Origin of the sequence: Brevundimonas sp. (assembly GCF_046295775.1) — a bacterium.
Lineage (GTDB): Bacteria > Pseudomonadota > Alphaproteobacteria > Caulobacterales > Caulobacteraceae > Brevundimonas.
Genome location: NZ_JBKBML010000014.1, coordinates 1 through 55,749, shown reverse-complemented (window position 1 = coordinate 55,749; position 55,749 = coordinate 1). Strand labels below are relative to the sequence as shown.

The following is a 55,749-nucleotide window of genomic DNA, read 5'->3' as shown; positions in this document are numbered from 1 at the left end:
CTGGATCGAGGCGGTCGCGGTGGGCGGCGGCGGCGGCGGCGGCGCGGGTCTGGCAGGTGCAGCAGGCGCGACGCGCTTTGGCGGCGGCGGCGGCGGCGCGGGCGGCGTGGTCGCCAGCCGACTGCCCATCGCCGAACTGGGGGAGGGTGCGGTCCTCCAGGCCGTCATGGGGGCTGGCGGTTCCGGCGGGGCGTTGTCGGGACAGGCGGGGCAAGCCGGAGGACTCACGGTTCTGAGCCTTGGCGGACAACCCCTGCTCACCGCGCCTGGAGGTTCTGGCGGCGCGGCGGGGTCGGCCAGTGCGGGCGCGGGCGGCGGCGGTTCCACCGGCGGCGCGGGCGGCGGCGCCTCTTCGATCACCGCCACGGCTGCGGCGGGCAGTTGGGGCGCCGAGGGCGACCGCGCGGCGGGCGGCGGTGGAGGCGGCGGGCTGAACGCTTCTGATGCTGCGCGGAGCGGCGGCGCGGGCGGCCAGGGCGCACGGTGGAGCGTGCGCGCGGATGGCGGCGTGGCGACCACGGGCGCTTCGGGCGGGGTCGGCCAGACGGCCGAGCGGCTGGCTGTCTCCCTCGCAGGCGGCGGCGGGGCCGGGGGCGGCGCAAGCGCAACGGGCGCGGGGCATGCGGGCGGCGCCGGCGGCCTGCATGGCGCGGGCGGAGGCGGAGCCGGATTGTCAGCCGGCGGCGCGGGCGGCCAGGGCGGCCAGGGCGCCATCCGCCTGACGGTGATCGGATGAGCGCGCGTCTTTTGCTCGATCTCGACGAGCGCCTGCTTGAACCCGATGCCTGGGAGGCTCCGGACCACCTGAGCGACCGTGAAGGCTTCGACGCCCTGGGCCAGGACTGGCGCTGGAGCGAAGGGCTGATCGAGGATCCGGAGGCTCAGCGATGAGCGAGCCTTCCACGCCCGTCCTGGCCGAGGGGCGCTGGTTCTGGCGGCGCCTCTATGTATTCGTTTCTTCCGCTGTTTTGTGGAGCCTGCTGGCCTGGGCGGTGTCGCGCACCAGCCCGGATCAGATGGCGGCGGTGGCGCGCGGGCTGATGGGCCTGCTGGGCCTGCTGCTGGTTCTCTATCTGGTCGCGCCCAGCGCCCAGCAGATCGTCTCCATCCTGGCCGATCTTCGCCTGCGGCTGGCGGGAGGCGTGCGATGACCATGTTTCGCTTCTCGGCTCGCTCGCGGCGTAATCTGCAAGGCGTCCACCCAGACTTGATTGCCGTGGCCGAGGCCGCTCTGGCCCGCAGCACGGTGGACTTCATGGTGACGGAGGGGCTGCGCGATCGCGCTCGCCAAGCCGCGCTTGTCAGAGCGGGCGCCAGCCGCACGCTGAACTCGCGTCACCTCACCGGCCACGCCATCGATGTGGTGGCTTGGGTGCACGGCCAGGTGCGTTGGGACTGGCCGCTGTATCCGCGCATCGCCGAGGCCTTCAAGGCGGCGGCGGGCGAACGCGGCGTGGCCCTCATCTGGGGCGGCGATTGGCCGACCCTGCGCGACGGCCCGCATTTCGAGCTCGACCGGAGGGCCTACCCATGACGCCGCGCATCCCACCCTGGATCGTCTGGGGCGGGCTGGCGGTCGTGGGGCTGGTCGTTCTGATCGCCCTGGGCTCGGCGTCGGGCCTGAGATGGGATCCCCTGGGGCTGCAGCCGCGTCGTCTAGCCGCCGCCCAGTCGCGCGCCGACCGGGCCGAACACGACCTGCTTGCCCGCCGACTGGAAAAGGAGGGCGAACGCGCCCAGCGCGCCCGAATGGAGGCGCATCATCAACTGCGGGCCCAGGTCGACGCCGCAAGCGTCACCGCCCGACTTCACGCAGGACAGGCCCGTGACGCTCATCAAGACCTCGACCCTGATCGTGCTCGCCGTCTCGGCGATCATGACCGCGAGCTGTGCCGCCACGCGCCCCATCTCGCCGGTTGCCCCGCCGCGCCTTGAGTTGCCCCATGCGGCGGCTCGGCCTTGCGCCCTGTCGCTCCTCCCCGCCGCGCCGACTCGAGCGGACCTTGAGGCGGCCTATGCGGAGCGGGGTGCTCAGATCGTGAGCTGTGACGCGGCGCGGCGACTGGCGGTCGAGGTCCTGAGCGCAGAACGGGCGCTGATCGACGCCTGGTTGACAAGCATAAAACCATGAGCGACCCGGCAAGTCTTGCCTGGGGCGGCAGATATTGCCGGGCATGTGATCAAAAGTGCCGACCTCTGCGCATGGTTACCGAGAACTAACAACGGAAAATCAAGGGGCCGCGGATTGGCCCCGACTTTTCCGCCGTGGCCCCGCCCTTGCTTCCTAGGGTCCGAGCAAAAAGCTCCCGGCCGCCAAAACGGCGTCGGACATGTCGAAGACGAAAATACAGGAGCAGCCAGAATGGCTAGCATCAACACCAACTACGGCGCGATGGTCGCCGCCCAGTCGCTCGCCGCCACCGGCCGCGAGCTGGCTAACGTTCAGAACCGTGTCACCACGGGCATGAAGGTTTCGTCCGCTAAGGACAACGGGGCCATCTGGGCCATCGCCACGACCCAGAAAGCCAATGCCAAGGCGCTGGACGCCACGATCAATAACCTGCAGCGCAGCCAGTCGATCAACGACGTCGGCCTGGCCGCCGGTGAGTCCATCATGGCCGCCCTGACCGAAATGAAGGCCTTGGCCGCCGCCATCGACGCCAACAGCGGCGACATCGGCGCCTATCAGGCCGACTACAACGCCCTGAAAGGCGAGATCGACGACATCATCGCCGACACCGAGTTTGACGGCGTGAACGCGCTGACTGGCCTGACCGTCACCTTGACCGAGGATGTCGCAGCCGGTGACGCCGTGACGGAAATCGACGCCGCCATCACGGCCGCGACGACCTTCCTGCAGGCTCAGGGCACGACCTCCAAGTCGCTGGAGCGCCAGATCACCTTCAACACCAAGCTCCAGGACGCCCTGGAAGCCGGTGCGGGCAATCTGGTCGACGCCGACCTGGCCAAGGAAAGCGCCCGACTGACCGCTCTGCAGACCAAGCAGCAACTTGGTGTTCAGGCGCTGTCGATCGCCAACTCGTCGAGCTCGATCCTGCTCGGCCTGTTCCGCTAAGCCGACCGCCGGGGGGCGTCGAAAGCACGTCCCCCGCCGTCTCGGTTCTCCCCAGGAGCGGTTTCTGACCGCACCGACCGACCGCCAAAACGGCGTCGGCCCCTCAGAAGAGCAAGGAGGCCAGAATGGCCAGCATCAATACCAACTACGGCGCCATGGTCGCCGCCCAGTCGCTTGCCGCCACCGGCCGCGAACTGGCGAACGTCCAGAACCGCGTCACCACCGGCATGAAAGTCTCGTCGGCCAAGGACAACGGCGCCGTCTGGGCCATCGCCACGACCCAGAAAGCCAACGCCAAGGCGCTGGACGCCACGATCAACAACCTGCAGCGCAGCCAGTCGATCAACGACGTCGGCCTGGCCGCCGGTGAGACCATCATGGCCGCCCTGACCGAAATGAAGGCCTTGGGCACAGCTATCGAAGCCGCGACCGCTGCGGGTTCGAGCACGACGGCCTACGCCGCCGATTTCACTGCTCTGTCGGGCGAGATCACCGCAGCCATCGCGGCGGCGAACTTCGACGGCGTGGCTGCATTCGGTGCTACGCCGCCGGCGGTCCCGGCCGCTCAAACGGCTGCGGGCGTCCAAACCTCGATCGACGCATGGGCCAGCGCCCTTCAAGGCTTGGGCACGACCTCCAAGTCGCTGGAGCGCCAGATCACCTTCAACACCAAGCTCCAGGACGCCCTGGAAGCCGGTGCGGGCAATCTGGTCGACGCCGACCTGGCCAAGGAAAGCGCCCGACTGACCGCCCTGCAGACCAAGCAGCAGCTTGGTGTTCAGGCGCTGTCGATCGCCAACTCGTCGAGCTCGATCCTGCTCGGCCTGTTCCGCTAAGACCAAACTGGGTTCGGGGGCGGCTCAGGCCGTCCCCGCGCTCGCTTCAGAGGGCGCGGTTGCGATCGCGCAATAGGGTGATGTCAAACCATGTCGCAGGAGTATCCCCAGTAGCGTTTGCGGGTTTCGGCGCCTTTCAGGATCCGAACCCGAATCCTCGTCCCCCGCAGCCTGAGCCGGCCGCCGAACGCTATCGGCTGCTGATCGAAAAGGGCGAAAAGGGCTTCATCTACAAGACCTTGGACCGCACCACCGGCGAAGTCATCCGCCAGTACCCAAGCGAGGAAATGGTCCGCCTCAGCCAGTCGCCTGCCTACGGACCAGGAGACGTCATCGTCACCGGCGCCTGATCGCGTCGCCTGAAGGCCGCCCCAACGCCGCCGAGTGATCGGACGGCGCATTCCGACGTTCACGGTCGTTAACCATACGCTCAGCTTTTCCGCGCCATGCTCCGCTCGAATCAGAGCAAGGCGAGAAAGCCATGACCAACAGCGTCCACACCAACGCCTCGGCGCTCATCGCCCTGCAAAACCTCAACGCCACGAACAAGAATCTGGCGTCGACCCAAAGCCGAGTGAACACCGGCCTCAAGGTCCAGGGCGCCAAGGACAACGCCGCCGTCTGGGCGGTCGCGCAGAGCCAGCGCTCTGACATGCGTGCGCTCGACTCGGTCAAGAACAGCCTCAATCGCGCGACATCGGTCGCCGACGTGGCGCTCGCCGCCGGCTCGCAAATCTCGGACCTGCTGACGCAGCTTCAGGAAAAGGCGACCGCGGCGGCCGACCCGTCCGCGTCGGCTGCGACCCGCAAGGCCTACGACGACGAGTTCCAGGCTCTGCTTAGCTCGATCAGCTCCTTCGCCGCCAACGCCACCTTCGACGGCGAGAACATCCTGAACGGGACGTCCGCCACTGCGCTGGACTTCCTGGCCAATGCTTCGGCCAGCGAGACCATCTCGCTGAACCGCCAGGATCTGACACTGGCGGGGCTGGGTCTGACCGGGCTGGATTTGCTGGCGACCGCCGACGCCGAGACTGCGCTGACGGCGGTGAAGACCGCCCTCACCACGGCCAATGAGCGGCTGGCGGAACTGGGCGCTCAGTCCAAGCAGATCGAGAACCACAACATCTTCGTCGGCAAGCTGATGGATTCCCTGGAAGTGGGCATCGGCAATCTCGTGGACGCCGATCTGGCCCGCGAAAGCGCCCGGCTTCAGGCGCTTCAGGTTCAGCAGCAGCTGGGCGCACAGGCGCTGTCCATCGCCAACCAGTCGCCGCAGATTCTGCTGTCGCTGTTCCGCTCGTAATCAGCGCATCGGCGAAAGGCGCGACGAGGCGGTCCGACCAATCTCGACCGCCGAGCGGTGAGGGCGCATCGGCGCGCGCGGCCCAAAGCCGTACAGTCCCAGGATGGATCGCAGCATCTGTCGTGGCGTCATGGCGGGTCTCCCAAGGATCATTGCCCCAAGGCGCGCCTTCAACAGCCTGCGTTATGTCAGGTTCCGGAACGCCCGATCACGCTCCCGTTAACCGGCGGTTACCCGGCCCCCATCACAATGGCGGTGAAAGGGTCGCGCCGTGATCGACAACAGCTATCTGCTGGGCCTCTACGGCCAGAGCTGGGGCTCGTCCGGCGCGGGCGGTGCGGCCGCGACCGCACGCAAGACCCAGCCTACCGCACCCTGGTCGCCGTCTGCCAAGCCGACCGAGACGCCGGCTCTGGTCCGCGCCGCGCTGGCGGGCCGCCGAATCATCGACGAAGCGGCGCCGCGACTGGACCTGGCTGGGGCTTCGGCGGACTACCGCAAGATGTTCGCCCTGTATCAGGGGCTCGAGACGCTTAAGGCGCTGGCCGAGCGCGCGGGCGGCAAAGGCCTGCCGGCGTCCGAGGCGGCTCTGGTCGCCAAGCGGTTCGCGTCCGGCCTGTCCGAACTGACCACCTATCTCGCGGGCGCCAAGCTGGATCAGGTCAATCTGGTTCAGGGCGTGTCCAAGACCACGACGGCGACCACAGCCGCCATACCACGCGGCGCGCCCACGGTGGTGACGCCTGCGCTGCACGAAGGTTCGCTGGCCACGCCCGTGGCCGCCTTCGAGGGGCCGACCACCTTCACCGTGACCGCAAAGAAGGGCTCGCAGACGATCCAGGTCGAGATCGATCTGGATCAGATGGGCGGTCAGCCTCGCACATTCGACAATGTCGTCGGCTTCATGAACGGAAGGCTGGAAGCCTCGGGCCTGGATACGCGCTTCGCCCGCCAGCAGGTCGACGCAGAGCCTCGCACGCTGAAGGTCGGGGACCGCACCATCACCCTGCCGGCGCTGGGGGACCGCTGGGCCCTGGCTGTGCGCGGCGTGGCGACGGAGACGATCGCCTTATCCGCCGCGCCCCAGGCCGATTCCGTTCAGGTGATCCAGGACACCGGCGCGGGCCGACAGGTGCTGAAGTTCACCGCTGACGGCTCGGCGGGGCTGGAGCGGCCGGGTGAAACCTTTTTCGTGGACGGCCGCATCGGCCAGTCCAGCCTTCCGCCGGGCGTCTCGGCCGTGCGCGCGGCGGCGGCGGGACCCGACGGCTCCACCTGGATCGTCGCCGACCTGGCGTCGGGTGCGGATCACCAGCCGATCAAGGGTCGTTCCGACGTCGCGCTGATGCAGCTGGATTCGACGGGTCGGGTTGTCACCACGCGGCTGCTGGGCGCGGCTGACCAGGCCAGCGGCTATGCGATCTCGGTCGCCTCCGACGGGCGCGTGGCGGTCGCCGGCTCGGTGGTCGGGGCGCTGGAGCCCGGACAGGCGGGTCATGACGCGGCCCTGGCCGACAGCTTCGTCACCGTCTTCGACGCCGCCGGAACCGAGATGTGGACCCAGAGACGCGGGGCCAGGGCCGAGGATGAGGCCACGGCGGTGGTGTTCGGCGACGACGGCCAGGTCTTCGTCGCGGGCCGCGCTCGATCGGCCATGCCGGGCTCGGGCGCGCTGGGTGGCTGGGACGGCTATCTCCAGACCTTCCAGGAGAGCCGGCTTCACGACCTGGCGCCTGTCAGGGCGGCCTTGGCCGGCTCGGTCCAGTTCGGCGGCGCGGGCGACGACGCCGTCCAGGCGCTGACGCGCGACGGCGACGACCTGTACACCGCAGGCGTCGAAGGCGGACGGCTGGTGGTGCGACGCTTCACCCTGGATGGCGACGGACGTCCGCAACTGACCGCAAGCCGCGACCTGGGCGTGGCCTCGGGCGAGGTCGCCGGCCTGTCGGTGGTCGATGGCCGGCTGGTGCTGGCGGGCGCGACCCGCAATCCGGCGCTGGATGTCGGCGCGCCTGCGACGCCCCATTCCGGCGGCTCGGACGCTTTCGTCGCGACAATGAGCGCGGACCTGTCGCCCTCCGGTCAGGATCGGCTGACCTATTTCGGCGGCGAGGGCGACGACACGGCCGCTGACATGAAGATGCACGACGGCAAGGTCTGGATCACCGGCGTCCACGACCGTCCGGCCGGCGCCAAGCCCGAGGATCCGACGCGGGCCTATCTGGCGCGGCTGGATCCCCTGTCGGGTCAGGTCGAATGGTCGCGCGACTGGGCCGGAGAGGGCATGATGGCCGCCCCGACCGCCCTGTCGATCTCAGGCGGCGGCGCCAGCGCGCTGGATCGACTGGGCCTGCCGCAGGGCGAACTGCCGGGGGCGGAGTCGCGCCGGCTGGTGGATGCCACCGCCCTGCGCGTGGGCGATCGGTTCCAGGTCCAGGTCGGAACCCGCAAGACCACCATCACCATCGAAGCGCGCGACACGCTCGAAACCCTGGCTTTGAAGATCGAAAGAGCCTCCAGCCTTGCGCTCAGGGTGACGATCACGACCGTGCGCGACAAGGACGCCGGGCCGCTGTCCCTGGACGCGCAGAGGCTGCAGCAACTGACCCTGACCTCGCGCAACGGCAAGAGTGCGGTGCTGATACCGGGTGAGGCCGGGCGCGACGCCCTGGCCGGTCTGGGTCTGGCCTCGGGTCACGTCGGCCCCTCCGCCGACAAGGGGCCCAAGACGTTCGGGCTGGACCTGCCGTCGTCCCTTTCGCTGTCGGGCGCGGATCAGATCAAGGCGGCGATCGATCGTCTGACGGCGGCGATGACCACGGTGCGAAGCGCCTATCGCGCCATGAATCCCGTCAACGCCAACGCTCGGCCGGTCACGGGCGAGGCGCCGGCGTATCTGACCAATCAGATCGCCAACTATCAATCAGCCCTGGCGCGTCTGGCCGGGGGTTGATCCGCGAAAGTGCGTTGACGGCCTAGGGGCCCGCGGGGTTATTGGGGCTCCAGTCCGCGCGAGTTTCCATGGCCCTTTCCAAAGACACACGCACCATCCTGCTGATCGGCGGCGGCGTCGCCGTGGTCGCCGCCATCGGCCTGGCCGTGGTGATGGGCGGGGGGCGTGACGACGGGCCCGAGCCGGCGTCGCCGGCCGACCGAGGCGGTCTCGTCGTGGACCTGGCCGACGCCCCCTCGCTGGAGCCGACCCGCCAGCTTCGCTGTTTCGTCGATGGTCAGTTCGTGGGCCAAGCGACCTTGGCCGACTGCGCCCGTCGCAACGGCGTGGCCACGGGTGCGCTGGACGTGGGTCTGGACGCCTCCGGCGAGCTGGCGGCCGCACCGACGGCTGCCTTTGCACCGCCGCCGGAACTGCCGAGCTTCGAGTTCGACGAGCCGGCCACGATCGACATGGGCCAGCCGCCGGCCAGCCAGCCGTCTCGGCCCGCGCCCGCGCCTGTTTCCGGTCCCGCCTGCCTGCGCCATGTGGGCGGGGAGTGGCGGGCGGTGGGGCAGGGGCTCAGCCTGAACGCCTGCGTGCGCGCGCTCTACGCCGGCGCTTGCGTGCGGCCTGGCGAAGCCGACTACGGCCGCTGGGGCGACACCACGCTTCGCCTGGTTCCGCGCCGGGTCGAGCAGTCGGCCGACAACAACCGCTTCCGCACGCTGGCGGAGCAGGATCGCAACTGCCAATTCCCGGGTCTGAACTGATGCGCGTCTCGCTTGCCGCCCTCGCGCTCTGCGCCCCCCTGACGCTGGCCGCTTGCGCGGAGACGATCGAGGCGCCGCGCGATCCGGGCGTCTGCTATTCGGTGGCGCTGACGGACGACGGCCGCAACATCGAACGCCTGAACGTCCTGGCCGAGGACCAGCCGCAGATCGAGTTCTGCGCGGCCCGTCTTGAGGAGATGCGGCTGCGTTTCCTCAGCATGGGCGGGTCGAACCGTGAGGCGATCGGAGCCTACCAGGGGCAGTTCATCTTCATCGACCGAGGCGGGGTCTCGTTCGGCAAACAGCTGACCGGCCCGCGCTTCTTCGCCCTGGCGAGGACTGGCGACGGCCGCCTGGCGATCCCGGGAGCCATCCAGCGCCGCATCGACGGCGCGCCGGTGGCGGTCGCCCCCAACTAGAATTTGGATACGCGCGCTGCTAGGTGTCGCGGATAAGAACGAAAAAGGAACATAGATCATGGCGGGCAGCGTCAACAAGGTCATCCTCATCGGCAACCTGGGCAAGGATCCGGAGATCCGCACCCTGAATTCCGGCGACCGCGTCTGCAACCTGCGCATCGCCACCTCGGAAAGCTGGCGCGACAAGTCCTCGGGCGAGCGCAAGGAAAAAACCGAGTGGCACCAGGTAGTCATCTTCAACGAGAACATCGTCAAGGTGGCCGAGAACTACCTGAAGAAGGGCTCGACGGTTTACATCGAGGGCTCGCTGACGACCCGGAAATACGAGCAGAACGGCGTCGAGAAATACACCACCGAGATCGTCATCCAGCGCTTCAACGGCCAGCTGACCATGCTGGGTGGCCGTGACGGCGGGTCCGGCGGCGGCGATCGGGGCGGCTATGGCCGTGGCAACGACGACGACTACTCCTCGGGCTTCTCGACCGGCGGCGCCAACAAGCCCTCGGGTCCCAAGGAAAGCTACGACCTGAACGACGACATTCCGTTCTAAGGCTCGGCCGCGAGGTAACGGCGCGTCATCGAATTTGAGCCGACGCGCCGTCGGCCCCGTGTCATAGGCCGCTGATGCACGATCAGCGCCTCACCCCCATCGAAATGGCCGCGATCCTGGCCGTGCTGGTCATCTGGGGCGTCAACAACGCCGCAGCCAAGGTGGCGACCGAGGTCATGCCGCCTTTGCTGGTCGGCAGCCTGCGTTTTGCCCTGGCCGCCGCTTGTCTGGTCTGGTTCGTACGGCCCCCGTTTCCGAACTGGAAAAGCCTGGCGATCATCGTCCTGGTGGGCGGGCCGCTGCACTATGGACTGATCTACCTGGCCTTCTGGCTGGCGCAGGACGTCAGCCCGGTGTCGGTGGCGACGCAGCTTTGGATACCCTTCACCGCGCTTTTCGCCTTCTTGATTTTAGGCGAGCGGCTGTCGCGGCTGGCGCTGGCCGGCATGTTGGTGGCGTTCTTGGGCGTCGCCTGGATGACGCTGGACCCGCACGCCCTGGAGGACTGGAAGGCCATTCTGGTCGGAGCCGCCGGCAGCGCGGCCTGGGCCCTGACCACTGTCATCGCGCGCCGCACCACCTCCATCCCACCCCTGAAGATGCAGGGGCTGCTGGCCATGGTGGCGCTGCCGAGCCTGGCGCTGGCGTCCGCCACCTTCGAGCGCGGCCAGATCGCCGCCATGGTGCAGGCCACGCCCCTGGTCTGGGCCTGCGTGATATGGGCAGGGGTCATTTCATCGGTGGTGGCGACCAGCCTGGTGTTCTGGCTGGTGCAGAAGCGCGAGGCGGGCCGCGTCACGCCCTACCTGCTGGCGACGCCGCTGGTGTCCATCGCCATCGGCTGGGGTTTCATGGGCGATGTGCTGACCGCCCAAATCCTGACCGGCGCGGCGCTGACCATGGGTGGCGTGGCCGTCGTCGCCATCGCTGAGCGGAACCTGAGGGCCGGCGCCGCCAAGGCCTGAGACCTCGGCGGCGCCCAACGTCGCTTATCCCGCCGCAATCACGCCGCAGGCCACGCGGTCGCCCGAGCCGCCGATGGGCTGGCTGTTGTGGTCGTCAGGCTGGGCGTGGATGACAATGGCCGAGCCGTCCGCGTCCAGAAGGTGCGCGCCGGGGCCGCTGTCAGCCAGGCGGGCGAAGGTGGTGAACACCTCTGCGTAGGCGCGGCCCTGGGCGTCGGCATAAATGTTGGGCAGGTCGCCGAAGTCATTCTGCTGGGCGTTCAGAAGGCCGTGCACCACATCGGTCGAGCCGCCGTGGACGTGGGCGCCGGCCGACTGGAAGCCAGGGCCTTCGCAGGTGCCGGTTTCATGAAGGTGGATGCCGTGCCAGCCGGGGGTCAGGCCGGTCGCCTCGATGCGGATCACCACCCCTTGCGGACCCTGGCTGAAGGTGGCCGTGCCGGCCTGTCCGCCTTGGCCGTTCGTGAGAGGGGCGGTCGCCGTGGCGCCGACGTCCGCACGCTGCGCTGTCAGGGCCGGGGCGGGGGCGGCGGCCGGGCTGGTGGCGTCGGCCGCCGTCGTGCCTTCGGGCTGGCTGCAGGCGGCCAGCGGGGCGGCGATGAGGACGGAGGCGAGGAGCACGGCGCGCATGATGATTTTTCCTTGTCTGACGGGGTGTTTGAACCGGCGCGCGTCATTTGGCGCCACAGCCCCTGGATGCTAGAAACCCAAGCAGCGGATCACGTTCCGATTCCGGCCCCATAAAGCCCGATTTCCTTGACCGACGACACCTTGCAGAACCCGCCCGCCCCCCGCGGCGGCGACATCTCCAACATCACCATCGAGGACGAGCTGCGTCGCTCGTACCTCGACTACGCCATGAGCGTGATCGTGAGCCGCGCCCTGCCGGACGCGCGCGATGGTCTGAAGCCCGTGCACCGTCGCATCCTGTACTCGATGCACGATCTGAACATGACGCCCGAGCGCAGCTATTCGAAGTGCGCGCGCGTGGTCGGTGACGTGCTGGGCCGGTTCCACCCGCACGGCGACGCCTCGGTCTACATGGCGCTGGTGCGCATGGCTCAGCCCTTCTCGATGGGGCTGATGCTGGTCGACGGCCAAGGCAACTTCGGCTCGGTCGACGGCGATATGCCGGCCTCGATGCGTTACACCGAGGCCAAGATGGCCCCGGCCGCCGTCGCCCTGATGGCCGACATCGACAAGGATACTGTCGATTTCCAGCCGAACTACGACGAGAAGGAGCTGGAGCCGGTCGTCCTGCCGAGCCGGATTCCGAACCTGCTGGTCAATGGCGCGGGCGGCATCGCCGTCGGCATGGCGACCAACATCCCCCCGCACAATCTGGGCGAGGTCGTGGATGCGGCCCTGGCCCTGCTGGACGATCCCGAAGTCTCCGACGACGCCCTGCTGGACATCGTGCCGGGCCCCGACTTCCCCACCGGCGGCGAGATCATGGGCCGCACGGCGCCGCGCAACGCCCTGCGCGACGGACGCGGCTCGGTCATCGTGCGCGGCAAGGCCTCGATCGAGGAGATCCGCAAGGATCGCGAGGCCATCGTCATCACCGAACTGCCGTTCCAGGTGAACAAGCAGAGCCTGATCGAGCGCATCGCCGAAATGGTGCGCGAGAAGCGCCTTGAAGGCATCTCCGACGTCCGCGACGAATCCGACCGCCAGGGCATGCGCATGGTGATCGAGCTGAAGCGCGACGCCTCGGGCGACGTGATCCTGAACCAGCTGTTCCGATACACGGCGCTGCAGTCCTCGTTCGGCGTCAACATGCTGGCGCTGAACCGCGGCCGGCCCGAACAGATGGGCCTGCGCCAGCTGCTGCAGATATTCCTCGACTTCCGCGAGGAGGTGGTGGTCCGCCGCGTCAAGTTCGAGTTGGCCAAGGCCCGCGATCGCGGCCACGTCCTGGTCGGTCTGGCCGTGGCCGTGGCCAACATCGACGAGGTGATACACATCATCCGGTCGTCGGCCGATCCCGCCGAGGCGCGCGAGCGGCTGCAGGCCAAGGCCTGGCCCGTCGACGACATGATGGCCTTGGTCGAGCTGATCGCCGATCCGCGCACCGTGCTGGTCGAAGGCGACAAGATTCGCCTGACCGACGAACAGGCCCGCGCGATCCTGGCCCTGACGCTCAGCCGCCTGACCGGCCTGGGCCGCGACGACATCTTCGGCGAGGCGCGTGGCCTGGCCGACACCATCCAGGGCCACCTGACCATCCTGTCGGACCGCAAGAACGTGCTGGCCATCATCCGCGACGACCTGATCGCGGTGAAGGATCAGTTCGCCGTGCCGCGCCGCACCGTCATCGGCGAAGGCGACGCCGAGATGGAGGACGAAGACCTGATCCCGCGCGAGGACATGGTCGTCACCGTCACCCACGGCGGCTACGTCAAGCGCGTGGCCCTGAACGCCTATCGGACCCAGCATCGCGGCGGCAAGGGCAAGTCCGGCATGACGATGAAGGATGAGGACGCCATCACCGGCGTCTTCTCAGCCTCGACCCATACGCCGGTTCTGTTCTTCGCGACCAACGGCCGGGCCTACAAGCTCAAGACCTGGCGTCTGCCGCTGGGCGCGCCGACCTCGCGCGGCAAGGCCTTCGTCAACCTGCTCCCCATCGAGCCGGGCGACAGCATCATGAACGTGTTGCCGTTGCCCGAGGACGAGACCACCTGGGGCGATTACGACATCATGTTCGCCACCCAGTCGGGCGATGTGCGCAGGAACAAGCTGTCGGACTTCGCCACGGTGAACCGCGCCGGCAAGATCGCCATGAAGCTGGAGGACGGCGACCACATGGTCGGCGTCGGCCTGTGCACCGCCGACGACGACGTCATGCTGACGACGGCGCTGGGTCGGGCCATCCGCTTCAAGGCCGACGACGTCCGCGTCTTCAAGGGTCGCGATTCCACCGGCGTTCGCGGCATCCGTCTGCAGGACGGCGACCAGGTCATCTCCATGGCCGTGCTGGGCCGCGTCGACGCCTCGCCCGAGGAACGCGCCGCCTATGTCAAACACGCCAACGCCATGCGCCGCGCGGTGGGCGAGGAAACCGACGAGACGCCCGCAGAGGGCGACGACGAAGGTGTGGCCGAAGCCAGCCTGTCGGTCGAGCGCATCGCCGAACTGGGCGCGGCCGAGCAGTTCATCCTGACAGTCACCGACACCGGCTTCGGTAAGCGGTCCTCGGCCTATGAGTACCGCCGCACCGGTCGCGGCGGGCAGGGGCTGACGGCCCACGGCCTGGGCGGCCGCGCCGGCACGCGCCTGGCCGCCGCCTTCCCGGTTCAGGACGGCGACGATCTGCTGATGGTCACCGACGGCGGTCAGATGATCCGCACGCCGGTCAGCCAGGTTCGCGTGGTCGGCCGCTCCAGCCAGGGCGTCACCATTTTCCGCACCGGCAAGGACGAAAAGGTCGTCTCCGTCGAACGCCTGCCCGAGAGCGGTGACGGCGAGGCGGATGTCGTCGCCAACGAGGATCCGGGCGAGGGCTGAGCCCTTTCCCGGCGGCTGAACCGATGATCCTCATCGACGGCCAGCCCGCATCGCCCGATGACCTGGCGCATCAGGCGTTGGTCAACTACGGCGCCTACTCCTCCCTTCGTGTGGAGGGCGGCGCGGCGCGGGGACTGGCTCTGCACCTGGCGCGGTTGGAACAGTCGGCGCTCGCCCTGTTCGGCGAGGCCGTGGCTGAGGGACGTCTTCGGGATCTGATGCGCTTCGCCGTAGGCGGCCGCGAGGCGTGCTGGCTGCGCGTCAGCCTGTTCTCGCCGGCGATCGGCCATCGCGATCCCGGCTTTGTCGGCGCGCCGCGGGTCATGACAGCGGTGTTCGATCCGCCGCCGCCGCTGGCCGGTTCGGTGCGCCTGATGACGCTGGATTACGAACGCGAAGCGCCCGAGCTGAAGCACACCGCCACCTTCGGCCTGATGCGCGCGCGCCGCGCGGCGCGGGCGGCTGGTTTCGACGACGCGCTGTTCGTCGACCGGGACGGGCGCATCTCGGAAGGTAGCCTCTGGAACATCGGCTTCGTGCAGGGCGACACTGTGGTCTGGCCGCAGGCGGCGATGCTGGCTGGCGTAACCCAGGCGATCCTTAGCGACGCGCTGGAAAAGACGGGCGTGACCCAGCAGACGCGGCCGGTCACTCGCGACGACCTGCGGACCTTCGACGGCGCCTTCCTCTGCAACAGCGCTACGCCGGCCGCCTCGGTGACGGCCATCGACGGGCTGACGCTGTCGGAGCCGTCTGCCTTAGTTCAGCGTCTGCGGGGATTGTGGGCGGCGGCGCCGCTTGAGCCGCTGTGACCATCACGTCGCTGTCAGGCGCACTAGGCCGTTGATTTCGCGCCTGCTAAACGAACCGCGAGAGGCGAAGGGGGACACCGCCATGCGCATCGGCCTTTATCCAGGCACCTTCGACCCCGTCACCAACGGGCACATGGACATCATCGGCCGGGCCGTGAAGCTGGTCGACCGGCTGGTCATTGGCGTGGCCCGCAACGACGACAAGGGCCCGCTGTTCACTACCGACGAGCGGGTCGAGATGCTGAGGGCCGAGGTCCAGGGTCTGGGCGGCGACATCGTGGTGCAGCCGTTCGAGACGCTGCTGATGCATTTCGCCGAAAGCCTGAACGCCAACGTCATCATCCGGGGCCTGCGGGCCGTCGCGGACTTCGAGTACGAGTTCCAGATGACGGCCATGAACCAGCGCCTCAATAGCGACATCGAGACCGTCTTTCTGATGGCCGACCCTCGTCACCAGGCCATCGCCTCGCGGCTGGTCAAGGAGATTGCCCGGCTGGACGGCGCGATCGACAGCTTCGTCAGCCCCGCCGTCGCTGCGCGGGTTATGACCCGAGTGAAGAACGGACACTGATCTTGAAGACCATGACCCTGCTCACGGCCGCAGCGGCCGCCCTGACCCTGGCGTCCGCCGCCTTCGCCCAGGCGCCGACGCGCGCCGTCGATCCTCAGAACCTGATGGTCATCGACACCGCCAAGGGTCGCATCCTGGTCGAGCTGTATCCCCAGGCCGCGCCGGCCCATGCTGAGCGGTTGCGCACTCTGGCGAGCCAGGGCTTCTACGACGGGCACAAATTTCACCGCGTCATCCCGAACTTCATGGCTCAGACGGGTGATCCGCTGGGCACCGGCGCAGGGGGTTCGGACCTGCCGGACGTGCCTGCCGAGTTCAGCTTCCGACGCGGCCGCGAGGGGTTCGTTGAGGTTCCCAATGCGGGGCAGGGTGTGTTCGGCCTGGTCGGCGCCCTGCCGGTCCAGACCCAGCCGGACGCCCAGATGATGATCAACGCCGACTTCAAGGTCGCGGCGAACGGGCTGTTTTGTCCAGGCGTGCTGGGCATGGCGCGGTCCGGCAGTCCCGACAGCGCCAACAGCCAGTTCTTCCTGATGAGCGGCCGCAACGCCAACCTGGACGGCGCCTACACCGCCTTCGGCCGCGTGCTTTCCGGGCTGGATGCGGTGCGCGCGCTCAAGGCCGGATCCGAGGCCGAGGACGGCCGCGTGACCGATCCCGACATCATGGAACGCGTGCGCATGGCCTCCGACCTGCCCGAAGGCGAACGCCCGCGCGTCACCGTGGCGACCGTGACGTCTGAGGCTGTCGAGGCCAAGCGCGCCGAGCGCGGCACGGCCTTCACCGTCTGCGACATCCAGCCCGTGGTCGAGGTCGCGGGTTGAGACTCTTCCGGGGAGGGGAGAGACCATGAGAACAAGGGCCGCCGCACTGACATCCGCTTTGGCCGTGCTGGCCGCGCCCGCCTGGGCGCAAGAGACCCCTGCGCCCACCCCGGCGCCTGTGCCCGCGCCCTCCGAATGGCGCGAGGTGGCGCCGGACAATCTGCTGGTCATCGACACCAACCGCGGGCGCATCCTGATCGAGCTGTCGCCGCTGGCCGCGCCCGGCCATGTCGAGCGCATCCGCCTGCTGGCGCGGCGCCAGTTCTACGACGGCATCGTCTGGCACAGGGTGATCGATTGGTTCATGGCCCAGACGGGCGATCCGCTGGGCAATGGCGAGGGGCAGAGCTGGTATCCCAATCTGAAGGGCGAGTTCACTTTCCAGCGCACGCCTGAGACGCCCTTTGTCGCCGTGGCGCGCCCGACGGGATCGGAGATCGGCTTCATCGGCTCCCTGCCGGTCCAGACCCAGCCCGACAGCCTGCTGGCGCTGAACGGTTCGGGTCGCGCGTCGAGCTGGGGCCTCTACTGTCCGGGCGTGGCCGGCATGGCGCGCGACGACGATCCCGACAGCGCCAATAGCCAGTTCTTCCTGATGCGTCAGGCCTATCCGTCGCTGGAGAAGCGCTACACCGTCTGGGGTCGCGTCGTGTCGGGCCTGGACGTGGTTCGGGCGATCAAGGTGGGTGAAGGCGACAACGGCGCCATGGTGGGCGAGCCGGACCGCATGATCCGCGTGCGCGTCGCCTCCGACCTGCCCGAGGGCGAGCGGCCGACGGTGCGCATGGCCGACCCAGCCTCGGCCGCAGTGGCCGAACTGGTGCGGCAGGCGCGTCAGGCCAAGGGCGCGGACTTCTCGATCTGCGACATCGACCTGCCGGTTCAGGTGTCGGGCGGCGCCGCTCCGGCGGCCTAGGTTTCCGCCTGCGGCCGTCCCTGGTTGCGCCCGCGGACTCGCCCGCGCCGGCGCCGCCGCGAAGGCTGATCCTGACGCATCCGCTCCAGCAGCAGGCCCTCGCGCAGGCCCCGGTCGGCGACGCGCACGCGCTCGCACGGCCAGGCCCGCTGCACGGCCTCCAGAATGGCGGCGCCGGCCAGCACCAGATCCGCCCGATCCGGTCCGATGCAGCTGTCGGCCGCGCGGCCGGCCGGCCCCATGCGGCGCAGGCGGTCAGCCGCCGCCTCGCACTGGCCGCGCGTCATCCATAGCCCGTCCACCAGGTCACGCTGGTAGCGCCGCAGCCCCAGGTGGATGCCCGCCAGGCTGGTGATGGCGCCCGAGGTGCCGATCATGTGGCCGCGCCCTGCGGCGAAATGCTCGCGCGCCTGACCCGCCGCCGCGCCGCCCCGCGCGATGGCCGAGGCCATGTCGGCGACCATGGCCTCGTACCAGTCCGGCGCCGAGTCCTCGGGCTCAGGATGCCGCTCGGCCAGGGTCACGACGCCCAGCGGCGCCGACATCCAGTCCAGCGTCTCGAACCCGCGAGGCCCCTTGGCCAGCCACGAAATCTCGGTCGAGCCGCCGCCGACGTCGACGACCAGCACGGCCTCGGCGCGCGGATCGAACAGGTTCAGGCAGCCGGCGACGGACAGCCGCGCCTCTTCGGCCGGATCGATGATGCGCAGGCGCAGGCCAGTCCCCTTGCGCACCCGCTCCACAAAGGCTTCGCCATTCTCGGCGGCGCGACAGGCCTGGGTCGCCACGGCGATGAAGCGGTCGGACTCGACGCCGCGCCGGATCAGCCGTTCGGCGCACAGGCCCAGGGCGTCATAGGCGCGGTCCATGGCGCCTGCATCCAGGCGGCCGGTGCGCGACAGGCCCTCGCCCAGGCGCACGATGCGGCTGAAGCTGTCGACGACGCGAAAGCCTTCCCGCGCCGGCCGCGCGATCAGCAGCCGGCAGTTGTTGGTCCCCAGGTCGAGCGCGCCATACAGCGGCGCGTCGCGGCCTGACGCCCCTTGGCCCCCCTGGGACCGCCGGGACTGGGACCGGTCGTCGCGCCGCGGGGGCGCGTCTTCGGTCTCCGGCATGGGCCGAACTCGGTTGTATTGGGCGCGCCATGCTGGCGCCCGTCTCGATCAACCTAGACCTGTCGTGAACCGTTCGCCAAGCCGAAAGGATGACGAACCCCCTTCAGCCGCCTAGATAGGTTGAAAGGCCGTCAGAGCCGCTCAGGAGCGTTGCATGTCCGACTTCGAACACGTCTTCGAACAGCCGCCGGAAGGCGCGGCCGCCGACTGGACCATTCCGCAGAATTGGTCGGCCTACACCGAGGTCGAGCATGACACCTGGAACACCCTGTATGCGCGCCAGATGAAGATCCTGCCCGGGCGCGCCTGCGAAGCCTTCATTCGCGGCCTGGACGCCCTGGACCTGAACGCCGGCGGCATCCCGGACTTCGACGTCATTAATCCCAAGCTTCAGGCCCTGACCGGCTGGACGGTGGTGTGCGTGCCCGGCCTGGTGCCCGACGAGGTCTTCTTTGACCACCTGGCCAACCGCCGCTTCGTTTCGGGTCAGTTCATCAGGAAGCCGGACCAGCTGGACTATCTGCAGGAGCCGGACATCTTCCACGATGTGTTCGGCCATGTGCCGATGCTGACCGATCCCGACTTCGCCGCCTATATGGAGGCCTACGGCAAGGGCGGACAACGCGCGGCGGCCCTCGGGATGCTGCCCAATCTGGCGCGCCTGTACTGGTACACGGTCGAGTTCGGCCTGGTGCAGGAGGCTGAGGGTCTGCGGATCTACGGCGCCGGGATCGTCTCCTCGGCGACTGAAAGCGTGTTTGCGCTCGAAGACCCGTCGCCCAACCGCATTGGCTTCGACTTGGAGCGGGTCATGCGCACCCTGTACCGGATCGACGACTTCCAGCAGGTCTATTTCGTCATCGACTCCATCGAGCAGCTGAAGCGCGAGACCCTGCAGGACTTCGGCCCGATCTATGACCGCCTCAAGGACGCCGAGCCCCTGCCCATCGACGCGGTGCTGGACCACGACAAGGTCTTCACCCACGGCACCCAGGCCTATGCCGCCCGGGGCGGACGTTTCGCGGCTTGATCATCAACTTCGCATGACAGTGTCACGGAATCGGGACTAGGGTCGCTTCATCAGACGAGGGAAGGAGACGTGTCTTCAGTCCTGTCGCGTCGATAACCCCCCGCATCGCCGGGAGGGCCTGATGCAGGTCCTGTCCCGTCCCCCCTCCGGCTGGCCCGCCTTGGTGCTGAACGCCGACTTCCGGCCGCTGTCCTATTATCCGCTGTCGCTGTGGCCCTGGGAGGAGGCGGTCAAGGCCGTCTATCAGGAGCGCGTCGAGGTGGTGGCCCTGTACGACAAGGTCGTGCGCTCGCCCTCGATGGAGATGACGCTGCCCAGCGTCATCGCGCTGAAGAGCTACGTCGACCAGGACCGAAGCCCGGCCTTCACGCGCTTCAACGTCTTCCTGCGCGACGGCTTCGCCTGCCAGTACTGCGGCGACCACACCGAACTGACCTTCGACCACGTGGTGCCCCGATCGCGCGGCGGCCGCACCACTTGGGACAACATCGTCGCCGCCTGCAGTCCTTGCAATCTGAGGAAAGGCGGCCGCACCCCGGCCCAAGCCGGCATGCCCCTGCGCCGAGGCCCCCACCAGCCCAGCGCCTGGCAACTCCAGGACGCCGGCCGCCGCTTCCCCCCGCACTTCCTGCACCAGAGCTGGCTGGACTACCTGTACTGGGATGTGGTGCTCGATCCGTAGAGTTTACCCGTGTTGCCAGTTGTTGCCCAAGCGCCTGTTTTATTGGCGGAAAGTGGGCGGCGGGCGATTGCCCCTGAGGGCTGCCGTATCCTCCGATTTGCTCCGTTCTGGTGACCATATGGTGACCACGGCCCGACTGACGAAAAGGGTAGTCGAGAATCTACCGGCGAAATCCGGCCGCTATGTCGTGTGGGATTCGGAGCTGAAAGGTTTCGGCGTGCGAATTTCCCCCCAATGCAGAAGGACTTACCTCGTCAGGTGCCGCACCACGGGCCGTGCGGACCGCATGCTGGTGCTGGCGCCCCATGGCGTGCTGACCACCGAGGAGGAGAGAGAGCATGCTCGACGCACCCTGGCGGAGGCCGCCATGAGCGGAGATCCTCAGGGAATCAAGGCGGAACGGCGCGCGGAGATGACCATGGCAGACCTCTGCGCGCTCTACATGGCCGAGGGAACGGCCACCAAAAAATCGACTGCACTTACGATCGATAGAATCCGCATTGATCGGCACATCAATCCTCGGATCGGCAGTCACAAGGTCACGGACATCACCCGGGCCGACATCCAGCGGCTGATGATCGACATCGGCAACGGAAACATCCGGGGAGCGCCCCTGCCGCACACGCGGGGCGGCAGGGGCGCTGCGTCGCGAACCGTCGGCCTTCCCGGCGCAATCTTCACCTTCGCCGAGGAGCGCGGCCTCGTCGACGCCAATCCGGTGCGCGGCGTAAAGCGCTACAAGGACAACAGACGCGAGCGGTTCCTGTCGGCCGCCGAACTGGCCCGACTGGGCGACCTTCTGACGGCGCTGGAGAAAGACGGGCGATCCACGGCACGTGGCCATCATCCGCCTTCTTCTGCTGACCAGCGCCCGCAAGAACGAGATCGCTCACCTGCGATGGAGCGAGGTGGATCTGGACAAGGGGCTCCTGAGGCTCAGGGATTCCAAGAAAGGGCCCAAGGTCATTCGTCTGGGGGGACCGGCTAAGGCCCTGATGAAGACGCTGCCGAAGGCTGACGCCACCTGGGTCTTCCCGGATCGACGCCATCCCGGCCGCCCCGTGGCGAATCTGGACTGGGCCTGGGTCATGATCCGAAAGCGGGCGGAGCTGCCTGACCTCCGAATCCATGACCTTAGACACAGCTTCGCCAGCGTCGCCGTGGCCGGCGGTGAGGGCCTGGTGCTCATCGGAAATCTGTTGGGGCATGAGCATGTGGTGACTACCAGTCGGTATGCTCACCTCTCCGACGATCCGGTGCGGGCTGCGGCGGACCGGATCAGAGAGCGCATGGCCGAAGCGCTGGGTCTTCCCCGGTTATTTCGCAGGCCGGCTTGAATGTCAGTGAACGCCTACAAAGTGAATTGTCAGCAAGCGATAACAATTTGCTTTGTAATCGAACACTGACAATGATAGATGTCAGCAAGCGCTGACAAAGGCATTGTGATGATAATTCGCTCAACCAAAGACCTCGGCGCCGCCGTGAAGGCGCGCCGCAAGGGGCTAGGCCTTGACCAGGGCTCCCTGGCCGCCAAGGTCGGCGTCAGCCGACAGTGGATCGGCGGACTGGAGCAGGGCAAGGCCGGCGCCGAGCTGGGCCTCGTCCTGAGGACGCTCAAGGCGCTCGACATGCCGCTGTCCCTTGGAGACCCGCTGACAGGTGGCCCCACCGACAGCGCGTCGATCGACATTGATGCGATCATTGACCGGGCGCGTGGCAATGGCTGATGACTCCCTTGTTCTTCTGCTGGACGGTCAGACCATCGGGGTAATTCGCCGAAGGCAGGGCAGACTGTCCCTGACCTACGACGATGCATGGCGGCTTCGGCCGAACGCCTATCCTCTCTCGCTATCAATGCCGCTGGCCGCCGCCGAGCATCCGCATGGACCTGTGAATGCGTTTCTGTGGGGGCTGCTCCCGGACAATGAGCTCGTCATCGCAAGATGGGCCCGTCACTTTCAGATTTCGCCCAAGAACCCCTTCGCCCTTATCGGAGCCGTGGGAGAGGACTGCGCTGGTGCGGTGCAGTTCGTCCGACCGGAGCGCTTGGCCGCCCTGCAGGACGGCGTGGAGGACAGCGTCGACTGGCTGGACAGGCGCCAAGTCGCAGAGCGGCTGAAGGCCCTTCGAGAAGACCAGGCGGCCTGGCGCGCGGCGCGTGACACCGGCCAGTTCAGTCTTGCGGGAGCGCAGCCAAAGACCGCCCTGATGTGGGATGACGGGCGCTGGGGCGTTCCATCGGGTCGACTGCCGACGACCCACATCCTGAAACCTCCGACAGCATCGTTCGACGGCCATGCCGAAAACGAACATCTGTGTCTCTCTCTGGCCCGCCATCTGGGTCTTCCGGCTGCGCATTCCCGGGTGGATATCTTCGAGGACGAGATCGCCATCGTCGTCGAGCGATATGATCGGCTGCGCATCGGCAACCGGATCGCACGAGTGCACCAGGAGGACTTCTGCCAGGCCCTCGCCCATCTGCCTTCGGAAAAATACCAGAACGAGGGCGGACCCGGGGTCAAGGAATGCGTCGCCGTTCTGGCCGAGCAGTCGAGCGAGCCCGGCGAAGACATCGATACCTTTCTTGACGCCGTGATTTTCAACTGGCTCGTCGCCGGCACAGATGCCCATGCCAAGAACTACTCGATCCTGCTCTCCGGCGGGGGGCGCGTCCGACTGGCGCCGCTTTATGACATCGCCAGCGCACTACCCTACCCTGGTCTGGACTATCAGAAGCTCAAGCTGGCGATGAAGCTGGGCGGGGAATGCCGCCTGAGAAACCTTGGGGCGCGGCATGTTGAACGCATGGCCAAGGAGGCCCGCAAGAGCCCGAACCACTGCCTCGGGCGCGTCCGTGACCTCGCCGGCCGCATTCCGGGAGCCGTCGCTGTTGTGGCGAACGAGATGCGGGCGGCAGGCCTAGAGCACGAGATTGTCGGACGGCTGTCCGAACTGATCACAAACCGGGCGAGGGAGATAGAAGCCGTCCTCTCGGCGTGATCGGACAAATCGTTGCCAGGCGATCCCTCCGCTCAGCACAGGCGTTGAAGCTTTCAGAGCTCGTCCGGCATCTGCCAGGCCGAGACCGCGCGTAGATCGACTTCCTCGTAGTCGAGAGCGGACACGGGGGTCGGCGTCAGCGGATCGATGCGGTCAGTATGTCGTAATGCCCGCTCGATCCAGTCGGCGTCATCAGGGCCGAGGCCGCCGTCCCGGCTGCGGGCCGCAGCCTCGTATGCGGCGATGAATGCCCGAAGGCGTTGCGCCCGATTCCAGGCCTCGCTCCGCGCCTCCAGTTCCTCGAGCTCCTTCAGAGCCGCCTGTGTTTCCTGACGAAGCGCGGCCCTGCGGACGTTTTCCTCCTCGCCGCGCTGCTGCCGCATCTCCGTCCTGTGTCGGTGTACGGCGGCGAAATGCGCCGAATGATACAGACCCGCCATGACCTCGTTCAGGACGTGGACGGCGCCCGGTCGATCAGATCCTTGACGCTGGGGTTCGACGCATTGGCCTTGGGCGGCTGGGCCTTCTTGGCCTTGCCCTTGGATTCCTTCATGGCGGCGGTCTTTCGTGTTGGCGGGCATGCCAGCAGGGCCGGCCCCTGCAAATGAGGCGCACCACAAAAAGGCGCCGACCCTAGTGCCGGGCCGTCCCTGGCGCCGACAGTCTGGGCAGGGCGCCGAGAACGGCGGCGAGCTCGTTCTTTCGGAACGGCTTGGCCAAGCGTGGCAGCTCAGCGTCTATACCCTCCATCTCCGCATACCCCGAGACCAAGACCACCGGGAGCGCCGGGTGCGCGGCCCGAAGACGGCGCGCCAGTTCGACGCCATTGATGCCCGGCATCAGATGGTCCGTGACGATGAGATCAACCTTGGTCTCCCCGGCCATCAGCTCAAGCGCCGCTTCGCCTGAGCGCGCCTCCACCACCGCATAGCCCAGGTCGGCCAGCATGTCGGCGGTGCTCATGCGGACCAGGTCTTCGTCGTCGACAAGAAGGACCGCGCCGCGATGGTGCGTCCCGTCGTCCGGCCAGCGGTCGGCCGACCGGGGCTGAGACCGCTCGCTGGCGATCGGCAGCCAGAGCTCCACCGTCGTTCCTCGGCCCTCGGTGCTGGACAGGGTCATCGCACCGCCGAGCTGGGACGCTAGGCCGTGGACCATGGACAGGCCGAGCCCGGTCCCCTTGCCGACGCCTTTGGTGGAGAAAAAGGGCTCAATGGCGCGCGCCAGGGTGTCTTCGCTCATGCCGGCGCCGGTATCGTCGACCGAGATCAGGACATAGTCGCCCGGGGCAAGCCGGGACCGGTGCTGGCGACCGATCCTCTCGCCGCGGGTGGTGATCCTGAGCTCGCCGCCGGCCGGCATGGCGTCGCGCGCATTCACGGCCAGGTTCAGCAGCGCCATCTCAAGCTGATTGGGATCGGCACGGGCGGGCGGCAGCTGGGGCGCCTGATCCAGGATGACCTGGATCTGGGGTCCTGTCGTGCTTTCGATCAGCTCCCCCATGCCCCGGACCAGCTCCGAGACATCAACGCCGATCGACTGCAGAGGCTGACGTCGGGCGAAGGCCAGGAGGCGCTGGACCAGCAGGCGGGCCCGGTCGGCGGATTGGGCTGCGCCCTCGATCAGCCGCTGCTCGCGCGGGCCGCCCAGTCCGCGCCGTTGCAGCATGTCGAGCGAGCCGACGATCGGTGTGAGCAGATTGTTGAAATCGTGCGCCACTCCGCCGGTCAGCTGGCCCATGGCCTCCATCTTCTGGCTCTGACGCAGGGCCTCCTGGGCCTTCTCGAGCTCGGCCTCGCGCGCCTTGACGTGGCTGAGGTCCCGGCCGACCGCGATGAAATTCAGGCCGTCCGGCTCCGGCGCGACGGTCCATTCGATCGACTTCCAGCCGCCGTCGCGGGTGGCTATGCGGTTCTCGAACCGCGCCGGCGCATGGGTCTCCGCCATCTGGCCAATCGCGGTCAGGGTCGGCGGAGCGTCCTCGGGATGCATGAAGGTGGCGTATTCCCGGCTGAGCAGCTCCGCCTCGGTCCAGCCCAGCACACGGGTCCAGGCTGGGCTGACCGCCGACATCATCCCGCTGTAATCGGCGCGGGCCAGCATGTCCTGAGACAGATTCCAAAGGCGGTCCCGCTCGGCTGAGCGCGCCTCTACGAGCGTTTCCAGTGTCTCGTTCAGCTCACGCAGGCGCGCTTCGCTGCCCAGCAGCGCGCGTTGCGTATGGGCGCGTTCCACGGCGATGCGCGTGCGGTCGGCGAACTCCCGGATCAGCGTCAGGTCGGCTTCGCCCCAGGCGCGGGACCTCATGTCGTTGACGAAGAAAACGGCGACCAGGCGGCCGTGCTCCAGCACCGGCACAGTGACGAACGACCGCACGGCCTTGGCCTGCAGCGCCGCCACGGCCGGCGCCGTCCGGGGGTCCGTGCGCACGTCCTCGACCGCCGTCACCTCGCCCTGTTTGAGACGGTCGATGAAGGAGCCGTAGTCACGCAGGGGCAGCGTCCCGGACAGGGGCGTCACATCCGAAGCCGTCCAGTCGAGGACGTCGTGAAGGGTTTCTCCCTCATGATCGACCGCCGCATAGCCGACCCTCCCGACGCCGAGCGTCCGCCCCAGCACGCTTGCGGCGGCGCGGGCGATATCGCCGGGCGCGACGAGGTCCTTCCACTCCTGCGCCAGTTCGGCGACGGCGTTGCGACGTCCTTCGGCGGCCTTGCGGCGGGTGATGTCCAGGACGGTTCCCGCCACGCGCAGGCAGCGGCCGTCCGCGTCGAACACGCCGCGGCCCTTGGCTGCCACCCACCGCTCGACCCGGTCCTCCTTGCCGACGGTGCGGTATTCGACGTCGTAGAGGGCCCGGACGGCGGGGTCGGCGGCGGCCTGAAAGGCCTCCGTCGTCGCCTGGCGGTCGGCCGGGTGCAGGCCGTCGTAGAAGTCCTGGAGCGTGACCTCCACGTGGGGCGAGATGCCGAACATGGCCTTGGTGCGCGCCGGCCAGATCAGACGGTCATGGACCATGTCCACATCCCAGAAACCGATCTCGGCGTTGTCGACGGCCAGCCGCAGCCGCTCTTCACTTTCCCGCAGGCGGGCCTGGGCGTCCCGCACCTCGAATTGCCGAGCCCTGGCCTTGAGGGCCGAGCGAACCGCGCCCAGCATGGCTTCGGCGTGCAGGGGGCGCTCCAGCATCACCACATTGCCGAGCTCGGACAGGCGTTCGGCGGCGGCGATGGTCCGGGGCGACCGAGACCCGTTGGCGAGCACGATGAAGGGGATGTCGGACCAGCCGTCCTGGCGGGCGACCCAGGCCGAAACGCCGGGCAGGCCGGCGGCCAGAGCCTCTTCGGTCATCAGCACCGCGCCCGCGCCGTCGTCCAGGGCCGTCAACAGGGCCGTTTCATCCGCGCAGATCGTCGCCTCGATCCCGGATCGGCCGAAGAGACCGGCCGCCACCACGGCGTCGCGGCCCCGCGGGGCGAGGATCAGGACGCGGGTGTTCATGCTAGGCGCGCGGGCCGTCCGGATGGGTCTGGCTGGACATCAGGGTCTTCGCTTCTCCGGAGAAGGTGGGCACGCCGGCGAGGACGCCTTGGAACTGGTTGAGCGGCTCGCCGAGCTGAAGTCCGCGGTCGCCGATCTGAAACTCCCGGATCGTCCGTTCGTGCCGCGCCGTACGCGTTTTAATGACCGAGATGGCCTGCCGGACCTCGCCCTCGGCCTCGAAATAGCGAAGCTGGGCGACGGTGTCGGATAGATAGCTCAGGTCGACGTCAGACCGAATGTCGCCGGTCACCCCGTGCAGGCCGAGGATGAGCAGACTGACCACCCCCTTCTGGCCCAGATAGGTCAGCATCTCGTGCATTTGCAGAACGAGGAATTTCTCGTTCGGCATGGCCTGGAGGTAGGCGTTCAGACTGTCGATCGCCACGACGGTCGAACCATGGCGCTCGACCGCGCTCTGGACGGCGCAGGCGAACTCGCCGGGCGACATTTCCGCGGGATCGATCGCCCGGAGCTCCAGCAGCCCGCTCTCGAGATGGGGCCGAAGGTCCATTCCAAGGGCCGCGCTGCGCGTCAGCAGGGTCGGCATGCGCTCGTCGAACAGGAAGTAGGACGCCTTCTGTCCCCGCTCGAGCGCCGCGACCATACACTGAACCGCCGCAGTGGTCTTGCCCACGCCTGCCGGACCCGTCAGCAGCGTCGAGGTGCCGGGGACCAGGCCGCCACCCAGCAGGGCGTCCAGCGGCGGGGAGCCCGTCGAGATCGGCTCTCCGCCGTCCAGCGCGGGGTGGTCGGACGCGACCAAGCGGGGGAACACCTGCAATCCGCCCCGCTCGATTTCGAAGTCATGATAGCCGCCCCTGAAGGGCGCTTCGCGCATCTTGACGACGTGAAGCCGCCTCCGCTGACCACCGAAGCTCGCGAGGGTCTGGCCCAGAGAGATCACGCCGTGGGCGATGCTGTGCAGCTGCAGGTCGCTTCCGTCGGCGCCCTTGTCGTCCAGAAAGAGGACGGTGCAGCTGCGGGTGGAGAAGAAATGCTTGAGCGCCAGGATCTGCCGGCGGTAGCGGATCGGGCTCTGCGCCAGCAGGCGAAGTTCTGAAAGGCTGTCGAGCACCACCAACGTGGGCCGCAGCTCATCGACCTTGGCCATGATGGTGCGCACGGTCTCGCCAAGCTCGACCTCGCTCGGGTGAAGCAGGGTCTGTTCCTGATCATTGCTGAAGCCGTCAGCCGGGACCATTTCGAACAGTTCGATCCCATCTAGCGCCCACCCATGGGCCCTGGCGACCGCGCGGAGCTCCACATCCGTTTCGGCCAGGGTGATGTAGAGGCCCACCTCGTTCGTTTCGACGCCGGCGAGAAGGAAGCCGAGAGCCAAAGTGGTCTTGCCGGTGCCCGGCGTGCCTTCGATAAGATACATGCGGTGTGGCGTCAGCCCGCCGTTCAGCACGAGGTCGAGGCCGTCTATGCCGGTCGAGACCTTGACCGGGGGGGATGGGTCCGGGGCCACTTGGCGTCCTGGGCTGCGGACGCACGCGTCCTCGGTGTCCGCCCTTGCGATATCGCAGTTGCGCAGGCTCTTGTGTCTCAGATTGCGGGGCGGCTGAACAGGGGCGGTCGTCGGACGATCGCGCTCTGGAATCCGGATCCGGCACGGCGGCGGACTGGACTGAGGGTGGGCTCTGCGACGTTCGAGGCAGAACCTTTGCGCCGCCGGCGCCGGCAAGACCCTAGGCCGTCATGGCGTCGATGAAGGCTCGAAGCGGCGGCGGCAGGTGCCGGCGACCCGCATAGTAGAGATAGTTCGGCGGCAGGTCGGGGCACCAGTCCTCGAGCAGGCTGACCAAGGCCCCCGAAGCCAGATGGGGCGCAGCCTGGTCCGCGGTGATCCAGGTGAGGCCGAGGCCGGCCCGGGCAGCGTCGCACAGCATGTCGATGTCGTTGGTCAGGAACTGCTGCGGCGGCTCAAGGCTCAGGGTCTCGCCGGCCCGTTCGAAGGTCCAGGGGTAGAGCGAACCGGCCGTTGGAAGGCGGTAGCTCAGGCAGCGATGGCCGAGCACGTCGCGGGGCGTCTCGGGAGCGCCGAAGGCGGCGAGATAGTCGGGCGAGGCCACCAGGCGCAACGGTACGCCGTCGTCGAGCCGCACCGAGATCATGTCCTGCTCCAGGGAGGGCCGCCGCCGGATACCGGCGTCGAAGCCCTGGGCCACGATGTTCACCAGGCCGTCGTCGACGACCAGCTCCACGCGGATGTCGGGGTAGGCGAGGGCGAAGCCGGGCAGGCGGGGCAGGACCAGGCCGAAGGCGGCGGAGCGGTGGGCCGTGACCCGGACGCGGCCCGTCGGCCTCTCCTGGTCCGCGCTGAGCGCGGCGAGCGCCTCGTCCATGTCGCGCAGGGCCGGGCGCAGGCGGGCGAGCAGCCGTTCTCCCGCCTCGGTCGGCTTGACGCTCCGGGTCGTCCGGTTGAGCAGCCGGACGCCCAGCCGCGCCTCCATCTCGCGCATGCGGTGACTGAGGGCCGAAGCGGAAACGCCGAGCCGGACGCCGGCCCGCGTGAAGCTCGCGGCGTCGGCGATGGCGGCGAACACCGCCATGTCCGCCCAGGTCTCCCGATCCATTAATGAATCCTACTCATCAGCTTTTGGGCTTTTAAGGCGATACCGTGAAGGGCTGCCATCGTCCATCGTGGGTCCCAGTCGCTCCGTCAGGACTTGCCCCATGCCTCTCGACCACTACCGCCCCCTAGGCCGATCGGGCCTGCTCGTCAGCCCCCTCTCGTTGGGGACCATGACTTTCGGCGTGGCCCGCTGGGGCATGGGCCGGCCAGAGGCCGAAGCGGTATTGAACGCCTATGTCGAGGCGGGCGGCAATGTCATCGATACGGCGGATGTCTACGCCTCCGGCGAGGGGGAGCGGATGATCGGCGAAATCCTGAAAAGGCGCGGCGACCGCGACCGGCTCATCGTTTCGACCAAGTCCGGCTTCGCGACGGGCAGGGGGCCCTCCGCCGGCGGCAACGGCGCCAAGGCGGTTCGGGCTGCGGTGGAGGGGTCCCTGCGGCGTCTCCAGACTGACCACATCGACCTGTATTGGGCCCATGTGTGGGACGGCGTGACGCCGCCCGAGGAGTTGCTGGAGACGATGTCGTCGCTCGTGAGGGCGGGCAGGATTCGTTACTGGGGCCTGTCGAACGCGCCGGCCTGGTACGCCGCGCGCATCGTCACCCTCGCCGCCGCCCAGGGACGGCCGGGCCCGATCGCCCTTCAGCTCTTCTATTCGCTGGTCAGCCGCGACATTGAGGCCGAACACGCGCCCCTGGCTCTCGACGCCGGCCTTGGCCTGGCGCCCTGGAGCCCGCTCGCCTACGGCCTGCTCACCGGCAAATATGATCGGAACGCCGTCGAGGCGGGGCCGGCGCGCGCCGGCGGGCTGCCCAACGAGGCCGCCTCCGGCCAGGACGACCGCAGCGCGCGGCTGGACGGCGCCAATCCGTTCGGCGACAGCCTGTTCACCGATCGAAACTGGACAATCGTCGAGGCTGTGAAACAGGTCGCCGTAGAGACCGGCGAACCTCCCGCTCGGGTGGCCCTGGCGTGGGTCCTGGGCCGGAGGGCGGTGCACACAACCCTGGTGGGGGTGAGCCGCGTCTCGCAGCTGAGGGAAAACATCGCCGCGATTGACCTGCGGCTGGGCCCGGACCATCTCGCCGCGCTCGACGCCGTAAGCCGGCCGGCCCTGCCCATGCTTTACGGCCTCTTCGGGGACGACATGCGCAGCCAGGTGGTGTTCGGCGGGGCGTCGGTGCAGTCGCGATGAGGCGGGCCCCCGCCTCTGAACCATCCCGTTCAAGCGGCCGCCTGTGTCCGAGACGCATGATCCTCGCTGTGCGACGGTGCGCGCATCATCGCCAGCACGAAGGCCAGAACCGCAATGGCGCCGGAGGCGAGGCCGACCACGGCCAGCGACAGTCCCAGCTGGCTTTCTCCGCCTAGGATCTGGCTGCCGACGGTGACGAGGGTTGGCGCGATGCCGAAGCCGAACAGTACGCCGAACACGATGAAGGCCCCCAGGCACAGGCCGCGGAACTCGTTGGGCACCAAGACGGCGATCGCCGTGGCCGTCAGCAGGCCGGTCGCGGTGCCCGCGAGCAGCAGAACGCCTAGCAGCAAGGCGAACATCGGAACGGTGGGCGCGAGAGGAAAGACCGCGCAGGGCAGGGCGATGAGGGAGGCGACAACGGCCCCGAGCAGAAGGCCCTTGCCGGGCCTCCAGCGATGGCCCGCGTCGGCCGCGATCCCGCCGATCACTGAACCCGCCACGCCGGCGGCGAGGACCAGTCCGCCGACCCAGCCCGCGAAATCCTCTGGCGACAGACCGAACTGGCGCGACAGCACCGGCGCGGTCCAGGTCAGTGCGGCATTGTCGGCCATGATGACGCTGATCTGGCCGATGAACAGGGGGATGAGGAAGGCGCGCCGTGACCACAGGGCGGCGGCGGACTGCCCAAGGCTCGCACTCTTCAACGCGACTTCACGGCGCTCGGGCTCGCGGATAATCAGGAACAGCGCGGTCAGGCCGGCGCTCGCCAGGGCCACCAGCAGATGCGCCTGACGCCAGGCCGAAAGGCCCTCGAACAGCGGCTCGGGCCGGGCCGCAAGCCAGCCGAACAGGGCGCCGCCGGCTCCGAAGGCCAGGGCGGTGCCGACGTATTTGCCGATCGACAGGAGCAGCAGGGAGCGGCCTCGCGTCTCCGGCCGGCACAGATCGGCGGCCATCGAGATGACGATCGGCAGGACGCAGGTGCCGCCCAGGCTGGCGACCATGCGCGCCGCCATCATGGTGTTGAAATCATCGGCCCATACCGTCATGAGCTGGCCCGCCGTCCAGACTAGGGACATGCCGACCAGAAGCCAGCGCCGCGTCTTGTGATCGACCAGCCAGCCTAGCGGAATGGACACGAGGATGGCGGGCACGGCGATGGCCAGTCCCTGCAGATAGCTGAGCTGAAGGTCGCTCAGCCCCATGTCGGCCTTGGTGATTTCCGCGAAGGGCGAGAAGGCGGACTGGATCGTCGACCCCGAGGCCACGGCGACGGCCAGCAGGAGGATCGTCCACCCGACCGAGGGAGCGGCGCGCACCCGAACGGCGTCGACTGAAAGCGGTTCAGAGGCCATTGCCGGCTCCGGCTGGGATGGGGGTGTTGGGGCTGAGGCCCTTGAGCACATCTCCGATGGAGACGTCGAAGTGCGCATTCATGGCCGCTTCGGCCGCCGCGGGGTCGCCGGCCTTGATGGCGCGCGCGATGGCGTGGTGTCGTTCGATGATGACGGTCTGGTCGCGCTGCGCCAGGCGCGTGTCCCAGGCCGCTGGAACAGCGATCCGCATGAGGGGCGCGAAGGAGCGCACGATCTGCAGGAACAGAGGATTGTGCGCCGCGAGCGCGATGGCCTCGTGGAAGGCCAGGTCGTGGCCGGTCATGGACGGACGGTCTGCCACGTCGCGCTCCATCAAGACCGCCAGCTCGACGATGCGGTCGGCTTCGGCTTCGGTGCGATGCGTTGCGGCCAGGGCGGCGGTGCGGGCCTCGATCGTGCGGCGCACGTCCCAGACATCACCGATGCTGATCTGGTCGGTGGAGACCGCGTGGTCCAGCGAGTTGGCCAGAACCGATCCGTCGATGGCGGCGATCCGGGCTCGTCGGCCGTTTCCGACATCGATGACCCGCAGCGCCGCAAGCGCCCCAAACGCCTCGCGCATTACGGCGCGGCTGACGCCGAGTTCCAGAGCGAAGACGCCCTCGCTGGGGAGGCTGTCTCCGACCTTGAGACCCTGGTCGCGGATGTAGTCGTTGATGTGCTGAATGGTTTGGCGGACGCGGGACGGTTCGGCCAGCAGGGCGGCGGGGGGCATCAGGCGGCGAGCCTCCGGGCGCGGTAGTCGCTGGGCGAGACGCCGAAGCGGCGACCGAAGGCGCGCGCGAAGCTGGCGTTGTTCAGATAGCCGCTCTCATAGCCGATGGACGACACCGGCAGGTCCGTGGTTACCAGCATCTGGCTGGCTCGTTCCAGGCGCCGCTGCGCGAGGGCCTCGGCCACGGTGCAGTCGAACATCTCGCGGAAGCCGCGCGTCAGCTTCTCCCGGTTCAGACCACAGCCGCGGGCGATGGCGTCCAGGGAGAGCTTCTGCTGGCATTGCTCGTCGATCAACGCGCGGGCCTGGACCAGGCGCAGGCAGTCGGCCTCCGAGAGGGCGGTGGCGCCGGCCATTGGGGCAAGGGTGGCGTCATCCAGCCGCCGCCAGGTCTCGAACAGCAGTTCGATGCCCTTGGCGGTCCGATAAATGTCGCCGGCCTCGCCGCCCAGTCCGCAATCGCGCAGGGCCAGGGCGATGGCGCGCAGGTCGGTTGGGAGATGGAAGGCGTCGGTGGCTCCGGCGTCCGGCCGGGACAGGCCGCGGATGCGAGTCAGGGCGCGCTCGGCCACCAGCAGGACGACGCGCGCCGCGCCCGTATCGCGCGCCAAGAGGGCGTCGACGCCGCCCGGCGCCGTCACCTCGAGCCGGGCGGGCGCCTTGATCGAGCCAAGGCCGTAGGCGACGCCGAAGGGATGGACGGGCGCGGACGTGGCCGTCAACGGCCCCCGTCCAATCAGAATGGTCATCTCGGGCGAGACGACGATGCAGGTGGCGCGGTCGGCCTCCCCAGGCGTGATCCGGTCCATGGCGTCCTCCGACGCTCCTCTGCGGGAGCTGATGCGACCGTGAACCTATCTGACAGGTCTGGCAAGACCTTTCAGATAGGTCAGAAGGCGAATATCTTGCCCGGATTGAACAGGTTCAGGGGATCCATGGCGCGCTTCAGGGTGCGCATCACCTCGACACCGTCGCCCATCTCCTCGATCAGCCAGTCCTGCTTGCCTAGGCCAATGCCGTGCTCGCCGGTGCAGGTGCCGTCCATGTCGAGCGCGCGACGGACAAGGCGTGCGTTCAGGGCCTCGGCCTCGGCGGCCTCGGCCGGACTGTTTGGGTCCAGCACAAAGACGACGTGGAAGTTGCCATCGCCGACGTGACCCAGGATGGGCGCGGGAATGCTGGCGCCCTCCAGGTCTTGCTTTGTCTGGGCGATGCATTCGGCGAGCCGGCCGATGGGCACGCAGACGTCGGTGGGCCATCCCACCGCACCCTTGCGAAGTCCGGTCGCGGCGTAATAGGCCTCGTGCCGCGCCTTCCAGAGGGCGTCGCGCTGCTCGGGCAGGTTCGACCAGCGGAAGGCCGAGCCGCCATTGCCGTCCGCAAGCTCCGAAACTGTCTCCACCTGTTCCTGCACATAGCGTTCGGAGCCGTGGAATTCGAAGAAGAGGGTGGTCTTCTCTGGATAGTCCAGGCCGGACCAGGCGTTCGAAGCCCGCATCTGCACGTCGTCCAGGATCTCCACCCGGGCCAGAGGCACGCCCAGCTGGATGGATTGGACCACCGTGTCGACGGCGCCCTGGATGGTGTCGAAGCTGCACACCGCCGACAGGATCGCCTCGGGAATGCCGTGCAGCCGCAGGGTGACCTCGGTGATTATGCCCAGGGTGCCTTCGGAGCCGATAAACAGTCGCGTCAGGTCGTAGCCTGCGGCCGACTTTCGCGCTCGTCGCGCGGTGCGGATGTCGCGGCCGTCCGGGGTGACCACACGCAGCGACAGGATCGCCTCACGCATCGTGCCGTATCGGACGGCGTTGGTGCCTGACGCGCGGGTCGCGGCCATGCCGCCGATGGTGGCGTTGGCGCCGGGGTCGATGGGGAAGAAGAGGCCCTGATCGCGCAGGTGAGCGTTCAACTGCTCGCGCCGGACGCCGGCCTGGACGGTGACGTCGAAGTCTTCCGGATTGAGCTGAAGGATCTGGTCCATCTCGGACAGATCGATGGTGACCCCGCCGCGCACCGGCGTGGTGTTGCCTTCGATCGAGGTGCCCGCTCCGTAGGCGATTATCGGCGTGTTGTGGGCCACGCAGGCTCTGACCGCCGCGACCACCTCCTCGGTGGAGCGGGCGAAGACCACGGCGTCCGGCAGGACGGTGTCGAAATGCGCCTCGCTGGAGCCATGCTGGGCGCGCATGGCCTCGCCCAGATGCAGGCGCTCCGCAAAGACTTCGCGCAGGGTCTGGATCAGGCCGGCGTCGAGCGCCGTGGGGCTTTGGGCCATCAAGGCGCTCACGCTTGCTCCTCCGTTTCTAGAAGCTGTAGCCGAAGCGAACGCCGACGCGGCGGCCGTCGCCGACCAGGCCCAGGCTTCCCAATGCAGGCAGGCCGGCCACCGACAGGACGGAGCTGTCGATGAAGGCTTCGTAGTAGTCCTCGTCGAACAGATTGTTGGCGAACACCGAGACCTCGAAGCCGTCCCAGCGGTAGGCGACGGAGGCGTTGGCCAGCCAGTAGGCGTCCAGTCTGGGCGCAAAGGTCTGCGACAGGCTGGCGCCGTTGCGCTCGCCCTTGCCGACCACGCCGCCCGATAGGATCAGGTCGCCCCGTCCGATCGGCTTCACATAGTTCGTCTGAAGGTTTGCACTCCAGTCCGGCTCGAACGGAAGGCGGTTGCTGGGCAGCTGTCGGCCAGTGGTGTCGACGTAGCGGCTGTCGTCGGTGATCCGCACGCGTTGCAGCAGGGCGCCGCCGCTGACGGTCCAGGCGTCGGTCAACTGGGCGGTGAACTCCGCCTCGACGCCGAAGCTCTCCGCGTCGCCCGTGTTCAGGTTGATGCCGACGATGCCCACACCAGTGGTCGACGGCGCCAGCGAATTCTGACCGATGACGTCAGAGTAGTCGTTGAAGAAGACGGCGCCGGTCAGGGTCAGGCGACGGTCGAACCAGCGCGTCTTGGCGCCCGCCTCATACGTCCACACAGAATCTCCATCCCACAACGGGTTGGGCGCGCCTGGCCCGTTGGCGCCGCCGCCGCGGAAACCCCGCGCGATGGAGGCGTAGACCATGCTGTCGTCGCCAAAACTGCGGCGGAGCGCCAGGCGGGGTTGGATCTCGTCCGCCTCATAGGTGGCGCTGACCGCGCTGACCGTCGTCACCTCCTGGTGGTCCAGCCGCAGGCCGAGGCTCAGCTCCCACTCCGGAGCGAAGTTCCAGAAGGCCGTGCCGAACACGGCCCACAGCTTGGCCTCGGTGTCGCTCGTCGCGGTCTGCTGCAAGGGCGGGTTGGCGATGAAGAGGGTGGTTGTGGAGGTCTGGGACGTGTCTTGGCGGCTGGCGAAGCCGCCGATCAGGGTCGAGAAGGTGTCCGACCAGGCGGTGTCGAAACGCACCTCGGCCGTATTGGTGCGCAGCTCGCTTTCGCCGTTTGAGAAGGCAAGGGGGATGGGCTGGAAGTCGGCGTCGCTGGATCCGGTCTGGTCGCGACGATCGTGCGACAGGATGATCGTCATGTCCGTCGTGGCCGTCAGGGCGGTGTCGAACTTGGCGTTCACGCCGCTGTATTCGTATTCCGCCTGGCTGCGGAAGTTTGTCTGGGCGTCGTCACGATAGTCGGTCGGGCCGGTCGTGACGGCGTAGAGGGGCAGGGGGCCCTCGATCGTGTCGTAATAGGCGTTGGCGGTCAGAACCGAGGCGCCCGGCAGGGTCCACCGCAGCGAGCCCCGGATGGTGTCCTGCCGCAGGCGGTTGGCGTCATCGAAGCCGAGCAGCGAGTTACGGACGAAGCCGTCGCGGCCCTGCGTCCCGACCGAAAGGCGGCCCGCCAGCACGTCCTCGACGAGGGGGCCGGAGATAGAGGCGCCCAGGGTGTAGAAGTTGTCCGGCCCCGCGTAGGCGGCGCTGAGGCGGCCCTCGACGTCGTTCGACGGTTGGCGCGTGGTGATGTTGATGGCCCCGCCCAGGGTGTTCTGCCCGAACAGGGTGGACTGGGGCCCCCGCAGCACCTCGATCTGCTGCACCGCCAGGGTGGGGCTGTTCAGATAAGAGGTGTTGGCTTGATAAATCCCGTCGACGAAGATGCCGACCCCGGGCTGGACGGTGTCCAGCAGGGTCACGCCGACGCCGCGGATCGACACGAAGCCGCGTCCGGCGCTGTCCGACGCGATGTTGAGGCCCGGCGTCACGGCCGCGATCTCGCGCACGGTCTGGAACTGACGGTTCTCAAGGGTCTCGGCGGTGACGGCCGTGACCGCGACCGGGACGTCGAACAGTCTTTCCTCGCGCTTGCGGGCCGTCACGATGATGTCGTCGACGGTGGTGGCTTGTGGTTCGCCGACCGCGACCTGGGCGTGCGCCGCGCCGGCGATGACGGTCATGGCCACGCTTGTCGCCAGAAGAGTGTTCAGTCGCATCCTGTCGTGCCCTCGATTCGCGCCGTCTTGGGACGGTCGCCTTGTGTGGGGAACCTGCCAGCAATCTAACCTATCTGATAGGTCGGCGGATGTGCCGAACCGCAGCCTCAGTTGGCGCCTTCAAGGGCGCGCAGGCCGAGAGCGACCGCGCCAAGCGGGCCGGCGCGATGGCCCAGGGCCGGGGCGGCGATGAATTCGTCCCAGGCCCCGGCGAGCTGCGGCGATGTCAGATAGCCGGCCAGGCTGTCCGATAAGCGCGCCCTCACGCGCGGCCACAGATGGGGCTGGCCGAGGGCGACGCCCCCGCCGATCAGTATGCGTTGCGGCATGGCGGCGAGGACGAGGTTGTGGAGCAGGCCGGCCATAGCGTGGACCACCTCGTCCCAGACCGGGTCCGTCCGGGTCAGCTGTTCGGCCGGGAAGCCGGCCAGGGCTTGGATGGCGGCGCCGGAGGCAAGGCCTTCGACGCAGTCGCCGTGAAAGGGGCAGTGGCCCGGCCAGGCGGCGCCGGGCAGGCGAGGAACCCGCATGTGGCCGGCTTCGGAATGCCACAGGCCCTTGACCGTCCGGCCGTCCACGATCGTGCCGACGCCCAAGCCGGTGCCCAGGGTGATGTAGATGAAGGAGTCCAGGCCCTGGGCGGCGCCCCAGCGATGCTCGGCCCAGGCTGCGGCGTTGACGTCGGTGTCGAACCCGACGGGCACGCCCCAGCGGCGCGCACGGCCCAGGATGTCCACGCCGCTCCAGCCCGGCTTGGGCGTGTTGACGACTTGTCCATGGGTCGGGGACGTCGGATCCAGGTCCAGTGGACCGAAGCTGGACAGACCCACGGCGTCGAAACGGTGCCGGTCGCGCCAACGCCGCAGCACTCCGTCCAGGACGTCCAGGGTCTGCAGCGGGTCCTCCGTGGGAATGCGGGTCTCGCTGCGGATGTCGTCCGGCCCGGATCCCAGCACGGCCACGCATTTGGTGCCGCCCAGCTCGAGGGCGGCGATCAAAGGCTTTGCTTTCATGATCTCACCAGCAGGTGTAGCCGCCGTCCGCCAGGACGATGGCGCCCGTCACAAGGCTGGACGCGTCCGACGCCAGAAAAAGAACCACGCTGGCCACCTCCTCCGGCTCCCCCAGCCGACCCATCGGCGTGGAGTCGATCCAGCGTTTGTACATGGGGGCCTCGCGGTCGGCGAAGGCGTTCAGCGGTGTGGATACATAGGTGGGCGCCACCGCATTGACGCGCACGCCCCTGTCGGCCCATTCGGCCGCCAGCGACCGGGTCATCTGATGAACTGCCGCCTTGGAGGCATTATAGTGCGCTTGGCCTTGGGGCCGGTTGACGATCAGTCCGGACATCGAGCCGACGTTGACGATGGCGCCGTGGCGGCGCGCCAGCATGCCGCGCCCAAAGGCGCGCGCACACCAGAAGGCTCCGTTGAGATTGACGTCGAGAACCTTCAGCCATCGCGCGTCGTCCATGTCCTCGGCGGCGATCTCGGACAGGGCGATCCCGGCGTTGTTGACCAGCAGGTCGATCGGTCCCACCTCCTCAGCCACGGCGTCGACCCGCGTCCGGTCGGTCACATCCATGACCCTGCCCTCGGCTGCGCGCCCTCGCGCGACAAGGCCCGCCACGGCGCGGTCGATGGCGTCTGCGTTCAGGTCGGCGATGACGATGCGCGCGCCGGCCTCCGACAGGGCGTCGGCGCAGGCCAGGCCGATGCCAGAAGCGCCGCCGGTCACAAGCGCGGTGCGGCCGTCCAGTCTGAAACGCTGCAGATACATGGCCGCCTCAGGGCCAGAAGCGCGCGGCGGGCATCGGCGCCTCATAGGCGGTCTCGCCGGTGTCGAGGCGGTGCACAAGGCGATCTTTCGCCGTGTACTCGGGCCAAGGCAGGCTGCCGTCGCGCGCGAAATCGACCCAAATCCGATGCACCCGGTCCGCCAGAGCCTGAGGCGGAACGTTCCCCAGCACGCCCTTGGGACCGGTGGCGGCCGCCAGGGTGTCGAACACGAACGGCAGCTCCACCGCGTGGCAGGCGCCAAGCTCGCCGTCGCAGGCCGGGGAGCGCCAACCGAATTCATAGACGTGGGTCCGCCCGCGATGCGCCTCCGCATAGGCGCGGACGGGCCAGCGAAAGACCAGATCGCTCATGGCCAGGGTCAGGGCGTCGCCCGGCCGCACCCCTTTGCGCCCCATGCCATAGGCCCGCAGGATCGCCCCGGCCTTCCGAATCGACCGACCCAGCAGGAACCACGACAGGAGGCGGCCGACCCCGGTCCGCACGCCGGTCGGCACGAAATACAGGTTCATCTCTTCGGTGTTGGACCCGATGAGAACATCGACCTCGGCGCCTGCGCCGGCTTCCAGCGCCTGAAGCGGCGGGGCGGGGAGGACCTCGTCGCCGAACACCGGCAGGAAACGGCTCAGCCCGTAGGCGGGGTCACGGCCCTGTTCGTCGCGCAGGTCCAGGCGGGCCGTCGGCTCGGAGACCGTCTGGACCGCGTCCAGCGTCTGTTCGATGCTGGCGGAACGGAACCCGTCAAGCGTTGGGCGGACGCCCAGCGCCTTGGCGACGGCCCGGGTCAGGCGATGGGTGACGGGGATGGAGCGGACCATCGATCCGTGGCCGCTCTGGATGATGGCGCGACGAAACAGGCCCCGGGCGAGCGGCGAGGCCACCAGGTCGGCGATGGCCATGGCCCCGGCCGATTCGCCGAAGACGGTGACATTGGCGGGATCGCCGCCGAAAGCTGCGGCGTTCGAGCGGACCCACTCCAGCCCTGCGATCATGTCGCGCAGCCCCAGGTTGGCGGGCGCGCCGTCAATAGGCAGAAAGCCCTCGACCCCGACACGGTAGGCGAGGGTCATCAGGACCACACCGTTCCGCGCGAAGGCGGTCCCGTCCTGCACGGGCGCCATGGCCGCGCCGCCGACGAATGCGCCGCCGTGGATGAAGACCATCACCGGCAGACCCGCGGCGTTTGAGTCGGGCGTCCAGACATTGACGGTCAGGCAGTCGTCGCCGCCTTCCCAGCCTTGGCCGACGAGAGGGGCGATGTCCAGGGCGGGAAAATCCTTCAGCCGGTAGGGCGCGGTCGGGCCCGGTTCGGCCGCGTCGCGAACGTCTGCCCATCCCTCCGCCGGCTGCGGTTCGCAGAACCGCCGCGCGCCCGTCGGGGGCGCCGCATAAGGCAGGCCCAGGTAGCGCTCGACGCCGCCGATCCGCCGTCCGGCCACGCGCCCGCCCGATATTTCAGTCTGAGGCTCGGTCATTGGAAACCCGCTGCATTGTCCGCCTTGGTCGTGAGTATGGCGCATCCCAGGGTGGGGGCAGCGTCCGTTAGTGTGCCCAGCCGGAGCATTTCGATGCTCCGCAACGGCCGGAAGGTCGCTCTGCGTGGCGCATGGAGGTTGGGACGATGGCGTCGTGTGAGGGATCCGCCATCGCCCCGCCTCCGTCCTCGGGCGGCGGGCCGATGAAGCCTGCGGCGAAGCCATCGCCGGCAGCGCTGCCGCCTGTGGTTCGGCGGCGCTACTGCGGTCTGTGCCGGATATGGCGTCGGTTCAGGGTCTTTATTGAAGGAACGCCCGCCAGGGCGAGCGTGCGCTCGAACTGGCCGCGCAGAAGCGTGAGAACCCGAGCAACGCCAGCTTCGCCGGCCGCCGCCAGGCCGTACAGATAGGGCCGGCCGATAGAGCAGGCGGTCGCGCCCAGGGCGAGCGCCTTGACGATGTCCGAGCCGTGTCGGACGCCCCCGTCGCAGATGACATCCGGTCCGTCGCCCAGCGCGTCTCTCACGGCGGCGACCTGATCGATCGGCGCGGGAGCGCCGTCCAGTTGGCGCCCGCCGTGGTTGGAGATAATCACGCCGCTGGCGCCCGACGCGACGGCGCGGGCGGCGTCCTGCGGCGTCATGAGCCCTTTGATCGCCAGAGGCCCATTCCACTCGGCGGCGAGCCACTCCACATCGCGCCAGGTCAGACTGGAGTCGAACTGACGGCCGATGAAGTCGAACAGGCTCATGGGGGTGTCCGCCAGGGCCTCGGTGCGGTGACTGACATTGGCCAAGTCGAACCTGGCGCCGGTCAGGGCAGGTATCGACCAGCCGGGATGCAGGGCGAAATCGAGCAGGGAGCGCATCGTCAGCCGGGGCGGGAGAGACAGGCCGCTGCGGTGGTCACGCAGTCGATTGCCGGCGACAGGCGTGTCGACGGTGAGGCAGAGCCCGGCATACCCGGCGTCCCGGCATCGCGCGACGAACTCGCGGGTTAGTCCACGATCTTTGAAGACGTAAATCTGGAACAGGGCGGGCACGCGAACGGCGGACGTAAGGTCCTCCAGTCGCGTCGTGCCCATGGTTGAAAGGCAGTAGGGAATGGCCTGGGCGGCGGCCGCTCTGGCGACGGCGGGCTCCGCCGAGCCGTGGAACATTCGGGTCAGGCCTGTGGCCGAAAGCATGAGCGGCCAGGCCGCCGGCTGGCCGAACAGGGTCGTGGCGGTCTGGATCGATGACACATCCGTCAGGACGTCGGGTATGATCTCGTAGTCCGCAAACGCGGAGGCGTTGCGGGCCAGAGACCGTTCGTCGTCGGAGCCGCCGTCCAGATAATCGAAGATCGGACCCGGCAGGCGCCGTCGCGCCAACACTCGGAGGTCGCCGATGCTGTGGACCCGGTCTAATGCTGGCAAAGGGTTGCCCGATGCTGGATGCCGCTAGGTGTTCCACGCTGACGTAGCCCGGGGTTCGCAGGATGAAAGCCATGTTCCGCGCGAAGCACATCTTGGAGTCCGGGCGGCACAGCGCGATGCCGAACTGACGGAACGCTCCCTAAGATCGAAGGTCGCCAGGCGGGCGGGGCTGGAGGGGCATTGCGAGGCCAATGAGCTGGCGCGCTCGCAGGAGTGTCCGGCAAACGGGGCGAGGCGGCGCGGCAGCAGCCAAATCTCACTTATCATGATGGGCGCTTCTGAGGCGCTGGCACTGGACGTTCGACCGCTTCATAAGCCCCTGTCGGACCGAACGCGGTCTGCAAACGCTTAGGACGCCCGTGAGTTGATCGAGGAATATGGCTGGTCGGATCGGCGCCAAACGGCCTTCGCCGAGCACGCGCTCGCCGGCCTGACGCCGGGGCGCGTCGTTCTTCAACACCGTGACAGCTATCTGGTCGCCACGGATGGGGCGGAGCTCAAGGCCGAGGCTTCGGGCCGGTTGGTTCACGAGGCCGGGGAGATCGGCTATCCCGCCGTGGGGGACTGGGTCGCCCTGTCCCTGAACCCGCAAGACGGCAGCGCCACCATCCACGCCGTGTTGCCGCGTGATACGGCCCTTGTCCGCAAGGCGGCGGTCGACAGTACGCGCCAGCTTCAGATTCTGGCCGCCAACATCGATGTGGTGTTCGTCGTGACCTCGATGAACGCCGACCTCAATCTGCGAAGGATCCAGCGCTATCTGGCGGCCGCCCGGCAGAGCGGCGCGCGGCCGGTGGTGGTTCTGACGAAGTCCGATCTCAGCGCGGATCCTGAGCGGCAGGCCGCCGAGATTGCAGCGTCAGACCCCGGCTGTCCGGTCGTCATGGTCTCGGTCAAACAGAGCTCGGGCCTCGACGCCCTGCTGGATCAGGTCAAGCCGGGCGAAACCTGTGTGCTCATCGGTTCGTCCGGCGTCGGCAAGTCCAGCCTGGTGAACACTTTCCTGAACGAGGATCGCATGGCGATCCGGGCGATCCGGGAAGCCGATGACCAGGGCCGCCACACCACCAGCCATCGGCAGCTGGTCCTGCTACCCGGGGGGCAGCTGATCCTCGATACGCCCGGCATTCGGGAGGTCGGGCTGATCGACGCGGAAGACGGCCTGAATACCGTATTTGACGATGTGGAGGTTCTGACACGGAGCTGCCGGTTCAGCGACTGCGGGCACGCCACCGAACCAGGCTGCGCCGTCAACGCCGCGATCGCCGACGGCAGCCTCGCCCCCGAACGCTGGGCGCATTTTCAGAAGTTGACGCTTGAACTCGCCGCCGCCGAACAGAAGGCTGAGCGGGTGGCGAAGGCTGCGGAAAAACGCCGACTGGCCGGGCAGCAGAAGGCTTACAGAGCCAGCAAGCGAGACCATCGCGGCGGATTGCGTTGATCGGGCCGATCGTCGCCTCGTGGCTTAGAAAGCCGGCGCAGCAGAATCTGTCCTGTCTTTTGGGGCAAACAGGTTAGGGAGGGCGCTCCGCTTCAAGAAAGACCGCCATGCCCGCGTTCACCATCGTCACGACCAGTGCAACCGAAGGCAGCGATGCCGCCGAGCTCAACGTCCTGACTGACGACTTCGCCAACGAGAGCGAGGCCCTGGGCTATTCGCGACGGATGGCCGAGGAAGTCGTCAGCCTCGCCGCCCAGCTGCTGCTCGACTTCGACTACAGCAATGTCGGCCTGTACGAGGGCGACCGTCTCGATGAGGATCTCAATCCCGAACACCCCTCGTTCATGGGGATGTGGGTGCTGGATCACGACGGTGCGGCCTTTGTGCCCGCGGACGAGTTCAGCGATGACATAGTAGAGGGCTAGGGGGGTAGCCCCGACGCCGTTCTGTCGGACATCTTTTACGGCACGCGCGCCGTCGAAAACGTCACGTTCAGGCCGCGTCGCTGGTTTGACCCGATCCATTCTCGTCGCGACCGGGTTCGGACTGGACCCGGGTCAGGGCGTCGAACAGACCCGGCGCACTGATGGGTTTGGCCAGGTGGAGGTCGGCGCCCGCCTCCAGGCTGAGCTCGATATGCTGCGGCAAGGTGTTGGCCGTCAGCATGATTATCGGCGTGCGCGACAGGCCGCGCTTCTGCTCCAGATCGCGGATGACACGCGTAGCGGTTGGTCCGTCCATCACCGGCATCATCATGTCCATCAGGATGGCGTCGAAGGTTTCCGACAGGAACGCATCGACCGCCTGATCGCCGTCTTCGACGCAGGCGACGTCGATCCCAGCCGTTCGCAGAATCAGCTCCGCGACACGGCGGTTGGTGGCGTTGTCGTCCACGACAAGGACCCGCCCAGCGCTGGGTTGGCCGGTCGATACCCTGGGTTTGGGCGTTTGAAGATGATCTGGCTTCAGCAAAATGGAGAACCAGAAGCTGGAGCCCTGACCGACCGAGCTTCGGCACTCCAGTCGCCCACCCATTGCGTCGACCAGTTGCCAGGAAATGGCGAGACCCAGTCCCGAACCGCCATACCGGCGCGTGATGGTGCCGTCGGCCTGCTGGAACCGGCCGAAGATGTCCGTCCGCTGCTCGGGCGTGAAGCCGATCCCGGTGTCGCTGACCTCGAACGTATAGGTCTCGTCCAACCGGTGCGCCCGGATCGAGACCGCGCCGGAATCGGTGAACTTGACCGCGTTCGAAACCAGGTTGGACAGCACCTGCTTGAGCCGAGTGGGGTCTCCAAGGACGCGCCCGTCCAGATCGGCGCCAAGATCCGTATAGATGCGTATGCCCTTCTCCTGGGCCGCGAGCTCGGCCACGGCCGTCACGCCATTGACGACCTCGGGCACGGACAGGGACGTGGACTCCAGCACCACGGCGCCGGCCTCGATCCGCGCCAGGTCGAGAATATCGCCGATCAGCCGGCTCAGCTGATCCGATGACGTCTTGATGATGGTGGTCAGTTCACGCTGATGGTCTGATTGCTCTGTCTGGGCCAGCAGATCGACGATGCCGATCACGCCGTTCAGCGGCGTCCTGAGCTCATGGCTCATATTGGTCAGGAAGGTCGTCTTGGCTTCGTTGGCCGCCTCGGCCTCGGCCGTGGCCTTGCGCAGCGCGGCCGCATGGGCCTTGCGCTCGGAAATGTCGCGAATATTCGCGTGGATGTGCGGCACGCCCCGTTCGTGGGCGACTGACATCCACAGTTCGATATCAACCAGGCTGCCGTCCTTGCGACAGGCCTCCAACTCCAGTCGACGCCCAAGCCGCCCGCCGCCGCCCAGTCGCCAGCGGTCCATCGCACTGGCGTGCGCCGTGCGCAGTTCAGCCGGGATGATGATGTTGATGTTGGAGCCCAGCGCCTCGGAACGGCTGAACCCGAACAGCTGCTCGGCGCCGTCCGACCAGTGTTCGATGACGCCGCGGTCGTCACAGTCAATGAGCGCATCAGCGGAGGCGAGAAGGGCCGCGCGCAAGGACTGGGCGCGGTGGCGGGCGGCCAGGTCCTCGCCGACTATAGTCGCAAGGCGCGACAGGCGCCGCGCCGTCAGCGGGTCGTGAGGGCGAGGCTGGGTGTCGAAGACGCAGACCGTTCCGACGGCATGACCGTTCACGACGACTGGCGCGCCCGCATATAAGCGGATGCGGCCGTCACCCATCATCGTGCCCATATGCCGGAAGCGGAAATCAGTGCTGGCGTCCTCGATCCAGAGGACCTCGTCGGGTCGGGCAAGGACGTGGGTGCAGAAAGAAGACCAGCGGTTGGCCTCTGTCCCCGCATAGCCGGCCGCCCCCGTGAACCAGATCCGCTCGGCGTCGACCAGGGTGACCAGGGCCCAGCGCGTTTGCGCCAGTTCCTGGGCCAGGATCGCGATCTCCTCGTGCTGAACGGACCGATTCTGGTCCAGAACCCCGAATGAACGGACCATGTCCACGCGGTGGGTTTCGCGATCGGAGGTGGGCAGGGTGATCATGACTGGGGATCCGGTCGGAGGGTGACTCGTTCGATTTGGGCTGGCGGCAGCCAGCTGAGATGGGTGGCCTGCAGCGATTTGAGATGCTCGCCCGGCACATGGGTCGGCACGCCATGGACCATCAGGTTCGGAGAGCGCCGCCGTGCGGCTCGCAGCACCGATTGCAGGTCTCCGGCCGATGCCCCGCGCCATTCGACGGCCAGGCCGTGAAATGCGGACTCGCGGCTTACGGCGGTGACGTCCGTCGCGGATCTGATCGTAGCGGTCACTACGCGGACAAACGGCCTGATCATGGCGACCGTCTCCTTGATGAGGCCAGCGGGCGCCCCGGCGTGGAGATGGGTGATCTCGATGATCACAGCCGTCCGCATGACGGACCGGAACCGGGTGCATCGGTCCAGCAGGGCCATGCGCGGGCGACGGGCGGAAAGAACGGAAAAGGGCAGCGGCGCGAGGAGGGCGAAGCTGCCGCCTTCGCGCCGATAGTCCTCCAGGATCGGCAACAGCTGGCCGATGGTCAGATGAGCCAAGGCCTCAAGGTCCAGATCGGACAGGCATTCGACGCCGGCCGGCAGACTGGGGCGTATCGCGTAGGCGCTGATAGTGTGCTGATCCAGGCGCCAAACCGGAACAACGTCGAGCGTATACGAAACGTCGCCGTAATGGCTGAGGGCGATGGTCCCGCTGGACCGTCTCTCCGTCAGCGGCGGCGTCCAGTCTTCGGGGGCCCGCCCACCTTGGTCCGATGTGCTCGCGCTGTGTCTTGGCCGCGCGGGCGGGGCGCAGATATCGACCGGGTCGGCGGCGAGCGCTTCGCCTTCAATGCCGGACACCCGCGACAGGCTCACATCGGCGTCCACGCTTCGCCCGAGAAAAAAGCCGAGCAGGGAGCGCAGAACGTCGACGCAGCGCACCTGACCCTCGTAACTGTCGGCGGAGGCGACGGCGACAAGCACTGACGTGTCGTTCATCCGGACGAAGACATCCGGCGGCGGCATGCTCTTGGTGAGGCCGAGGTCTCGCCTGTCATGCTACTCTAACGGCTCCTGACCCCGTGAAGGTCAACCGGTCGCACGTATAGATTAACTTATGATGTAAACATTTATCGGGACGCGAAGAGTCTGGCGTCTCTATCCCGCGCCCGTGCGCAGGCGGCGGTGCAGATAGTTTTCATCAAAGCCGGCGATCTGGATGAGCCGGACGGGATCCTCGATCATCAAGTTGCCGCGCTGGAGAGTCATGGCGCCACTGAGACGCAGTTCCTTCATGATCCGGTTCAGATGCACAGGCGTCATGCCCAGGGAGTCTGCGAGCATCAGTTGCGACAGCGGCAGAGATAACCGTGATTCGGTCGTCAGCCCGATGTTCCGGGCTCGAAGATAAAGTTCGCACATCAGATGCGCGACGCGCTCGATGCTGGTCCGTCGTCCCATACTGGTGATCCAGGCCCGCAGCGTGCCCTCGCTGATCAACTGCGACAGATACATCGCCTTTGCGATCCCGCGGTGATGATCCATGAGCGCGTCCATCTCCGCGCGCTCGACCACGGCGATCCGGGCCCGTGTCACGGTCTGGATGCTGTGATCCATCTCCGCGAGAAGCCCGGCATGCAGATCGCAGGAATCACCCGGCATCATATAGGCCAGGACCTGGCGTGATCCGTTGGGAAGAATTTTGTAGCGACAGGCCCAGCCATCCAGAACGATGAAGACTGGTCCCGGGCGATCGCCTTCACGGATCAGATCCTGCTTGGCCGGATAGTCTCTGCCCGGACCGATCGTTGACGTCAAAGCGGCGATCTCGTCCCTCGCCAAGTTGACCAAGCCATTCAGCTTGTTGACGAACCGATTGTCCATGGCCGCTCATCCCACGTCGCCACGACCAATGATATTGCGCAATGTTATTGCTCAATGTTGATCTAGGTGGTGGCTGGCCTCCCATCTTTGGTTAGAAGGCTCTCATCCTCAATGCCGTCCGGCCTTCGCCGGTTGCACCTCGGCTGGGATTTGAGTTCGGAGGATGTGATGGCTTCTCGTATGTCTAACGACAATTCCGATGCGATTCACGGTCTGGATGCACACGGGCAGGCTGCGATCCTTCTCGTCGAAAGCCTGCTGCACGGCCTTATTGCGCGCGGAGTCATCTCAGTGGCTGATGCGGTCGAGATCGTGGATACAGCGGCGGAGGTGAAGGGCGACGTGTCGGCCGAGCTGGGCGATTCACCCGCCAATCTGCGTCGCTCGCTGGGCATTCTGGCGGCGATCAGCCAGAGCCTCCGTCACGATCTGGCCGAACGCTAGCGATACCTGCTGCTAGGCGCGGTCCCGAGCGGCGCGAAGCTGTCGGATGTAGTCAACGACCGCCTGAGGTTCATAGGGGCGCCGCAGATGCGGCCCGGTCTCGCACAGGTCCGCCGCCGTCTTGGCCGCCGCGATGACATTGCCGGCCAGACGAACCTCCAGATGGGGGCGGTTATCCCGGACCCATTGCGACAGGGCGAATGCGGACTGGCTGCCAATCGCCGCGACATCGCAAAGGATGACGTCGACGCCCAGCGAGGCTTCCTGCAGGGCCGTCAGCGCCTCGTCGGTGCTGGCGGCTTCGACCACGCTGTATCCGCATTGTCTTAGATAGTCGGAAATCGCGTGTCGGGAGACAATGTCTCCGTCGACCACCAGGACGGCCTGGTCGATGGATGTCGCGGCGGCGTCGGTCATAGGGCCAAGGCTGTGCGCAACGTGTCGGTCAGCTGTTCCGGATCGCAAGGCTTGGACACAAAGGCGCGCGCCCCGCTGTCATAGGCGAGCTTGGGCTCAAGATGGCCCGACGTTACGACGACGGGCACATCGGGGCGGGTGCGGCGGACGTAATCCAAAAGCCCCATGCCGTCGTGATGTCCGGGCATCCGAACATCGGTGAAAACCAGATCGATCTGCGCACCGGCTTGCAGAAGGGCGATGGCCTCGTCGGCGTTGGAGGCTTCCACGACCTGGAACCCAACGTCTCTCAAATGGTCCGATACGAACAGGCGGATAAGAAACTCGTCCTCTGCAATGAGGATCGTCGGCGCCTCGACCGCCTCGGCGGTTTGGTCCGGCCGGTTGCTGGCGAGCATGGAGTCCCCGATTCCGTCAGAGAGCGCCTGCCCAATGCAAAGGTTCCATTTTCAATCGCAACGAACAGCGCGCGATGGGTGGAGACTGGCTGTACAGCCGACGGCCGCCGAGCACGGCCATAAATCTATGTTGCAGGATCCGATCCCCGACTATGGCAACGTCGCCGTATCCTGAGCGTCGGAGGTGTCGGCGCACGGGCATACATCATCGGGGCCGCCGAAATGACCTACTTCTGCTTTGTTGAAAGCTCTCTGCTGGGAGTTCAGCACATGCAGCCGATGGATGCCGAAACAGTCGAGGCTGCGCGGGGCGAGGCCGCCGCCCTCCTGCTTTGGCATGACCACGCCTATGCGGCCCACATCTTTGCTGGCGAAGAGTTTCTCCTGACGATCAAACCCGCGGACATCGCCTCAAGCTGCCTTCATCGCGATTGGCTGGAGTTGGATCCCGGTTTCGTGGCAAAAGATCATGCGGCTTGGCTTGCCCGCATCGATGCCGCCGCCGCTAAATCGCGCGAGGACTTCGTCGCGAACTTTCTAAAGGAGTTCGCGCCGCCGCTCCCGATCTGGGTCAGCATCGAGTGCTGGGACTTCGGAATGCTGTCCTACTTCGTGTCGGGGATGAGCACACCCGACCGGACCAGCCTAGCGGCTCACTACCAGGTCGAGCGACGTGATCTTGAACTGACGCCCACGGCCAAGGTCTGGAAAGCCAAGATCTGCGCACAGGCAGAAGAGCTCGTCTTCTAGCTGCTCATCGGGTCGCTTTGGCATCCCGAGGCGGACAGATTTCGCACTCTTCTTAGCGACCTTCCAGCCTTCCTTGGTGTAGCCCTCAAACGTCGCTAGCGAGGCAGTCTTGAAGGTTTCGGACGCTCTGCGCTTCCGCACCTCAGCCATGTAACAGAAGGAGAGACAGTTACACAGGGGCAGGTGTTGCTGGAGATCGGCACAGGAGAACATAGAGCGAAGGCGGACAGCCTTGTTGCCAAATTCGTTGGCCTCCAAACGTTGAGGGCTCGGATGATGGCGGAAGTGACGGGTCATGATTTTACTATCGACGGAATAGACCTGTCGCGGCTAGGTTCTATTGATCCGGCCCAACGTGAAAAGGAATACCAGTTTCAACTCGCGCAGATGACGGCACGTATTCGCAGTAAAGATACTGAGGGACTGATAATCCGCCAACGGCTGACCCAGTTACAACAGCAAAAGGCGGGGCTGGAGCGTCAGTCACAATCTATCGTCGAGCAAAGTCGCTTGCTCACTGATGAACTCGAAGGCGTTCGTGCTCTTGCTGAACGAGGATACGCGCCTCAAACTAGAGTAAGGGCCTTAGAAAGGAACGCTGCGGCGCTGACCGGAGAACTGGGCGCGCTTGATGCGCAGATCGCCAGAACGGTCGAGCAGATGATCGAAACCCGTCTCCAGTTGGAAAGCCTGGATGCAAGGTCGAAGGAAGACGTGACGGAACAAATTCGTCAAATAGACTATCAGCTGGCTGAGCTGGTCCCTGAGACGCTGGAAGTCAGACGGATGGTGGAACGTGGACTTGTTAGGAGCCCATCGAGCGGATCAGTTATTGCACTTACAGGCGTAAATGTTGGCAGTGTCATAATGCCAGGTCGCAGCATTCTTGAAATCGTCCCGGCATCGCACTCCGACATTATAGTGGCAAGGATCAGTCCGTTCGATAGAGATAATATCGAGGTGGGAATGGAAGCCGAACTCAAGTTTCCCGCCTTTAGGGACCGTAACCCCCCCAAACTCACCGGAACCGTCAAGTTAGTGTCAGCTGATACGCTGTCCGATGAGGCGGCGAGAGAGGAGTTTTATGAGATTCGGATAGGTATAATAGGCTCAAGCATCAATAAGTTGAACGATCTAGATGGTCGCCTTTACCCCGGTATGCCGGTGGAGATTGTGATTCCCGGCCGAAGAAGATCGCTTTTATCTTATCTAACAGAGCCTCTCCTCCGAAGTGTTTGGCTTTCAGGGCGAGGTTAATGCGTAATCCTCAGATTTCTCACGGACGATGTTCCTTATGAATCGCGCTACGTTATTGAACGGGGGGTACCGGGGAGTTGTCGTATTCGCGTCGGCACTCATACTCTTGTCTGCCGCCTGGACTACTGGTGCCTTCGATTACTTAGTATTTCTTTTCTCGCCGTCGGCCGCGCGGCTTTGCACCGAGCTATCTGACACGCAACAGATAGGATCTGCTCTTCGTTTGGGCGGCATTTTCATCATGGGCTCCTATACCTGTCGCGTCGTCATACGTGCGAGCCGCCGGCAAACGCTGAATGCCGGGGCGTTGTCAAAGTATAACGGCGGTTCCAGATATATGAGCGCGTTGTGTTTAGCAGCCACCGCCGCGTACTTGGTCGTAGACAGGCCTACTAGTGAGGCGAGTTATTGCACTGAAGTGTTGTTGGTGAATGTAAGGCTCGTTCTAACATTAGCCGTGTCTTTGCTGCTTGTGTTTCTTTCGGAGATACACGAGAGATTTTTAGATAACACTGGGAGGTAAACAGTGTCGAATCTCTATAGCATGGAAGTGTCGCATCTAGCGTTGCAGGCCGCTTCTAGTAGCGGCTCTCAAGGTAACGCCGGGACGGCTCTGACAGGTATAGGCAACGCCCTGGGTGGCTTAAGCGGTTACTTGATCGCACATGGAGACGCGCGCGGTAAGGCTGCTGGAGCGGCACTCGGTACGCTATCACTTTACTTTGGCGGAAGTGGCACTGCGCTAGATATAGCCGCCAACGACCTGACGCCTGCATCCTTTTCGGGCTTGGCAGGATCGCTCGCGGGTTCGATGGCAGGCGGGATGTTGGCCGGCGGCTTTTTGGGATCGCCCGCAGGCGCAATGGCGCTGGCGCTGGCTATGCCGTACGGTCTAGGCGGTGCAATCTTGGCGGGGGGTCTAATTCTCGGCGCGGGGTATCTCGGAGGCATAATCGGTCAGGAGCTTGGCGAGTGGCTGGCTACGGTACCTCCCCAGTACTGCCCTCTCGTGTTGGACTTGGACGGCGACGGTATTGATCTAGTTGCGCTCCCACAAAGCTCTGCCTTTTTCGACTTCGATAATGATGGCTTCGCCGAATCAAGCGGGTGGGTGGGACCAAACGATGGGTTCTTGGTGCTCGATCGCAACGGCGACGGAATAATCAATAACGTCAGCGAGATGTTTGGTGGGGCTGCGGGTGGATTTGCTGCGCTTGCGGCTTTAGATACCAACAAGGATGGTGTCGTAAACGCGTCTGATGCACGATTTGGCGAACTGCGTATCTGGCGTGACGCAAACCAAGATGGATATACAGACGAAGGTGAGCTGCACTCCCTGAGTGATATGGGAATTTTGTCAATCAACTTGACTAGCCTGGCCAGTGGAGCGATTGTCAAAGGCTCGACCATTTCGCGGGTCGGCTCATATGAGACAACCAATGGCGTCATGCAAATTGCAGACGTTCTTTTCCAATCAGATCAGCTCAAGTCCATATATTTAAACAACGGCAACTATGAGCTGTCTCCGCATTTGGCGATGGTCCCGAATATAAAGGGAAATGGTGACGTTAGAGATCTACGCACCGCTTGCGCCGAAGATGCCGTGTTAAATGGGTTGGTGCAGAGCTTAATCGATGATCGCAATAACTTTGAAACTTACGCGGACTTTTTGCTGGCGTTCGAACCCGTAGTCATGCGTTGGCTGCAAGTTGACGCCATTAGTCCTTCATCTCGCGGTAACCGAGTTGATGCGCGTGTTATGACTGGGTATGAGAAATTTCTCGGCGTCAAATATAACCCAAATGGACTTCCACCGTCTGACGAGGGAGCTCGAGGGATTAAGGCTGGATGGGACGCTATCGTAAATAAGTACGCGGTCGCCTTTTTGGCTGACTTAACAAATTACGATCACTTTAATCATTTCGTCGGTGCCATTCATGATCTGTTTCAAGACCTGATGGCCACCCCCGAAATGGATAGCTTGGTCGTTGAGCAGCGAGTGGCCGATGCGGTAGCGCTGATAAATGGCAGTCCGCTAAAGGGGCCGTTGCTACAAGAATTCACCGGCTACGGCTACGACGCTTTTAACGGCGCGGTTGTTCTGCCTGGTGACGTTCAATCACTAATAGATCTTTATGGTTCCGCATTTGAAACATTTATGGACGGCACAGCCTCACCTGAGACTTTTGCGTCAATGATGAAGGACATGAAGAAATTTCTCGCTCTTGCGGAATGGGCTGAACCGGGTTCAGCATTGGCCGCGAGCTACATTCAGGCCTGGAATATATTTGGCGGACCGGTTGTTCGGGATATCAACGCGAGGCTTGCTTCCCCCACTTCCGGAGGTGATTTGACGGGGGGGGCCCAGCATGAATTAATAATAGGCTCGGAGTTTGGAGAGACTCTGAGAGGGGCAGAGGGGCAAGACATCTTGATCGGTAACGGTGGTAATGACCACCTCGTCGGTGGTAGAGGTGCGGACCGTTACATTTTTAGTGGCAACTTTGGACACGATACTATTTCCGACGGGGACACGTTAGGCGGGATAGGAGACGCCGTCGTGTTCTTGGATGTTGTGTCCAGTGATGTCACATTCACAAGATCAGGCCTCGATCTTATAATAGCATCCCCTGATAATTCGAAATCCGTTCGTGTTATAGGCCAGTTCGATCAGGGCCGGTGGTACCAGATCGAGAGCTTTTCATTCGCGGACGGAGTAACCTTGACGGACGCGCAGGTCAGGGCCCATTTCCTTCAGAGCACGGATGGCGACGACGTCATTACGGGGTTTCACTGGAACGACGAAATAAGAGGCGGCCTGGGTAACGACTACATGCAGGGCGGAAGGGGCGACGACGCTTACTACTACTCGTTAGGCGATGGTAACGACACAGTTCATGATAAAGGCGTTATTAGTGTGGATACTATCGTTTTGGAAAACATAGAGCTTTCCGAAGTCACTATAATTAGAAGTCCAACCAATGCGAAAGACCTCATGGTTATGATGCCGGATGGAGGCTCTATACGTGTGGTTAATCAGTTTGACAGCCTAGCCTGGGACAGAATTGAGGTTTTTAAGTTTGCAGATCAGTCTGTATCATGGCAGCAGGTTTTGGCTCATGTAAATGGTACAGCACCTATAGTAACGGGCGCTGTCTCAACAACGGGGTATTCGGCTGAGGAATATCATTTGGGCGATGATTCCATGATGGATATCGAAGTATTGCCTAGAAGCGACGAGAATCAGTCGCTAGATCAGATATTGTTCGTTCGACACGTTGAGCTCGACTACTTGATGGCCTGATCATCAGGGTGGTGGGGAGCGTATAGAAACTCCTCACCACCCACTCTAGGGATGACCGTCTCGGTCGTGGTCGATCGGCGGCAAACGCGAAGTTGAAAGTGGAGCTATTTCATTTTCTAAGGAGACGGTGGGCGCCAAACTTACTGTTGCGCCTGTATGGTGGCGGCTCTTGCGCTTTATCTGCCTTGCCCGCGGCGAACCCGAATGTCGCTTGGTGACTGAGGCTGTGTGAATACGCCTGCGGATCGAGCGATTTAGGTTTAGCCCCCTGAGTTCAGCAGGAGGTGGGTATGAGCCGCTTCGTTCAGGGGGCCGATCGTCGCCAGCAGACGTTGCTTCCCGAGTGTCTCGACGACTATGTGGCGGAGGATAATCCGGTCCGTGTGGTTGATGTCTGCGTCGACGAACTAAATTTGAAGGGTCTGGGGTTCGAGGGCATGACGCCCGCAGCGACGGGACGGCCCGGCTACCACCGGGCGATGCTGCTGAAGCTCTACGTCTCCGGCTCCCTGAACAAAGTGCAGTCCAGCCGGCGGCTGGAGCGCGAGGCGCAGCGCAACGTCGAGCTGATGTGGCTGACGGGGCGGCTGGCGCCCGATCACAAGACCATTGCCGACTTCCGCCGGGAGAACGGCCCTGCCATCCAGGCGGCCTGCGCCCGGTTCGTGGTGTTGTACCGCCAGCTCGCCGCCCTCAGGGGCCTGCCGGGCAACTCTACAACCGTTCCGTCCGTCTTGAAGTTGAATGAGCCGACGGTCGTCGCATATTCCACGGCCGTGTAGCCGGATCCGATGTGCGACAGGATGGTGGCGGAGTTTGAGGCGGGAGCGCCGAAGGGATCGAAGAACCCGCCACGGGCCGTGCTGAACTCCGTCGTCGGGATCTCCGCGCGTGCGCCGAGGGCTTCCTGCAGGAAGGTCGTCTGGACGCGATTGGACTGCAGACGCCCGTTAGTTTCGCGCCCGCCGCCGGCGTAGACTAACACATTCCAGCCCAGGAGCCCGCCCCTGATCCCCACGGCCCCGCCGAGGCTGGTGGTTTCGCCATCCATCCGGCCGGGACCCAGATCCCTGATCCAAGAATAGGCGATATCAGGAGAGGTCGACCCCTTGGGCGATACGAAGTGCGGATTGGCGGTGTTTACCGTTAAAGTGCCGATGTCTCCCGACGTTTTCAGCGCGTAGTTGCGTTCGGTGTATCTCTCTCGCGACGAGCCTGCAATCGTCGGCTGACTATGTGGCGCGGCTGCACTCGGACGGCCGCACCCTGGCGCTGGAGGGCTGGACCACCCTCGCCAGTTTCGGCGGCACGTCCTTCCCCGACGCCACGGTCCAGGTTGTCGCCGGCGACCTCAATCGCGACGACGACACGCAGCCGGTACAGCCGGCCGAGGCGTCGCGTGACCGAGTCTGTTGGCCGCAGGACACCACGACGTTCGTGCGCTCCATTAATCCAGCGAGGATGGAAGATCGCGTGGAGTATTCAGGCCCGCCTATGGCTGTGGCTCAAGTTGGCGAGATCGTCGTCA

General features: G+C 66.2%; 53 protein-coding genes and 3 pseudogenes (1 of these 56 only partly in view). 34 read left to right on the top strand and 22 right to left on the bottom strand.

Translation table 11 applies throughout. The features are described from left to right. The 4 genes in view from ACK4I0_RS09810 to ACK4I0_RS09795 are tightly spaced (each overlapping or abutting the next) and all read left to right on the top strand, a layout consistent with a single transcriptional unit that may run on beyond the window. On the top strand, nt 1-736 hold the 3' end of the coding sequence (locus tag ACK4I0_RS09810; RefSeq protein ID WP_409610425.1) for a DUF2793 domain-containing protein. It extends 740 nt beyond the left edge of the window; 736 of the gene's 1,476 nt are visible here — the last part of the coding sequence; the start codon falls outside the window, past its left edge; the stop codon is at nt 734-736. Beyond that, nucleotides 733-891, top strand: a complete 159-nt coding sequence (locus tag ACK4I0_RS09805; RefSeq protein WP_409610423.1) for a hypothetical protein — start codon at nt 733-735, stop codon at nt 889-891. Before ACK4I0_RS09810 ends, ACK4I0_RS09805 begins: the two co-directional genes overlap by 4 nt. Beyond that, nucleotides 888-1,151 carry a hypothetical protein gene (locus ACK4I0_RS09800; RefSeq protein ID WP_409610421.1) on the top strand — a complete coding sequence of 88 codons (264 nt, stop codon included), beginning with the start codon at nt 888-890 and terminating at the stop codon, nt 1,149-1,151. Before ACK4I0_RS09805 ends, ACK4I0_RS09800 begins: the two co-directional genes overlap by 4 nt. Further along, complete coding sequence (locus ACK4I0_RS09795) at nt 1,148-1,534, top strand: M15 family metallopeptidase (protein ID WP_409610419.1); 387 nt, start codon at nt 1,148-1,150, stop codon at nt 1,532-1,534. The genes ACK4I0_RS09800 and ACK4I0_RS09795 overlap by 4 nt, the downstream gene beginning before the upstream one ends. Before the next feature lie 122 nt (nt 1,535-1,656). On the opposite strand, the gene ACK4I0_RS09790 is transcribed toward ACK4I0_RS09795, so the two are convergent. Beyond that, the gene (locus tag ACK4I0_RS09790; protein ID WP_409610417.1) at nt 1,657-1,836 is read right to left on the bottom strand and encodes a hypothetical protein; all 180 of its coding nucleotides are present in this window, start codon (nt 1,834-1,836) and stop codon (nt 1,657-1,659) included. Between ACK4I0_RS09790 and ACK4I0_RS09785 the strand changes: the two genes are divergently transcribed. From ACK4I0_RS09785 to ACK4I0_RS09765, 5 genes are all read left to right on the top strand, one after another. Beyond that, nucleotides 1,826-2,131, top strand: a complete 306-nt coding sequence (locus tag ACK4I0_RS09785; protein WP_409610415.1) for a hypothetical protein — start codon at nt 1,826-1,828, stop codon at nt 2,129-2,131. The two genes, ACK4I0_RS09790 and ACK4I0_RS09785, sit on opposite strands and share 11 nt — an antisense overlap. A gap of 231 nt (nt 2,132-2,362) precedes the next feature. Continuing rightward, nucleotides 2,363-3,076 (top strand): flagellin, encoded by a 714-nt coding sequence (locus ACK4I0_RS09780; protein WP_409610413.1) that lies wholly within the window; start codon nt 2,363-2,365, stop codon nt 3,074-3,076. A 125-nt stretch (nt 3,077-3,201) separates the two neighbouring features. After that, nucleotides 3,202-3,912 carry a flagellin gene (locus tag ACK4I0_RS09775; protein WP_409610411.1) on the top strand — a complete coding sequence of 237 codons (711 nt, stop codon included), beginning with the start codon at nt 3,202-3,204 and terminating at the stop codon, nt 3,910-3,912. A gap of 80 nt (nt 3,913-3,992) precedes the next feature. Further along, nucleotides 3,993-4,262 (top strand): hypothetical protein, encoded by a 270-nt coding sequence (locus ACK4I0_RS09770; RefSeq protein ID WP_409610409.1) that lies wholly within the window; start codon nt 3,993-3,995, stop codon nt 4,260-4,262. 131 nt (nt 4,263-4,393) lie between these two features. Continuing rightward, nucleotides 4,394-5,218 (top strand): flagellin, encoded by an 825-nt coding sequence (locus ACK4I0_RS09765; RefSeq protein WP_409610407.1) that lies wholly within the window; start codon nt 4,394-4,396, stop codon nt 5,216-5,218. Here the strand turns inward: ACK4I0_RS09765 and ACK4I0_RS09760 are convergent, their stop codons facing one another. Beyond that, on the bottom strand, nt 5,219-5,350 hold the full coding sequence (locus tag ACK4I0_RS09760; RefSeq protein ID WP_409610405.1) for a hypothetical protein: 132 nt from the start codon (nt 5,348-5,350) through the stop codon (nt 5,219-5,221). Between the two features lie 139 nt (nt 5,351-5,489). Between ACK4I0_RS09760 and ACK4I0_RS09755 the strand changes: the two genes are divergently transcribed. From ACK4I0_RS09755 to ACK4I0_RS09735, 5 genes are all read left to right on the top strand, one after another. Beyond that, the gene (locus tag ACK4I0_RS09755; protein ID WP_409610403.1) at nt 5,490-8,171 is read left to right on the top strand and encodes a transcriptional regulator; all 2,682 of its coding nucleotides are present in this window, start codon (nt 5,490-5,492) and stop codon (nt 8,169-8,171) included. A gap of 68 nt (nt 8,172-8,239) precedes the next feature. Beyond that, nucleotides 8,240-8,923: a hypothetical protein gene (locus ACK4I0_RS09750; RefSeq protein ID WP_409610401.1), complete on the top strand. Its 684-nt coding sequence runs from the start codon at nt 8,240-8,242 to the stop codon at nt 8,921-8,923. Then, a complete protein-coding gene (locus ACK4I0_RS09745) occupies nt 8,923-9,342 on the top strand; it encodes a hypothetical protein (RefSeq protein ID WP_135064502.1) in 420 nt (139 codons plus the stop codon). The genes ACK4I0_RS09750 and ACK4I0_RS09745 overlap by 1 nt, the downstream gene beginning before the upstream one ends. Before the next feature lie 58 nt (nt 9,343-9,400). Beyond that, nucleotides 9,401-9,892, top strand: a complete 492-nt coding sequence (gene ssb / locus ACK4I0_RS09740) for a single-stranded DNA-binding protein (protein ID WP_409610399.1) — start codon at nt 9,401-9,403, stop codon at nt 9,890-9,892. Nucleotides 9,893-9,966: 74 nt separating this feature from the next. Beyond that, nucleotides 9,967-10,857: a DMT family transporter gene (locus ACK4I0_RS09735; protein ID WP_409610397.1), complete on the top strand. Its 891-nt coding sequence runs from the start codon at nt 9,967-9,969 to the stop codon at nt 10,855-10,857. A 24-nt stretch (nt 10,858-10,881) separates the two neighbouring features. Here the strand turns inward: ACK4I0_RS09735 and ACK4I0_RS09730 are convergent, their stop codons facing one another. Then, complete coding sequence (locus tag ACK4I0_RS09730) at nt 10,882-11,487, bottom strand: superoxide dismutase family protein (RefSeq protein WP_409610395.1); 606 nt, start codon at nt 11,485-11,487, stop codon at nt 10,882-10,884. A gap of 126 nt (nt 11,488-11,613) precedes the next feature. Here ACK4I0_RS09730 and gyrA point away from each other — a divergent pair, with 126 nt between their 5' ends. The 5 genes from gyrA (at nt 11,614) to ACK4I0_RS09705 (ending at nt 17,490) form a co-directional block, all read left to right on the top strand. Continuing rightward, entirely contained in the window at nt 11,614-14,367 is a 2,754-nt protein-coding gene (gyrA, locus tag ACK4I0_RS09725; protein WP_409610393.1) for a DNA gyrase subunit A, read from the top strand. A gap of 23 nt (nt 14,368-14,390) precedes the next feature. After that, nucleotides 14,391-15,179 (top strand): aminotransferase class IV, encoded by a 789-nt coding sequence (locus tag ACK4I0_RS09720; protein WP_409610391.1) that lies wholly within the window; start codon nt 14,391-14,393, stop codon nt 15,177-15,179. Between the two features lie 82 nt (nt 15,180-15,261). Continuing rightward, on the top strand, nt 15,262-15,750 hold the full coding sequence (gene coaD, locus ACK4I0_RS09715; protein WP_409610389.1) for a pantetheine-phosphate adenylyltransferase: 489 nt from the start codon (nt 15,262-15,264) through the stop codon (nt 15,748-15,750). Between the two features lie 11 nt (nt 15,751-15,761). After that, nucleotides 15,762-16,574, top strand: coding sequence for a peptidylprolyl isomerase (locus ACK4I0_RS09710; protein WP_409610387.1), 813 nt, complete (start codon nt 15,762-15,764; stop codon nt 16,572-16,574). Nucleotides 16,575-16,599: 25 nt separating this feature from the next. Continuing rightward, nucleotides 16,600-17,490 carry a peptidylprolyl isomerase gene (locus tag ACK4I0_RS09705; protein ID WP_409610385.1) on the top strand — a complete coding sequence of 297 codons (891 nt, stop codon included), beginning with the start codon at nt 16,600-16,602 and terminating at the stop codon, nt 17,488-17,490. Here the strand turns inward: ACK4I0_RS09705 and ACK4I0_RS09700 are convergent. Continuing rightward, nucleotides 17,487-18,605, bottom strand: a complete 1,119-nt coding sequence (locus ACK4I0_RS09700) for a Ppx/GppA phosphatase family protein (protein WP_409610383.1) — start codon at nt 18,603-18,605, stop codon at nt 17,487-17,489. The genes ACK4I0_RS09705 and ACK4I0_RS09700 overlap by 4 nt on opposite strands. 154 nt (nt 18,606-18,759) lie before the next feature. On the opposite strand from ACK4I0_RS09700, the gene phhA reads away from it, so the two are divergent. The 6 genes from phhA to ACK4I0_RS09670 all read left to right on the top strand — a co-directional run bounded on the left by phhA (nt 18,760) and on the right by ACK4I0_RS09670 (nt 23,317). After that, nucleotides 18,760-19,635, top strand: a complete 876-nt coding sequence (gene phhA, locus ACK4I0_RS09695; protein ID WP_409610381.1) for a phenylalanine 4-monooxygenase — start codon at nt 18,760-18,762, stop codon at nt 19,633-19,635. Nucleotides 19,636-19,756: 121 nt separating this feature from the next. Continuing rightward, nucleotides 19,757-20,317, top strand: a complete 561-nt coding sequence (locus ACK4I0_RS09690; RefSeq protein ID WP_409610379.1) for an HNH endonuclease — start codon at nt 19,757-19,759, stop codon at nt 20,315-20,317. 118 nt (nt 20,318-20,435) lie between these two features. After that, the gene (locus tag ACK4I0_RS09685; protein ID WP_409610377.1) at nt 20,436-21,305 is read left to right on the top strand and encodes a hypothetical protein; all 870 of its coding nucleotides are present in this window, start codon (nt 20,436-20,438) and stop codon (nt 21,303-21,305) included. Next, nucleotides 21,202-21,654, top strand: coding sequence for a site-specific integrase (locus ACK4I0_RS09680; protein ID WP_409610467.1), 453 nt, complete (start codon nt 21,202-21,204; stop codon nt 21,652-21,654). The genes ACK4I0_RS09685 and ACK4I0_RS09680 overlap by 104 nt, the downstream gene beginning before the upstream one ends. 78 nt (nt 21,655-21,732) lie before the next feature. Next, nucleotides 21,733-22,044, top strand: coding sequence for a helix-turn-helix domain-containing protein (locus tag ACK4I0_RS09675; RefSeq protein WP_409610375.1), 312 nt, complete (start codon nt 21,733-21,735; stop codon nt 22,042-22,044). Further along, entirely contained in the window at nt 22,037-23,317 is a 1,281-nt protein-coding gene (locus ACK4I0_RS09670) for a type II toxin-antitoxin system HipA family toxin (RefSeq protein ID WP_409610373.1), read from the top strand. The genes ACK4I0_RS09675 and ACK4I0_RS09670 overlap by 8 nt, the downstream gene beginning before the upstream one ends. 53 nt (nt 23,318-23,370) lie before the next feature. Here the strand turns inward: ACK4I0_RS09670 and ACK4I0_RS09665 are convergent, their stop codons facing one another. From ACK4I0_RS09665 to ACK4I0_RS09650, 4 genes are all read right to left on the bottom strand, one after another. Continuing rightward, a complete protein-coding gene (locus ACK4I0_RS09665) occupies nt 23,371-23,700 on the bottom strand; it encodes a hypothetical protein (RefSeq protein WP_409610371.1) in 330 nt (109 codons plus the stop codon). Between the two features lie 250 nt (nt 23,701-23,950). Then, nucleotides 23,951-26,818 (bottom strand): PAS domain-containing protein, encoded by a 2,868-nt coding sequence (locus tag ACK4I0_RS09660; protein ID WP_409610369.1) that lies wholly within the window; start codon nt 26,816-26,818, stop codon nt 23,951-23,953. 1 nt (nt 26,819) lies between these two features. Continuing rightward, nucleotides 26,820-28,331 carry an ATPase domain-containing protein gene (locus ACK4I0_RS09655; protein ID WP_409610367.1) on the bottom strand — a complete coding sequence of 504 codons (1,512 nt, stop codon included), beginning with the start codon at nt 28,329-28,331 and terminating at the stop codon, nt 26,820-26,822. 220 nt (nt 28,332-28,551) lie between these two features. Next, nucleotides 28,552-29,439: a LysR family transcriptional regulator gene (locus ACK4I0_RS09650; protein WP_409610365.1), complete on the bottom strand. Its 888-nt coding sequence runs from the start codon at nt 29,437-29,439 to the stop codon at nt 28,552-28,554. Between the two features lie 100 nt (nt 29,440-29,539). Between ACK4I0_RS09650 and ACK4I0_RS09645 the strand changes: the two genes are divergently transcribed. Then, nucleotides 29,540-30,637, top strand: a complete 1,098-nt coding sequence (locus ACK4I0_RS09645) for an aldo/keto reductase (RefSeq protein WP_409610363.1) — start codon at nt 29,540-29,542, stop codon at nt 30,635-30,637. A gap of 29 nt (nt 30,638-30,666) precedes the next feature. Here the strand turns inward: ACK4I0_RS09645 and ACK4I0_RS09640 are convergent, their stop codons facing one another. The 9 genes from ACK4I0_RS09640 to ACK4I0_RS09600 all read right to left on the bottom strand — a co-directional run bounded on the left by ACK4I0_RS09640 (nt 30,667) and on the right by ACK4I0_RS09600 (nt 41,783). Continuing rightward, nucleotides 30,667-31,995, bottom strand: coding sequence for an MFS transporter (locus ACK4I0_RS09640; protein ID WP_409610361.1), 1,329 nt, complete (start codon nt 31,993-31,995; stop codon nt 30,667-30,669). Beyond that, nucleotides 31,985-32,731 (bottom strand): FadR/GntR family transcriptional regulator, encoded by a 747-nt coding sequence (locus ACK4I0_RS09635; RefSeq protein ID WP_409610359.1) that lies wholly within the window; start codon nt 32,729-32,731, stop codon nt 31,985-31,987. Before ACK4I0_RS09635 ends, ACK4I0_RS09640 begins: the two co-directional genes overlap by 11 nt. Next, nucleotides 32,731-33,540, bottom strand: coding sequence for a helix-turn-helix domain-containing protein (locus ACK4I0_RS09630; protein ID WP_409610357.1), 810 nt, complete (start codon nt 33,538-33,540; stop codon nt 32,731-32,733). The genes ACK4I0_RS09635 and ACK4I0_RS09630 overlap by 1 nt, the downstream gene beginning before the upstream one ends. 80 nt (nt 33,541-33,620) lie before the next feature. Next, entirely contained in the window at nt 33,621-35,021 is a 1,401-nt protein-coding gene (locus ACK4I0_RS09625; protein WP_409610355.1) for an FAD-binding oxidoreductase, read from the bottom strand. Nucleotides 35,022-35,037: 16 nt separating this feature from the next. Then, on the bottom strand, nt 35,038-37,101 hold the full coding sequence (locus tag ACK4I0_RS09620) for a TonB-dependent receptor (protein ID WP_409610353.1): 2,064 nt from the start codon (nt 37,099-37,101) through the stop codon (nt 35,038-35,040). A 143-nt stretch (nt 37,102-37,244) separates the two neighbouring features. After that, on the bottom strand, nt 37,245-38,150 hold the full coding sequence (locus tag ACK4I0_RS09615) for an ROK family protein (protein ID WP_409610351.1): 906 nt from the start codon (nt 38,148-38,150) through the stop codon (nt 37,245-37,247). Between the two features lie 4 nt (nt 38,151-38,154). Then, a complete protein-coding gene (locus tag ACK4I0_RS09610) occupies nt 38,155-38,916 on the bottom strand; it encodes an SDR family NAD(P)-dependent oxidoreductase (protein ID WP_409610349.1) in 762 nt (253 codons plus the stop codon). Nucleotides 38,917-38,923: 7 nt separating this feature from the next. Next, complete coding sequence (locus ACK4I0_RS09605; protein WP_409610347.1) at nt 38,924-40,408, bottom strand: carboxylesterase/lipase family protein; 1,485 nt, start codon at nt 40,406-40,408, stop codon at nt 38,924-38,926. A gap of 259 nt (nt 40,409-40,667) precedes the next feature. Continuing rightward, nucleotides 40,668-41,783, bottom strand: coding sequence for an alpha-hydroxy acid oxidase (locus tag ACK4I0_RS09600; protein WP_409610345.1), 1,116 nt, complete (start codon nt 41,781-41,783; stop codon nt 40,668-40,670). A 406-nt stretch (nt 41,784-42,189) separates the two neighbouring features. On the opposite strand from ACK4I0_RS09600, the gene rsgA reads away from it, so the two are divergent. After that, nucleotides 42,190-43,266 carry a ribosome small subunit-dependent GTPase A gene (rsgA, locus tag ACK4I0_RS09595; RefSeq protein ID WP_409610343.1) on the top strand — a complete coding sequence of 359 codons (1,077 nt, stop codon included), beginning with the start codon at nt 42,190-42,192 and terminating at the stop codon, nt 43,264-43,266. Nucleotides 43,267-43,373: 107 nt separating this feature from the next. Further along, nucleotides 43,374-43,691 carry a hypothetical protein gene (locus ACK4I0_RS09590; protein WP_409610341.1) on the top strand — a complete coding sequence of 106 codons (318 nt, stop codon included), beginning with the start codon at nt 43,374-43,376 and terminating at the stop codon, nt 43,689-43,691. 67 nt (nt 43,692-43,758) lie between these two features. Here the strand turns inward: ACK4I0_RS09590 and ACK4I0_RS09585 are convergent, their stop codons facing one another. From ACK4I0_RS09585 to ACK4I0_RS09575, 3 genes are all read right to left on the bottom strand, one after another. Beyond that, nucleotides 43,759-45,795, bottom strand: coding sequence for an ATP-binding protein (locus ACK4I0_RS09585; protein ID WP_409610339.1), 2,037 nt, complete (start codon nt 45,793-45,795; stop codon nt 43,759-43,761). Next, nucleotides 45,792-46,793, bottom strand: a complete 1,002-nt coding sequence (locus ACK4I0_RS09580; protein WP_409610337.1) for a hypothetical protein — start codon at nt 46,791-46,793, stop codon at nt 45,792-45,794. Before ACK4I0_RS09580 ends, ACK4I0_RS09585 begins: the two co-directional genes overlap by 4 nt. A gap of 132 nt (nt 46,794-46,925) precedes the next feature. Continuing rightward, the gene (locus ACK4I0_RS09575) at nt 46,926-47,651 is read right to left on the bottom strand and encodes a Crp/Fnr family transcriptional regulator (protein ID WP_409610335.1); all 726 of its coding nucleotides are present in this window, start codon (nt 47,649-47,651) and stop codon (nt 46,926-46,928) included. A 168-nt stretch (nt 47,652-47,819) separates the two neighbouring features. Between ACK4I0_RS09575 and ACK4I0_RS09570 the strand changes: the two genes are divergently transcribed. Further along, on the top strand, nt 47,820-48,095 hold the full coding sequence (locus ACK4I0_RS09570; RefSeq protein ID WP_409610333.1) for a hypothetical protein: 276 nt from the start codon (nt 47,820-47,822) through the stop codon (nt 48,093-48,095). A 12-nt stretch (nt 48,096-48,107) separates the two neighbouring features. Here the strand turns inward: ACK4I0_RS09570 and ACK4I0_RS09565 are convergent, their stop codons facing one another. Both ACK4I0_RS09565 and ACK4I0_RS09560 read right to left on the bottom strand, forming a co-directional pair. Then, nucleotides 48,108-48,512 carry a response regulator gene (locus ACK4I0_RS09565; protein WP_409610331.1) on the bottom strand — a complete coding sequence of 135 codons (405 nt, stop codon included), beginning with the start codon at nt 48,510-48,512 and terminating at the stop codon, nt 48,108-48,110. Next, on the bottom strand, nt 48,509-48,910 hold the full coding sequence (locus tag ACK4I0_RS09560; RefSeq protein WP_409610329.1) for a response regulator: 402 nt from the start codon (nt 48,908-48,910) through the stop codon (nt 48,509-48,511). Before ACK4I0_RS09560 ends, ACK4I0_RS09565 begins: the two co-directional genes overlap by 4 nt. Nucleotides 48,911-49,132: 222 nt before the next feature. On the opposite strand from ACK4I0_RS09560, the gene ACK4I0_RS09555 reads away from it, so the two are divergent. The 5 genes and pseudogenes from ACK4I0_RS09555 to ACK4I0_RS09535 all read left to right on the top strand — a co-directional run. Further along, nucleotides 49,133-49,660, top strand: a complete 528-nt coding sequence (locus ACK4I0_RS09555) for an Abi family protein (protein WP_409610327.1) — start codon at nt 49,133-49,135, stop codon at nt 49,658-49,660. 159 nt (nt 49,661-49,819) lie between these two features. Next, nucleotides 49,820-50,917, top strand: a pseudogene (locus ACK4I0_RS09550) (HlyD family type I secretion periplasmic adaptor subunit); the annotation flags it as partial. 526 nt (nt 50,918-51,443) lie between these two features. Continuing rightward, nucleotides 51,444-54,221 carry a calcium-binding protein gene (locus ACK4I0_RS09545; protein WP_409610324.1) on the top strand — a complete coding sequence of 926 codons (2,778 nt, stop codon included), beginning with the start codon at nt 51,444-51,446 and terminating at the stop codon, nt 54,219-54,221. Nucleotides 54,222-54,511: 290 nt separating this feature from the next. After that, nucleotides 54,512-54,916 (top strand): annotated as a pseudogene (locus tag ACK4I0_RS09540) (transposase); the annotation flags it as partial. Between the two features lie 541 nt (nt 54,917-55,457). Then, nucleotides 55,458-55,749 (top strand): annotated as a pseudogene (locus tag ACK4I0_RS09535) (hypothetical protein); the annotation flags it as partial.

Excerpts from the sequence above, each read along its gene's own strand:
- ACK4I0_RS09650 (WP_409610365.1), bottom strand. The coding sequence starts at position 29,439 with ATGGATCGGGAGACCTGGGCGGACATGGCGGTGTTCGCCGCCATCGCC.
- ACK4I0_RS09775 (WP_409610411.1), top strand. The coding sequence starts at position 3,202 with ATGGCCAGCATCAATACCAACTACGGCGCCATGGTCGCCGCCCAGTCG.
- ACK4I0_RS09670 (WP_409610373.1), top strand. The coding sequence starts at position 22,037 with ATGGCTGATGACTCCCTTGTTCTTCTGCTGGACGGTCAGACCATCGGG.
- ACK4I0_RS09720 (WP_409610391.1), top strand. The coding sequence starts at position 14,391 with ATGATCCTCATCGACGGCCAGCCCGCATCGCCCGATGACCTGGCGCAT.
- ACK4I0_RS09575 (WP_409610335.1), bottom strand. The coding sequence starts at position 47,651 with ATGGACAATCGGTTCGTCAACAAGCTGAATGGCTTGGTCAACTTGGCG.
- phhA (WP_409610381.1), top strand. The coding sequence starts at position 18,760 with ATGTCCGACTTCGAACACGTCTTCGAACAGCCGCCGGAAGGCGCGGCC.
- ACK4I0_RS09605 (WP_409610347.1), bottom strand. The coding sequence starts at position 40,408 with ATGACCGAGCCTCAGACTGAAATATCGGGCGGGCGCGTGGCCGGACGG.
- ACK4I0_RS09790 (WP_409610417.1), bottom strand. The coding sequence starts at position 1,836 with ATGAGCGTCACGGGCCTGTCCTGCGTGAAGTCGGGCGGTGACGCTTGC.
- ACK4I0_RS09675 (WP_409610375.1), top strand. The coding sequence starts at position 21,733 with ATGTCAGCAAGCGCTGACAAAGGCATTGTGATGATAATTCGCTCAACC.
- ACK4I0_RS09780 (WP_409610413.1), top strand. The coding sequence starts at position 2,363 with ATGGCTAGCATCAACACCAACTACGGCGCGATGGTCGCCGCCCAGTCG.
- ACK4I0_RS09640 (WP_409610361.1), bottom strand. The coding sequence starts at position 31,995 with ATGGCCTCTGAACCGCTTTCAGTCGACGCCGTTCGGGTGCGCGCCGCT.
- ACK4I0_RS09630 (WP_409610357.1), bottom strand. The coding sequence starts at position 33,540 with ATGGACCGGATCACGCCTGGGGAGGCCGACCGCGCCACCTGCATCGTC.
- coaD (WP_409610389.1), top strand. The coding sequence starts at position 15,262 with ATGCGCATCGGCCTTTATCCAGGCACCTTCGACCCCGTCACCAACGGG.
- ACK4I0_RS09705 (WP_409610385.1), top strand. The coding sequence starts at position 16,600 with ATGAGAACAAGGGCCGCCGCACTGACATCCGCTTTGGCCGTGCTGGCC.
- ACK4I0_RS09685 (WP_409610377.1), top strand. The coding sequence starts at position 20,436 with ATGGTGACCACGGCCCGACTGACGAAAAGGGTAGTCGAGAATCTACCG.
- ACK4I0_RS09570 (WP_409610333.1), top strand. The coding sequence starts at position 47,820 with ATGGCTTCTCGTATGTCTAACGACAATTCCGATGCGATTCACGGTCTG.
- ACK4I0_RS09585 (WP_409610339.1), bottom strand. The coding sequence starts at position 45,795 with ATGATCACCCTGCCCACCTCCGATCGCGAAACCCACCGCGTGGACATG.
- ACK4I0_RS09615 (WP_409610351.1), bottom strand. The coding sequence starts at position 38,150 with ATGAAAGCAAAGCCTTTGATCGCCGCCCTCGAGCTGGGCGGCACCAAA.
- ACK4I0_RS09710 (WP_409610387.1), top strand. The coding sequence starts at position 15,762 with ATGACCCTGCTCACGGCCGCAGCGGCCGCCCTGACCCTGGCGTCCGCC.
- ssb (WP_409610399.1), top strand. The coding sequence starts at position 9,401 with ATGGCGGGCAGCGTCAACAAGGTCATCCTCATCGGCAACCTGGGCAAG.
- ACK4I0_RS09745 (WP_135064502.1), top strand. The coding sequence starts at position 8,923 with ATGCGCGTCTCGCTTGCCGCCCTCGCGCTCTGCGCCCCCCTGACGCTG.
- ACK4I0_RS09660 (WP_409610369.1), bottom strand. The coding sequence starts at position 26,818 with ATGAACACCCGCGTCCTGATCCTCGCCCCGCGGGGCCGCGACGCCGTG.
- ACK4I0_RS09770 (WP_409610409.1), top strand. The coding sequence starts at position 3,993 with ATGTCAAACCATGTCGCAGGAGTATCCCCAGTAGCGTTTGCGGGTTTC.
- ACK4I0_RS09795 (WP_409610419.1), top strand. The coding sequence starts at position 1,148 with ATGACCATGTTTCGCTTCTCGGCTCGCTCGCGGCGTAATCTGCAAGGC.
- ACK4I0_RS09590 (WP_409610341.1), top strand. The coding sequence starts at position 43,374 with ATGCCCGCGTTCACCATCGTCACGACCAGTGCAACCGAAGGCAGCGAT.
- ACK4I0_RS09565 (WP_409610331.1), bottom strand. The coding sequence starts at position 48,512 with ATGACCGACGCCGCCGCGACATCCATCGACCAGGCCGTCCTGGTGGTC.
- ACK4I0_RS09805 (WP_409610423.1), top strand. The coding sequence starts at position 733 with ATGAGCGCGCGTCTTTTGCTCGATCTCGACGAGCGCCTGCTTGAACCC.
- ACK4I0_RS09555 (WP_409610327.1), top strand. The coding sequence starts at position 49,133 with ATGACCTACTTCTGCTTTGTTGAAAGCTCTCTGCTGGGAGTTCAGCAC.
- ACK4I0_RS09580 (WP_409610337.1), bottom strand. The coding sequence starts at position 46,793 with ATGCCGCCGCCGGATGTCTTCGTCCGGATGAACGACACGTCAGTGCTT.
- ACK4I0_RS09730 (WP_409610395.1), bottom strand. The coding sequence starts at position 11,487 with ATGCGCGCCGTGCTCCTCGCCTCCGTCCTCATCGCCGCCCCGCTGGCC.
- ACK4I0_RS09750 (WP_409610401.1), top strand. The coding sequence starts at position 8,240 with ATGGCCCTTTCCAAAGACACACGCACCATCCTGCTGATCGGCGGCGGC.
- ACK4I0_RS09620 (WP_409610353.1), bottom strand. The coding sequence starts at position 37,101 with ATGACCGTCATCGCCGGCGCGGCGCACGCCCAGGTCGCGGTCGGCGAA.
- ACK4I0_RS09735 (WP_409610397.1), top strand. The coding sequence starts at position 9,967 with ATGCACGATCAGCGCCTCACCCCCATCGAAATGGCCGCGATCCTGGCC.
- ACK4I0_RS09700 (WP_409610383.1), bottom strand. The coding sequence starts at position 18,605 with ATGCCGGAGACCGAAGACGCGCCCCCGCGGCGCGACGACCGGTCCCAG.
- ACK4I0_RS09610 (WP_409610349.1), bottom strand. The coding sequence starts at position 38,916 with ATGTATCTGCAGCGTTTCAGACTGGACGGCCGCACCGCGCTTGTGACC.
- ACK4I0_RS09635 (WP_409610359.1), bottom strand. The coding sequence starts at position 32,731 with ATGCCCCCCGCCGCCCTGCTGGCCGAACCGTCCCGCGTCCGCCAAACC.
- ACK4I0_RS09690 (WP_409610379.1), top strand. The coding sequence starts at position 19,757 with ATGCAGGTCCTGTCCCGTCCCCCCTCCGGCTGGCCCGCCTTGGTGCTG.
- ACK4I0_RS09800 (WP_409610421.1), top strand. The coding sequence starts at position 888 with ATGAGCGAGCCTTCCACGCCCGTCCTGGCCGAGGGGCGCTGGTTCTGG.
- ACK4I0_RS09765 (WP_409610407.1), top strand. The coding sequence starts at position 4,394 with ATGACCAACAGCGTCCACACCAACGCCTCGGCGCTCATCGCCCTGCAA.
- ACK4I0_RS09665 (WP_409610371.1), bottom strand. The coding sequence starts at position 23,700 with ATGCGGCAGCAGCGCGGCGAGGAGGAAAACGTCCGCAGGGCCGCGCTT.
- ACK4I0_RS09645 (WP_409610363.1), top strand. The coding sequence starts at position 29,540 with ATGCCTCTCGACCACTACCGCCCCCTAGGCCGATCGGGCCTGCTCGTC.
- ACK4I0_RS09560 (WP_409610329.1), bottom strand. The coding sequence starts at position 48,910 with ATGCTCGCCAGCAACCGGCCGGACCAAACCGCCGAGGCGGTCGAGGCG.
- ACK4I0_RS09760 (WP_409610405.1), bottom strand. The coding sequence starts at position 5,350 with ATGACGCCACGACAGATGCTGCGATCCATCCTGGGACTGTACGGCTTT.